This window comes from Companilactobacillus miaonis (genome assembly GCF_036913615.1).
Classification (GTDB): Bacteria; Bacillota; Bacilli; order Lactobacillales; family Lactobacillaceae; genus Companilactobacillus.
The window spans coordinates 115,344-173,014 of record NZ_JAYKTX010000001.1 but is presented as its reverse complement, the minus strand read 5'-3'; the positions used below and the strand labels follow the sequence as shown (position 1 = coordinate 173,014).

Genomic DNA, 57,671 nt, shown 5'->3' with positions numbered 1-57,671 from the left:
TACTGAACCAATGACACATGCTCCGCTTGAAGTTTCAAAACAACAATTGGATGATTTAGGTATTGAAGTAAGTAAAAAAGATTAATAACTAATGCAGATCTGAAAAGGTCTGCATTTTTTAGTTTAAGTTTTGCTATGGAGGGACGGCATGCTTAATCAAACTAAATTTAAGAAGAATATTTTTTCACTTATTGCATTTTTAAAGTTTATTGTTGTAAACTTAGAACAATATTAGAAAAATCTTTAAATTGTGCACAATTTAACAATTGGTTTGATTGTGGCAGTATGCTTGTGAGCATATTGTTAGATTTAATTTTTCTGATGTTTATACTGTACTTGTAGTTATTGAGAAGGAGTGGTTTTTATGGCAAAGTACGAGAAGAATTTAGAGGGACTTTCAGATATACAACGTAGCGTCACACAAGATGCTGATACAGAACGTCCATTTTCTGGCAAGTATGATGACTTTTATAAGAAGGGTATCTATGTAGATATTGCTAGTGGTGAACCATTGTTTTCTTCAGCTAAAAAGTTTGATGCTGGTTGTGGCTGGCCTTCATTTAGTGAACCAATTGCTAAGCTAAAGGAAAGTCGCGATACTCGTTTGAGTCGTGAAAGAACTGAAGTTAGAAGTGAAGATGCTAATTCACATCTAGGACATGTTTTCAATGATGGTCCGAAAGAATTGGGTGGTTTGAGATATTGTATCAATTCAGCAGCCTTGAAGTTTATTCCTTATGAAGAGATGGATGCTGATGGATATTCAGACTACAAGAAATACGTTGAAGAGGGAGACGCTGAATAAATGAAAAAAGAAACTGCAATTTTTGCTGGTGGTTGTTTCTGGTGCATGGTTAGTCCGTTTGATAAACAACCAGGAATTATCTCTGTTGTCTCAGGTTACACTGGTGGACACGTTGAGAATCCAACTTACGAACAAGTATGTACTGGTACCACAGGACACACCGAAGCAGTTAAGATTACTTTTGATGCTGATGTGATCTCTTATAAACAATTAGTTGAAATCTATTGGATGGTCGCAGATCCAACTGATGCCACCGGCCAATTCCAAGATCGTGGCGATAGTTATCGTCCAGTTATCTATTATGCTGACGAACAACAAAAAAATATTGCCGAACAATCCAAGAAAGATTTAGCTAACTCTGGCGAATACGATGAACCGATCGTTACGCAAATTCTTCCAGCTAAGCCATTTTATGATGCTGAAGACTACCACCAGGACTTCTATAAAAAGAATCCTGAACGCTTTGAATTAGAAGAAAGTGGCGGCCGTGGAGAATTTATTAAAAAACATCTTAAATAATCTGAAATATTTTTCATTTGTGCTAATATTGTTTAGGTAACTTAAGAACAATTAGGAGAACTTATAGTATGGGTGAAATAGATAAGCTGATCGAAAGACATCAATACTTATCCAAAATTTCAGTAGCGTTTTTATATTCAATTGCTGTATCAATTGCGGTTAACATGTTTTGGACACCAGGTGGAATTTATGGTTCTGGTGTAACCGGTGCTGCCCAATTGATCTCAACAATTTCACATCGATGGTTGCCATTTAATTTGTCAACAGCGGTTATGTATTTTGCGTTAAATGCACCATTATTTGTTTTGGCTTGGCGAAAAATTGACCATAAATTTACTATTTTTACGGTGATTGCAGTAGCTTTAGCCAGTACGATGATGCATCTCTTGCCACCGATTAAAATTACTGCTGATCCATTAGTCTGTGCCATTTTTGGTGCGGTCGCTAATGGGTTTGGTACTGGAATGGCTTTAAGAAACGGTATTTCTACTGGTGGAATTGATATCTTGGGAATCATCCTTCGTAAGAAGACCGGTAAGAGTGTTGGTACGATCAATATTATGTTTAATATTTTCATCGTCGCCTGTGCAGGTTTTCTCTTCGGATGGGTTCACGCTTTATACAGTGCTGTTAGTATTTTTATTAATGGACAAGTAATTGATATGATTTACAATAAGGATCAGAAACTTCAAGTGATGATCGTTACTTCTAAACCAAAAAATGTTATTACACAAATTCAAAATGAAATGAGACGTGGTATTACAATCGTTCATGATGTTGAAGGGGCGTATAAGCACGAAGAAAAAACAATTTTATTTACTGTTATTTCTCGTTCCGAGTTACACGACTTAGAGACAGCTATGACCATTTCTGATCCACATGCTTTCGTCAGTGTCACCGATACTGTCAAAGTTATGGGAAGGTTTTACCAAGCTCACATATATTAAAAAAACGAAGTCTACGGACTTCGTTTTTTGTATGCTATACTTTATGTGATTTTAATTGATGGAGGGATTTTGATGATAATTGGTTCACACGTGGCAATGAAAGCTCCAAAGATGTTGGCAGGATCTGCTAAAGAAGCCCATAGTTATGGTGCTAATGCGATGATGATCTTTACTGGTGCTCCTCAAAATACACGCCGAAAAGATGTTTCGGAAATGAACATACCGGAAGGTAAACGCCTGTTGGAAATGTATGGAATCAAGAATATCATTGGTCATGCACCTTATATTATTAATTTAGGAAATACATTAAAACCTGATAAATTAGAATTTGGCATCGATTTTATGCGTGGAGAAATCAAACGTTGTGACGCCTTAGGAATTCAAGCACTCAGTTTTCACCCTGGAGCTCACTTAAAACAAGGACCAGATGTAGCCTTAAAGCAAATTGGCCAAGCTTTGAATGAAATTATCGATCCCAATCAAAAAGTTTCGATTGCGATTGAAACGATGGCTGGAAAAGGGACAGAAGTCGGCACTAGTTTTGAGCAAATTGCTGAGATTTTTGATAATTGTGCCCAAAATGATAAATTATCTGTCACAATGGATACTTGTCATATGAGTGATGCTGGTTACGACGTCAAAAATGACTTTGATGGTGTTTTGAATGAATTTGATCACATAATTGGGTTAGATAAATTATCAGTGATTCATTTAAATGACTCGAAAAATGAGCGTGGTTCACACAAAGATCGCCATGAAGACATCGGCTTTGGTACGATCGGCTTTGATGCTTTGAATTATGTAGCTCATCATCCGCAGTTGGAAAACGTTCCTAAGATTATGGAAACTCCTTATGTCAAACGCGATGAAAATGACAAAAAGGGAATTGCTCCATTTAAACCAGAAATTGAAATGCTTTTGGCAAACAAATTTGATCCTGAAATGAAGGAAAAATTGATCAACAATAACTAAATTGAAAACGACCCTACTAGATTGAAAGTATTCTAGTAGAGTCGTTTTATCTATCCTTGGCGATAATCATTGAAATTTAATTTTTCCATGATAATTGCAGCAGTCTCTTCAATTGATCTGTCGGCAACATTAATTACTGGACAACCAAGCTTTTTATAAAGTTCATTTGAGTAATCTAATTCTTTTTGGATTTCATCTTCGCCGGAGTAATTTGTATCAGCACTTAATCCGTAAGCAATCATTCTTTGACTACGAATTTTTCTCAAGACATTCATATCGTTGGTTAAACCAATGATTTTCTTTTTATCAACTTCCCATAATTCGTCAGGGATGCCCGTTACAGGATTTAAAGGTAAGTTGGCCACCTTGATGTTTTTATTGGCGAGATAAAGTGAAAGAGGGGTTTTCGAGGTTCTAGAGATTCCTAACAGGACTAAGTCAGCTTCTAAGAAACCTTTAGGATTTTGACCATCATCGTTACTGACAGTGAATTCCATGGCTGAGATCATGTCGAAGTAATCTTTGTCTAGTTCGTGCATCAAGCCCTTTTTACGAATTGGTTTTTGCTTGATCATTTGAGCAAAAGTCCCAATAATAGGATTTAAAATATCATAATAAACGATACCGTTATTTTGACAGTATTGATTGATAACTTCACAAGTTTCTTCGGAAACAATTGTGTGTAATACAACGGCATGTTGTTCTTTTGCCATGTGTAAAATATTTTTTAGCTGAATATCATTTTTTATAAATGGATACTTAGTATAAGTAGTATCCATCTCCGGAAATTGAATGAAGGCTGCTTTAGCAACTCTCAGGGCTGTTTCACCGACTCCATCTGATAATACAAAAACGTTCAATTTTTGTTTCATAATAAATTCCTCCAAAAAAATTAAAAAAAATATTTGAACATTATCTTCTTTTTGTTATAATAACATATGAACTGCAAGAGCAATAGACAGTTACGTTACAAATCGGAAGGAGGGATTATCATATGGCAAAAACCGTCGTTCGTGAAAACGAGTCGCTTGATGATGCTCTTCGTCGATTCAAACGTTCTGTTTCAAAGAGTGGTACTCTACAAGAATACCGTAAACGTGAGTTTTACGAAAAGCCAAGTGTCAAGAGAAAGTTAAAATCTGAGGCTGCTCGTAAACGCAATAAGAAACGTCGTTAATCGTTTCTCTAAGGTTAAAACATTTTATGTTTTAACCTTTTTTTTATCCAAAGAATTCGTCTTTGTGCTATGATTCAAGTAATAACTGGAGGTTGGGTTTTATTGACAGAAAAAGTTGAACAAAGTAAAAAAAGCATTCTAATTAAGAATCCTCAAAAAGCTATCAACCTTTTTGGAGTTAATGATGGTAATCTGCATTTAATTGAGGAAGGTCTCAATGTCGGGATCAATGCATTTGGTGACCATTTGGATGTAACTGGTGAGGAGAAAAATGTTGATCACACGTTGACACTTCTTAAAAAATTCATTGAATTGGCTAACAGTGGTGTGATCCTTGGTGCAGCCGATATAGTCAGTGGCTTAAAAATGGATGAACGAGGAACTTTAGATTATTTTGGTGACTTGTACAAAGATGAATTAATCAAAGATTTTAGTGGCAAACCTGTTCGTGTCCGTAATTTTGGACAAAGACAGTATGTTAATGCCATTAATCACAACGACATTACCTTTGGAATTGGTCCCGCTGGTACTGGTAAAACTTACCTAGCAGTTGTCATGGCTGTTGCGGCTTTGAAACAAGGTAAAGTTCAACGTATCATTCTCACTAGGCCTGCTGTCGAGGCCGGAGAGAGCTTAGGATTCTTGCCTGGTGATTTAAAGGAAAAGGTCGATCCGTACATGAGACCGATTTACGATGCCTTGTATGCGATTCTAGGATCAGATCATACAGGTAGACTTTTGGAACGTGGCGTAATTGAAGTAGCTCCACTAGCTTACATGAGAGGTAGAACTCTAGATGAGGCTTTCGTTATTTTAGATGAAGCACAAAATACGACGCGTGAACAGATGAAAATGTTCTTAACTAGACTTGGTTTTGATTCCAAGATGATCGTTAACGGTGATATCTCGCAAATTGATCTTCCTGGACATACTCGCAGTGGCTTGATCCAAGCACAGTCGGTTCTGCAACATTTACCACATATTGAATTTGTCAATTTCTCATCAGCTGACGTGGTTAGACACCCAGTTGTTGCGGAAATTATTGATGCTTACGATGAATCAGATAAAAAAGAAAAATAATATTGGGGAATTATGATGGACTTAGAGATTTATAATGATGATAATTTGATCGACAAGGATAGAGAAAATTGGGTCAAAGATATTGTGCAATTCACTTTTAATGAACTTAAATTGAAAGATAATACACAATTATCGATTCATTTTGTAACTAAAGATGGCATCCATGATATCAATAAAGAATATCGTAACGTTGACCGGGCAACTGATGTGATCAGTTTTGCTATCAATGATGGAGAAGATTCCTTAGATTACTTGGAAAATCAAATTCCAGATTTACCAGTCGACTTGGGTGATCTCTTTATCAGCACAGAAATTGTTGCTGAACATGCCAAAGATTATGAACATTCATTTGATCGAGAATTAGGCTACACTATTGTTCACGGTATTTTGCATTTGAATGGCTATGATCATATTAAAAAAGAAGACGAAGAAGTCATGATTGGCTTACAAGAAAAAATTCTTAGTGCTTATGGTTTAGAAAAATAAATGAAAAAGTAGGCCAGGGTAATCGCTTTTTGATTGCCTTGGCCTACTTTTATTTCTTACTTTCTGGCTGAAACGAGTTACACAAATCAGACTTGTTTTACTCTCTTATTTTTTATGAGATATTTCTTGGTAGTTTAACTAATCTCTTGTATTATACTAATTAGTGAGAAACGAAAAGGAGACTGAAACTAGTGGAAATTAATGAACAGCAATTATTTGATGTTGCCAATCACGTAATGAAAAATGCCTATGCACCTTATTCGCATTATCAAGTTGGAGCTGCTATTTTATGTGATGACCAAAAAGTTTATTCAGGTGTAAATGTAGAAAATGCTTCATTTGGATTGACTAATTGTGCCGAAAGAACAGCTATTTTTAAAGCCATTTCTGAAGGTGTAAAAAGTGTTAAAGCAATTGTCATTACAAATAGCACCAAAGAACTCTCAAAGCCCTGTGGAGCCTGTCGTCAAGTGATGAGTGAATTCATGGGACCAGAAGATATTGTCTTTTTAGCTAATAATCAAAATGATTATCAAAAATATACTTTCAAAGAAATTTTGCCACTAGCATTCAGTGATGAGGATATGAATTAATATGGATAATAAAAATTATAAATCAGGTTTTGTAGCAATTATCGGACGTCCAAATGTTGGTAAATCAACGTTTATGAATCGTATTATTAAAGAACAAATTGCAATTACATCACCTAAAGCTCAAACAACACGTAATAAGATTCAAGGAATTTATACTGATGATCAACGTCAGATCATCTTTTTGGATACTCCTGGTATTCATAAGCCACATAATGATTTGGATCAATACATGGACAAAGCCGCTATTTCAGCTTTAAAAGAAGTTGATGCCGTACTATTCATGACTGAGGCAGGTGAGAAAGCTGGCCCTGGTGACAAATTTATCATCGAAGAATTGAAGAAAGTTAAAGCACCTGTTTTCTTAATTTTAAATAAGATCGACTTAATTAATCCGGATGAGATGATGCCTCAAATCGATGAGTATAAAGACTTGATGGACTTTGCAGAAATCATTCCAATTTCAGCTACAAATGGTAACAATGTTGAAGATCTAATTGATTCATTAACAAACGCTTTGCCAGTTGGACCACAATATTATGCTGATGACCAAATTACTGATCATCCAGAATACTTTATTGTCGGTGAATTGATTCGTGAAAAGATTTTGGAAGATACTCGTGACGAAATTCCTCACTCAATTGCAGTAGTTGTTGAATCGATGAATCAACGGAGTGAATCTGGTAAGTTGCAGATCGAAGCATATATTTATGTTGAACGTGACAGTCAAAAACCAATCGTTATCGGTCGTGGTGGCTCGATGCTGAAAAATATTGGAATTGGTTCGAGAATCAAGATTGAACATCTTTTAGGCGAAAAGGTTAACTTAAAATTGTGGGTCCGTGTCAAGAAAAACTGGCGTGATGATCCAGCCTTCTTAGCTAGTGCTGGTTATTCACTAAAGGACTTGAATAATTAATGGTTCAAGCACCAACTAACTTTTTTGGGATAGTTGTTCGCCGTCAACGGTACAAGGAGCGGGATGCTCTAGTAACGATTTTGACAAAGGAGTATGGGTTTCGAACTTTTTTAGTTCGAGGAACTCAAAATTCTAAGTCGAAAATTTCTGGTTCTGTTATCACTTTTTCCTATGGTGAATACAGCGGAGTCGTAAAAAATGATGGTTTATCTTACTTGAATTCAGCTAGTAACGTGAAGCAATTTGATGAAATTGTCCAAGACATTGAATTGAACGCTTACGCGACTTTTTTGTTTGATTTGTTTCATGAAGCCTTTATCGATGATCCGGTTCCCGATTCCTGGTATCGTGAACTTTTTAAGGCACTCTTATATATTGACAATGGTTATGATGCGCAAATTATTGTGAATATTATGCAAATGAAACTCTTAGATGCTTTTGGTGTGAAACCGAATATGGATTCGTGTGTTGTTGGTGGTGAAACTGAAGGTGTGTTTGATTTTTCAGTCCTTTTAGGAGGCTTGATCTGCTCAAATCACTTCGATGCTGATATTCATCGACTGCATATTCCTAAACGAATCATCTATTTTTTACGCTTATTCAGTAAAATCAATTTGAATCAAGTTGGTAAAATTGAAATCAAGGAAAACAATAAAGATTTAATTCAACATGCGATCGATGCAATTTATTTGGGAACAGTCGGCTATTATCCGAAAAGTAAAACTTTTATTGACAAAATGAAACGTTGGCGCTTTTAGCCGATTGACAATACTCACAAAAATGGTTATATTTGTGTATGTGAAAACAGCGACAAGGGACAGTGGAAGCCTTGATTAGATTTATGGCGTACAATTTTTGATTTGAATATAAAAGAGCAGGACTTTGTCCTGAATTAGGGTGGAACCGCGAATAATCGTCCCTTGCAGAAAGTACCTAAGTGTACCTGCAAGGGATTTTTTGTGTTCTATCTGAAGGGAGAAAATATGGTTAAGAAGTTAAATGTCCAAGATATGATTCTTACACTTCAAAAATTTTGGGGTAGTAAGGGCTGCATGTTAATGCAAGCATACGATACAGAAAAGGGTGCCGGAACGATGAGTCCATATACGTTCTTGCGTGCTATCGGACCAGAACCATGGAATGCGGCTTACGTTGAACCATCAAGACGTCCAGCTGATGGTCGTTATGGTGAAAATCCTAATCGTTTGTACCAACATCATCAATTTCAAGTTGTTATGAAACCAGCTCCAGAAAACATTCAAGAGTATTATTTGGATTCATTACGTGCCTTAGGAATTGAGCCACTCGAACATGATATCCGTTTCGTTGAAGATAACTGGGAGAACCCTTCAATGGGCTGTGCCGGTGTTGGTTGGGAAGTTTGGCTTGATGGAATGGAAGTTTCCCAATTTACTTATTTCCAACAAGTTGGTGGCCTTCAATGTCATCCAACAACTAGTGAAATTACTTATGGTGTTGAACGTCTAGCATCATACATTCAAGATGTAAACTCAGTTTACGACCTTGAATGGGGCGACGGTGTTTTATATGGTGATATCTTTAAAGAACCAGAATATGAACATTCAAAATACTCATTTGAAGAAAGTGATCAAGATATGCTTTTCAAATTCTTCGATGACTACGAAAGAGAAGCTAATCGCTTGATGGATCTAGGTTTAGTTCATCCAGCTTACGATTACATTTTGAAGTGTTCACATACATTTAACTTGTTGGACGCTAGAGGAGCCGTTTCAGTTACTGAACGTGCCGCTTTCTTGTCAAGAATTAGAAAGATGGCTCATAAAGTTGCTAAAGCCTTCGTTGAAGAAAGAAAGAAACGTGGCTTCCCACTTCTAGCAAACAGTCAAGCAAAGGAGAAAGAAAATGACTAAAAATTACTTATTAGAAATTGGATTGGAAGAAATGCCAGCCCATGTTGTAACTAAGAGTGTTAATCAATTTGCTCAAAGGGCAGAGAAATTTCTCAAGGAAAATCGAATTTCCTTTGATTCAATTGAAAAATTTTCTACTCCTAGACGTTTAACGATTCTTGTTAAAGGTATTGCTGACAAACAAACTGATATTGACGTGAAAGCTAAAGGTCCCTCAAAGAAAATCGCTCAAGATGCTGATGGTAATTGGACTAAGGCTGCGCAAGGATTTGCTCGTGGCCAAGGGATGAGTGCTGATGATATTTTCTTTGAAGATTTAAAAGGTACCGAATATGCTTACATTCAAAAACATGAAGACGGTAAAAAAGTTGAAGATGTTTTGAAACATATGGATGAGGTTATTAAGGCAATCACATTCCCAACTAGAATGCGCTGGGGTTCATACGATTTTGAATATATTCGTCCAATTCATTGGTTGGTTTCATTACTAGATACTGAAGAAGTTCCAGTTAAGATTTTGGATATTAACTCTGGTCGTATGACTCGTGGTCACCGTTTCTTAGGCGAAGATGTAGAAATCGATGATGCTAAAAATTATGTTGAGAAATTAAAATCTCAATTTGTGATCGTTGATGCTAAAGCTCGTAAACAAATTATTGCTGATCAAATTGCTAAAATTGCTGAGGATAATAACTGGGATATTGATGTTGACCCAGATTTACTTGAAGAAGTAAACAATTTGGTTGAATACCCAACTACTTTCTACGGCTCATTCGATAAGAAATATTTGGAAATTCCCGATGAAGTTTTAATTACTTCAATGAAAGATAACCAAAGATATTTCTATGTCCGCACTAAAGATGGTCAATTGGCTCCTTACTTTATCGGTGTTAGAAATGGTAACTCAGAACATATTGAAAATGTTATCCGTGGTAACGAAAAGGTGCTTGTTGCTCGTCTAGAAGATGCTGATTTCTTCTTTAAGGAAGATCAAAAGAAGACGATTGCTGATTATGTTGAAAAACTTAAATCAGTTAACTTCCACGTTAAAATTGGTACGATGTATGAAAAGATGCAACGGGTTCATCAAATTGCTGATCACTTGGCTGAAGTCTTTAATTTATCAGCTGACGAGAAAAAAGATTTGCTTCGCGCTAGTGACATCTATAAATTCGACTTAGTTACTAACATGGTTGATGAATTCTCAGAATTACAAGGTGTTATGGGTGAGAAGTACGCTGAGATCATGGGTGAAACTAAAGGTGTTTCTCAAGCTATTAGAGAACACTACATGCCAATTTCTGCCGAAGGTGATTTGCCAGCAACTAAAGTTGGTGCTGCCTTGGCAATTGCTGATAAGTTAGATTCAATCGTGACATTCTTTGCAGTTGACTTGATTCCAAGTGGTTCAAATGACCCATATGCTTTGCGCCGTCAAGCTTATGGTATCGTAAGAATCTTGAATCAATATCAATGGTCGTTGAATCTAGAAGACTTACAAGAATATCTCAAAGCCAATTTGACTGTTCCTGAGAAGCTTGACTTGAATGCTCATGAAAAAGATATTAATGATTTCTTCGTTGACCGTGTTCGTCAATTGTTGAAACAAGACAAGATTCGAGTTGATATTATTGACGCTGTTGCCGGTGGTTCAAATGTCGACCCAATTAGTATGATCGACGTTGCCAAAGTTCTTCAAAAACATGCTTCAGATGATGACTTTAAAGTTGTCATGGAAGCACTTGGTCGAATCGTTAACTTATCTAAGAAAGCTAAGTTTGGTTACTCTGATGATTTAGCAGTCGACGATTCACTCTTCGAAAATCCGTCAGAATCACAATTGAAGCAACAAGTTAACCAAATTAAAGATAATAATGCCGAAAATCTATTCAAACAATTAGCAGCATTACGTCCAACAATTGATTCATATTTCGATGAAAATATGATTATGGCAAAAGATGAAAAAGTTAAGAATAACCGTTTAACCCAATTAGTTATTGCCAATCATTTGATTGCTAAACTTGGTGATTTGTCTAAGATTGTTACAAAATAATAGTCTATTCATTAATATTTCTTAAACAGTGTTCATTTTTGAGCGCTGTTTTTTTAATGGCTTAGTTATTTTATTTAATGAAATTAAAAAGGTGTCATGAAAAAAGTCAAATACGTGACAAAATGATTAAACCGTGTATAATGAATAGTTGACAAGTGGCTAGTGGTCCCAGTTTGCACTTTTTTGTGGGAGCACTTTTTTATTTCTAGCCATTCGTGTTAATCAACATGTTTGTCTTCAATAGATAAATGTGTTAGATTTTGTATCGCTGTTTTATAAATATTCTGTGGGGGAGGTGTGTGTTATGGCAACACGAATTCCTCAGGAGTTCATCGATGAAGTTACTGCCAAAACTAATATCGTGGATGTTATTAGTAAATATGTCCAGTTAAAAAAATCAGGCAAAAATTTGTTTGGTCTCTGTCCATTCCATGAAGAACGGACACCATCTTTTTCTGTTGCAGAAGATAAGCAAATTTTTCACTGTTTTAGTTGTGGTCGTGGTGGTAATGTATTCAAATTCATCATGGAGATTGAGAGTAAATCATTTCCTGAGGCTGTAATTGAAGTCGCTCAAATGGGAAACATTCCGGTACCTGATCAATATCAAGCAACGAATCAGTATCAGAATTCTGACAGTCGAGTTTTATTACAGATGTACGCCGATGCCGCAAAGTTATACAGTCATATTCTATTAAAGACTGAAAATGGTAGTCAGGCTTTAAAGTATTTAAATAACCGAGCTTTGAATCAAGATTTGATAGAAACATTCAATATCGGTTATGCACCAAGTAATAATGATCTTTTACTGCAATTCTTCAAAGGACGAGACATCAGTGAAGATGTTTTGAAAAAATCAGGTTTGTTCGCTGAAAATCAAGCAGGAGAATTGTTTGACCGTTTTCGAGATCGAATTATGATTCCAATCACGGATGAATCCGGAAATATCATTGCTTTTTCAGGACGGGTTTTGGATAAAAATGCTTCAACAGCAAAGTATCTGAACAGTCCAGAAACGCCGATTTTTAATAAGGGAAAAACATTGTTCAATTTGAATAATGCCAAAAAAGAGATTCGTGAGAAGAGTAATGTAATTTTATTTGAAGGTTTCATGGATGTCATTAGTGCCTATAAAGCTGGAGTTACTAATGGTGTAGCTTCGATGGGAACTAGTTTGACAGATGATCAATTATACACACTGAGTCGACTAACCAACCAAATCAATGTCTGTTATGACGGCGATGACCCTGGTGTTGAAGCAACATATCGGGCTCTGACCCAATTGAATGATGACCGCTTCAATTACGGAGTCATCAGCATACCAGATAAGATGGATCCCGACGAGTATATCCGTAGTGCGGGCAGTGAAAAATTTCAGAATTTGACTAATAATGGCGTGCAAACACCAATTTCATTTATTCTGAATTATTTCAAGCGTAATTACAATTTAAATAATGAGCATGATCAGCTTGAATTTTTAAATCAGTCATTGCATGAAATTGTTAAATTGCAATCACCCGTCGAAATAGACATGTATGTCAGCCGAGTTGCCGATGAGATGAATGTCTCGAAGGAAGCGATCAACAAGGAATTAGACACTTTGCGTCGCCAAATTGCGATAAAAGAGCCAGCTAACAACTATAAGGATGTTCAACAAAAAGCACTGGAAAAAGTCACTTCGAGTGTGAAGCAAAAATATGATCGAATTGAGAAGTCAGAAAGATTCCTATTATATTGGGCAATTAATTTTCCAGAAGTTAGAATCAATCTCAAAGGGGATGGTTTTAAGTTTGTACATCAAAGTTATCAACGAATTTTTGACAGTTTATTGTCGTATTCCGAAAACGATGACGCTGAATCGGAGATAAATATTTCTGATTTCATGAATGTTTTGGATAATGATGATAAAAATCTTTTAGCAGATCTAGAAATGATGAATATGCCAGAAGAGTACAATGACCAAGAGATTGAAGACTATATGAATAATATCAAGAATTCATCTTTGGAATTGCAAATTCAAGATATTAATCAACAGTTGAAGAAAGCGGCGATGGTTGGTGACAACAAATTACAATTAGATTTAACCAAGCAGTTAATTGAAGTTCGAAAGATTCTTAGCAATTAATACTGGAGGAATATAAATGGCTAAAAAAGCAACAGTATCAAAAGAATTGAAGGCAGCTACTAAGAAATTAGTTAAAGATCTGAAAAAGACCGGAAAAATTACTGAAGATGACCTTCAAGAAAAAATCATCAAGCCTTACAAACTTAAAGGAGAAGCTTTAAACAATTTCATCAGTGAACTTGAAGATGTAGGTATTGGTGTTGTTGACAAAGATGGTAACCCTAGTAAGTTGTCTCTTTTAAAGGAAAAGGCTGAAGAAAAAAAGACAAAGAAAAATGATACGACTGCTCCAACTGATATCAAAGTTAATGATCCAGTTAGAATGTATCTTAAGGAAATTGGTCGTGTTCCTTTGCTTAACGCTCAACAAGAAGTTGATCTTGCCTTGAAGATCGAACAAGGTGATGAGGAAGCTAAACAAGCTTTAGCTGAAGCTAACCTTCGTTTGGTTGTTTCAATTGCTAAGAGATACGTTGGTCGTGGGATGCAGTTCTTGGATTTGATTCAAGAAGGTAACATGGGTCTTATGAAGGCCGTTGAGAAATTTGATTATCGTCTAGGTTTCAAATTCTCAACTTATGCAACTTGGTGGATCAGACAAGCTATTACGCGTGCTATCGCTGATCAAGCTAGAACAATCCGTATTCCAGTTCACATGGTTGAAACTATCAATAAATTGATTCGTATTCAACGTCAATTGCTTCAAGACCTTGGTCGTGAACCACTTCCTGAAGAAATTGGTGCCGAAATGGACATGCCTACTGGTAAAGTTCGTGATATTTTGAAGATTGCTCAAGAACCAGTTTCACTTGAAACACCTATTGGTGAAGAGGATGACTCACATCTAGGTGATTTCATTGAGGATTCTGATGCAACAAGTCCTGAAGATCACGCTTCATATGAATTGTTGAAAGAACAACTTGAAAATGTATTGGATACTTTAACTGATCGTGAAGAAAATGTTTTACGTTTACGTTTCGGTTTAGATGATGGCCGGACAAGAACACTTGAGGAAGTTGGTAAGGTATTTGGCGTTACTCGTGAAAGAATTCGTCAAATTGAAGCCAAGGCCTTGAGAAAATTGCGTCACCCTTCAAGATCAAAGCAATTAAAAGATTTTCTTGAATAGTATTTCAAAAAGATTGTCGAAAGACAGTCTTTTTTCATGCTTAAAAATGGGACATTTTCAAAAAAATGTTGGTTAAACAGGCATTTATGTTTATGTTTTTTCAGAAATTGATTTACAATTAGTATAGATATATTTTGGAGGAGAGTTATGTTAGATAAAAAGATTTATGATGAGATTTTTTCCCGTTCCTTTACTATTCCGATTAAGGTAATTTTCTGGGATGGAAAAGAGAAAACTTATGGACCAGAGGGAAAGTCTGATATAACGATTAAGTTTAATGACAAAGTTCCTATTTCTGAAGTAGTAAAACATGCTACGCTTACTCTAGGTGAAGCATATATGGACAAAAAAATTGAGATCGAAGGTTCAATTCAAAAATTGATTACTTCAGCTTATACTCAATCTGATAGTTTTATGTCCAGTTTAAAATTGAAGAAATATATTCCTAAGTTCAATCATTCTGAAGAAGGAAATAAAAAAGAGATTCAAGAGCATTATGATATTGGGAATGATTTTTATAAGTTGTGGCTTGATAAGACAATGACTTATTCATGTGCTTACTTTAGAACACCTGAAGATACATTGGAACAAGCTCAAATGAACAAAGTTCGTCATATTTTAAATAAGTTGAATACTAAACCAGGTGAAACGATTCTTGATATCGGTTGTGGCTGGGGTACGATGATGTTTACAGCAGCAAAAGAATACGGTTTGAAAGCCAAAGGTGTTACTCTTAGTCAAGAACAATATGATTATGTTAATCAGAAGATTCAAGATGAAAATCTTGGCGACCAAATGGAAGTTATGTTGGAAGATTATCGTGAAGTTAACGAAAAATTTGATCATGTTGTTTCAGTCGGAATGTTCGAACACGTTGGTGAAGATAATTTGCCCGGTTACTTTAAGACTGTAAAGAATGTTCTAAAACCTAATGGTAATGCTTTGATTCATGGTATTACTGGTCAACATTACGGTGTTGGTGTTGATGCTTGGTTAGTTAAATATATTTTCCCAGGTGGTTATATTCCAGATGTGAAAGAAAATGTTGGACATATTTTGGATGCTGGTTTACAAATTGATGATTTGGAACCACTACGTCGTCACTATCAAAAGACTGTTGAAATTTGGGACCGTAATTTTAACAAAGTTAAAGATCAAGTTGACAAAATGTACGGCGAACGCTTTGTAAGAATGTGGGATTTGTATCTTCAGGCCTGTGCCGCTTCATTTGAAAGTGGTAACATTGATGTTATCCAATACTTATTGACAAATGGACCTAGTGGTACAGCAATGCCAATGACACGTGAATACATGACAGACTTAGATAAAAAGACTGCAGAATAGAGGTTAAAGTGACTTTACTTTCAAAGAGATTACAAGCCGTTTACCAAATGGTTGATAAAGATACTAGAGTGGCTGATATTGGTTCAGATCACGCATATTTACCAGTTGAATTGATAACCGATCAAGTGGCTGATTTTGCCATTGCGGGAGAAGTTGCACCTGGTCCGATGTCAAGATCAAAGGAAGATGTCGAAAAATTTGGTTTGAGTAAAAAAATCGATGTTCGTTTAGGCGACGGTTTAGCAGTAATCAACGCTGAAGACGAGATCGATACAGTTGTAATTGCTGGTATGGGTGGCATTTTGATTCAAAAAATTTTATCCCAAGCAACACCAGAACAACTGTCACACGTCGAAACTTTAGTCTTGCAACCTAATATTGGCGAACCACTTGTTCGTCACTGGTTAGTTGACAATAATTTTGAGATCATTGATGAAGATATTGTGGAAGAAGATCATCATGTCTATGAAATCATCAAGGCTCAAAAGGTGTCACAAACTAAGCCTTTGAATGCGGCCCAATTTTTAATGGGTCCAATTTTGATGCAAAAGAAAACCCCAACTTTTCTTGCCAAATGGCAACACAAGTTGAATAGTTTTCAAAAAGCAGTCGAGAATATGAAACATGCTAAAAAGATTGACCAAGCCAAAATTGATTTAATGAACCAAGATATTAAAAATATTAAGGAGACAATTTAATCATGGTCGAAATTCGAGTTCAAGATATTATTAATCGTATGGAAGAATTTGCTCCAATAGAAATTAAGGAAGACGGCGATCCAACTGGTTTTCAAATTGGTGACCGCAATCAAGTGGTTAAAAGAATTATGACTACACTTGATGTTCGTCCACAAGTAGTTCAAGAAGCAATTGATAAAAACGTTGATTTTATTTTGGCTCATCATCCAATTATGTTTCATCCAGCAAGAAATTTGGATTTGAGTTCACCACAAAATAGAATGTATCGTGATTTGCTTTCACACAATATTGCTGTCCATTCAGCTCATACAAATTTGGATAAAGCTCACGGTGGAATGAATGATTGGTTGATTGAAGAATTGGGCTTGAAGAACGTCCATTATTTAGATGAAGATGATGATTACTCACTCGGTCGAATGGGCGAATTAGCAGAGCCAATGGATCTAGTTGATTTTGCTAAAAAAGTCCGTGATTCTTTCAAGGTTCCTAATTTAAGATACGTGAAATCCGATTTAGGTCAAAAAGTTAAAAAAGTTGCCATAATTGGTGGTGATGCTGGTAAGTTTTATCCAGAAGTATTAAAAGCTGGTGCAGACACTTTTATCACTGGTGATGTTTATTACCATACGGCTCATGATATGATGGCTAATGGTTTGAATGTGATTGATCCAGGCCACCACATTGAAGCTATCTTTATAAAACAAATGGCAAATCTGTTAGAAGATTGGAAAAAGTCTAATAAATGGGATGTAGATATAGTACAATCAGAAGTAGATACAGAACCATATAATTTTTTATAGGGAGAGTGTAGGTAATGGCAATAAAATATGAAAAATTAATTCCTCGTTTTTTGGGATATGTTAAACAAAATACTCGTTCTGATGAATATTCAGATACAATTCCTTCAACACCAAGACAAACGGTCTTTTTGAAGAAATTGGCTGATGAATTGAAAGAAATTGGAATGAAGGATGTTAAGATTCGCGAAGTTGATTCTTATTTAACTGCAGAATTGCCTTCAAACCTTGACAAGGATGTTCCAGTGTTAGGATTAATTTCTCACGTTGATACAGCTGATTTTAATTCAGAAAATATTAAACCAAAAATTGTTGAAAACTATGATGGTAAGAGTGTAATTAAGCTTGATGAAGCTGGTAAATATACTCTTGATCCTTCAGTTTTCCCTTCATTAAAGAATTACGCAGGTCAAACATTGATCACTACTAGTGGCGACACTTTACTTGGTTCAGATGATAAGTCTGGTGTGGCTGAAATTGTGACATTGATGGAATACTTGATCAATCATCCAGAAATCAAGCACGGTAAGATCAAGATTGGTTTAGGACCAGATGAAGAAATTGGTACAGGTGCAAAGCGCTTTGATGTCAAAGACTTCGGTGCTGATTTTGCTTATACAGTCGATGGTGGTCCAGTTGGACAATTGGAATTTGAAACGTTCAGTGCTGCAAGTTTGAAGGTTCACATTACTGGTAAAGATGTTCACCCATCTGGAGCCAAAGGAATCATGGTCAATTCAATGTTGATTGCCAATGAATTCCAAAGCATGTTACCAGCAGATGAAGTTCCAGAAAAAACTGAAGGACGTGAAGGATTCTTCTTACTTTGTGATGAACAAGGAACAATCGATCATACAGATATGTCATACATCATTCGTGACTTCGAACGTGATGGACTAGAGGCTCGTAAGAACAAGGTCTTAGAAATCGTTAAGAAGCTAAATGAAAAATATGGTGAAGATACTGTCAAAATTGATATGAATGATCAATACTACAACATGTATGAAATTATGAAAGATCATATGGATGTTGTTCATATTGCTGAACAAGCTATGAAGAACCTTGGAATTGAACCAGACGAAGCTCCAGTTCGTGGTGGTACTGATGGTTCAACAATTTCCTTCATGGGCTTACCAACACCAAATCTCTTTGCTGGTGGCGAAAACATGCACGGACGCTTTGAGTATGTGGCTGAAGAGTCAATGGAAAAAGCCGTCGACGTGTTGCTTGAAATTATCAAACTAAATAATGATAAATAGCTTTTATAATTTTTAATATTAATAACAGACTCTCTTTATAGAGGTCTGTTTTTTTGTGGGTGGGTGTTCAAATGTCGTCTTCCGTAACAGCCCTGAGAAATGACTGGAACTTCAAATCTATGCAATATTTTGGTGAATTCAAAATGAAATATTGTATTTATGCAGATTAGGTATTGAAATGATTTATAGTCTGGATACGTTAAAATTAATTAGTGATGTCTTTTTTTTGCGTTATTCATATTTCTATTCAAGTGGAAGGCAATACAAAATACAACTATAAAATATCGGCTTTGCTATGGAGGACGGCATACTTCCTCCCCCAAAAAAGACATACAACTGTTTTAAATTAATGTTATGTAACTTTGTTAAAATTGACGAATCCTAAGAGTAATGCTAAACTTCTAGTAATTTAATCGGAGGATCTGCGTATGCTGTTCATTTAATAGGCTTTATATTAGAACATAAAAAATAGGTCATGGACCTTTATTTTGTGTACCCTAATGCCTTGCGAATGGACGAATGTACAATTCTCTTTTTGTGGTGCAGTGGGTAACTGCACCCTTTTTTCGCAAGTCTTGAGGTACTAAACTTGGGAGAAAAAAATTGGAAAATTTAGAAAAATACGGATTAACTAAAGAAAATAACCAAAAGAATCAAAATTTAGGACGAGTCGTTGCTCAACATCGTGATTTATATCAGATAGTAACTAATGCTGGTTTTTTGGAAGCCAAGGTTTCAGGAAAATTAAGATATCAACTCCAAAGTCCAATCGAATTTCCAGCTGTTGGCGACTGGGTAGAATTGGAAACTAATGCGGATACAGCAATTATTCAAAAAGTATCGCCACGAAGGACTGTTTTAGTTCGTGAAGCTGCCGGTAATAGTTCACAAGGTCAAGTTATCGCTAGTAATATTGAAACAATTTTTATTTGTATGTCGTTGAATCAAAATTTCAATCCGCGACGAGTGGAACGTTTTTTGACGATAGTTTGGAATAGTGGGGCAACACCAGTGGTAGTTCTCACAAAAAGCGATCAATGTAATGATATTGAAGAAAAATTGCAACAATTGGAGGAAGTCTGTTTTGGAATCAAAGTAGTGGTATGTTCAACTGTTACTGGTATTGGTCTAACACAATTACAAGAGTTGATTCGACCACAGAAGACAGTTGCATTTGTCGGGTCATCAGGTGTTGGAAAATCCAGTTTGATCAATCATTTTTTGGGCCATGATTTGTTAGCAACTAAGCAAATAAGAGGTAATGATGACAAAGGACGCCATACGACTACTTCTCGAGAAATGCTAATACTACCGAATGGCGGAATCGTGATTGATACCCCTGGTATGCGTGAATTACAAATTTTGACAGGAAATGTGTCGAAGACTTTTGAAGACATCACTGAATTGGCAAAAAACTGTAAATTTCGCGATTGTACTCATCAAAATGAACCTGGCTGTGCGGTCAAAAAGGCCATAAGTGAGGGAAACTTGTCTGCGGATCGTTTAGCTAGTTATTTGAAATTACAACGGGAAGTTTCTTATAGTCAGCTGAATTCACGTCAATTGGAAAACGAAAAAATTAATCAAATGTTTGGTAGCAAAAAGGCAATGAAACAATCACGCAAATATATGCAACAAATTAAACGCCGCTAAACGAAGGAATCATCCTAATCGGATGGTTCTTTTTTTGAAGTGTCAGTATTATTAAATGTTTTACGAAAACATATAAATCAAAAACAAAAACTTGAATCAACAATACCACTGTAATAAGATTAAAACATAGTTTAATAGCGCCACGGATTCCTCAGTCCTCACTAGGGTTTTGGGAATTCGTGACGCTTTTTTTAGGAAGTGAGTTCTTTGTTTCATATTGTAATGGAACATACTCATGGGAAAGCCCGTTGGAGTTTCTTCTTGGCGCCCATGATTATGTTAGGAGAAGTTTTTTGTGATTTACAGCAACCAACTTTAATGTCACAAATTATCGACCAAGGTTTGGCCAAAGGAGATTTAAATTTCGTTATTCAACATGCCGCCTTGATGTTAATGTTCGCAGTGTTAGGCTTAATCTTTGGTGGAAGTTGTGGAGCTTTGGGGAGTTTCGCATCATTGAAGATGGGCGAATCGTTACGGAGTCATTTATTGAAAGTTTCCTTAAATGATCGGCAACCTAAAACTTTAATGCCAGCGACCTTGATTACACGAATCACTAACGATGTAACGCAGATGCAAAATTTGGTTATGATGGTGACTCGTGGATTAGTACGTTCACCGATGCTGCTCTTTGGTGGAATCGTGATGTCGATCATCATTTGTCCTGATTTAGCACCCATTTTAGGTATTATTATGCCAATTTTAATTGTCTTTTTGATTGTGGTCGTTAGACGTAGTATTCCTAAATATACACAAATGCAGCAATCAGTTGATACGGTTAACCGAGTTATGCGTGAAAATTTGCAAGGTGCCAAGACTATTAAGGCTTACGTTTTAGAAAAACACCAACTGAATCAATTTACGGACCAAAATCAAAATTTACAACAGAAGAGTCAAGCTGCCGCTTTAGCAACAGTGATTTTATTGCCGGTTATTCAGTTGATGTTGAACTTTGGGGTAATTATTGCGATTGGTTATGGTGGTAGTTTGGCTATTAGTAACACCATCAGTGATGGACAAATTATTGCTTTCGTTAACTATATGATCCAAATCACGAATGCGATGATCCAGACAGTTAATATCATTACGGCATTTTCTAGAGCTATCACTAGTTCAACCCGTGTTCAAGAAGTGTTAGATATGGAACAGGCTGAAGAACTTCCCGAAGCTGTTCAATCAATGCCTGAATCAAGTGATATTGAATTCGAAAATGTTACCTTTGGTTTTGCGGACAGTAAACCAATATTGGATCACGTTAGTTTTACATTAAAAAATGGTCAGTGGTTAGGAATTATCGGTGAAACTGGATCTGGTAAAAGTTCGTTAATTAATTTATTAACTCGTAAATATGACCAATACCAAGGAACGATAAAAATTGGTGGAATCGATATTCAAAAAATGAGCTTAGAGTCAGTTCATAATAAAATTTCTGTAGCTTTGCAGGATTCTCTTTTATTTTCCGGTGATATTCACACTAACTTGGCTTATGGAAACAATGCGGCAACTATAGATAATCTAAATCAAGCTAGTGATGTATCGATGAGTTCAGAATTTATTGACCAACTTCCAAATAAGTACCAGTCTGAAGTTGAACAAGCAGGTAAAAATTTCTCAGGTGGACAAAGACAACGCTTGAATATTGCTAGAGCTTTAGTTCCTATGTCAGATATTTTAGTGATGGATGATGCCACTAGCGCGGTGGATCAGGAAACCAATAGTAAAATTAAAGAACGTTTGGAAAAATTGCGTCACAAAATGACTACGATTATCATTTCTCAGCGAGTTACCAATGTTTTGGACTGTGATCAAATTATTGTTTTGGAAAATGGCAAAATCACGGCTTCAGGAAATCATTTAGAATTAATGAAGAAATCGCACTTTTATCGCGACTTAGTTAAAACACAGATGGGAGATGTTAGTTTTGGACATGCATAGAAGAGGGCCACGAAACATTCATCCCCAGAAAGTTTCTTTGAACAATTGGAAAGAAACCGTTAAGAGAATGTGGCAATACTTGGAGACTTATCGAATTAAATTACTGGTCGTCTTTTTATTAACCATTGTTACGACATCGGTAACTATCATCGGTAATCGAATGAATGGTATTGTTGTCGATAAATATATTGATAAGAATCGTTTACATGCACTGATCATGGTTTGTCTTTTCTTAGCCATAATTTATTTGATTTCGAGTGTCTTCACATATTTTCAAAATTCAATCATTATTAAAGTTGCTCAGGCAACAAGTAATAAAATCAGACAAGATGTTTTTACCAATCTACAAAGATTACCAATGAAATATTTTGATACGCATGATAACGGAGACGTTATGAGTCGACTGACCAATGATGTCGATAATATCAACACGGCATTGATGCAGACATTCGTTCAACTCTTTACCGGAATCATTAGTGTTATTGGAATGGGCCTAGCGATGTTGATACTTTCTCCAATATTGACTTTGATTGCTTTGCTCAGCACAGTGATGACTTATTTATTTTCAAGAGGAATTGCTAAATTGACCCAAAAAGCTTTTACGATTCAGCAGAATTCTTTAGGTGAATTGAATACACAAATTGAGGAGACTGTTTCAGGGAAACAATTAGTACAACTTTTTAATCACACAGATGTAACTTTGAAAAATTTTGATCAAGTTAATGCACAATATACCAAATCAGCCTTTAAGGCTCAGTCACTATCCTCAGTAATCGGACCTTTCAATAATATGACTAATAACATTGCATATTTGTTGATCACAGCTGTCGGTGCTATTTCGATTATTGGTGGATATGGCAATATAACCGTCGGAGTGATTTTTACATTTTTGATTTATTTGAGAAACTTCACAGGACCAATCAATAATGTCTTGAATCTGATCAATACCTTACAGTTGTCCTTAGCAAGTGCTCAAAGAGTTTTTGAATTAATTGATGAGAAACCAGAAAAAGACGTCAAAGATGCACTCAGTTTAAAGAAAGCCACCGGTCATGTGGAATTTCAACATGTTTCATTCGCTTATGATAAACGTCTAATTTTGAAAGATATTAATTTGACGGCCAATCCTGGTGAGGTGGTAGCGTTAGTTGGACCGACCGGTGCCGGTAAGACAACGATTATGAATCTTTTAACGAACCTTTATCCTTTGGAAAAAGGAAAAGTGCTGTTAGACGGAATCGATGTCACGCAAATCAAACGAAGTGATCTACGTAAGTTAGTTACCGTTGTTCAACAAGAGTCATTTCTATTTAACATGACCATCATGGAAAATATTCGTTTGGGTAAACCTTCGGCTACAGATGAAGACGTCCATACTGCTGCAATCAGAGCTAATGCGGATAAATTTATTCGACAGTTGCCCAATGGCTACGCAACCAAATTATCAGAAAATGCAACCCAACTGTCGCAAGGACAACGTCAACTTTTGAGTATTGCTCGAGCTTTTATCGCCGAATCACCAGTTTTAGTTTTGGACGAAGCCACGGCCTCAATCGATAGTCAGACTGAAGTTGATGTCCAAAAAGCGATGACTGCTTTAATGGAAAAGAAGACCAGTTTTGTCATTGCACATCGTTTGTCGACAATTCAGAATGCTGACCAAATTTTGGTTATTAATCACGGTGAAGTAATTGAGCGAGGTAATCATCAAAGCCTTTTAGCTAAAAATGGTTTTTACGCTAAATTATACAATAGTCAGTTTGATTAAATATTTTAATTGAAATAGATTTAATAAAATGACACTCTTATTTTTGTCCGTTTATTTATTCGAATAAATGGTATTAAAAAGGGAGTGTTTTTTTATGGGAAAAAATTCAAATGAAAAATCAATTAGAATCGGTTATATTCGAGTTTCAACGGCTGAAGATCGACAAAAACTTGGGTATGAAGCTCAAAAGCGGATATTGAAAAATAATCAGATTGATTATCTTTTTGGGGAAAAAATTAGTGGTCACAAGGACAATCGACCAGAATTCAAAAAAGCCATTCGTTTGGCTAAGAGAAAGGCTAAAAATAACTATCAAGTTACTTTTACGGTTGTGAAATTGGATCGCGTTTCAAGAAAAATGAGTTCTTTATTGAATATTTTGGAAGATTTGAAATCTAATCAAGTGGCATTTGAATCGATTAATGAGAATATAAATACCGAAAGTGCCACTGGTATTTTAATGATGCAATTGTTGGCAATGTTCAGTGAATTTGAAGTCAATACTTTACGTACTAGAACTAAGGAAGCTTTAAGACAAGCTCGATTAGATGGAAAAGTCCTAGGGCGACCAGCATTTTCTGAAGAAAAGAAACAACAAATTGCTAGATTGTATCGAAATCCAGATTTAAGTGTAAAACAAGTAGCACAAAAGTGTGGTGTTTCTGAACGTACAGTTTACCGAATTGCTAAAGAGAAAAACCTATCTCGAATATTTATAAAAGGGTCTTCATTTATCAATTAGTTTGATGTTATACTATTCACATAAAAATTATGATAAAAGCTGTCATATACGAACGTAACTGACACAAACAAAAAAGTGCTGATACAACTGAAAAAAATTCAGTTATATCAACACTTTATGGGGCACTATTTAATTTTAAATTAGTCTGTCAAATACGTTCGTTTATGGCATATATATCATATTGTATTGAAGGGGATAATTTTTAAAATAGTAAAAATTCTATAAGATTTTGTTTATAAAATGAGTTTTTAGGGATTCTAATTATTTTCAATGCATATATAAGGGGAGAAAAATATGAATAAACGATTCAAGTCCGTTTTGATTTGTGGCGTTGCTTTGACAGCGCTTACTTTGTCTCAACAAACTGTAAAAGCGGATACAACAGACTCATCAAACGAACAACCAGTCCAAACGGTTAAATCACGGGCTGTAGCCCAAACAAATACTGATACTGAAACTCCATCCCAAACTGAAAACACTTCATCGGATAGTATTGAAACCTCAGAGGATGTGACAAGTGCAGCTGATGATGAAACTTCCACTGGAATTTCAGAAGAAAATGCAACAGCTAATTCAGAGAATACTGACGTTCAAGCTGATACAACAGAAGATCAAACTGATCAAACAGCTACTACACAAGCAAATTCCACTTCAAGTAACATCACACCTTTGAAAGGTATTGTTGATACAAAAGGTATCACTAGTCTTTATACACAAGATGGTACTTTGATAGATAATCGTAAGTTAGCTGGTAATACTGCTTGGTTGACTGATCAAAAACTGATTTACAATGGTCAAACATATTATCGTGTTGCTACTAACGAATATGCCAATGCGGACAGTGTTGTTTTAACTTATGGACATCAAGAAAGCGGAATCGTACGTGTTAAACAATGGGGAGCAGCAAGTTATTCACGCAACGAATCTGGATTCTACAGAAATGGTCAAGCAAATTATCAAGCTAATACAGCTTGGAAATATAATCGTGTCGACAATTCAAACGGTCGTACTTATTACCAAATCGGTGGCAATATCTGGCTAAATAGTGATGATACTGCTGTAGGACCTGCTTACCAAAATCCAAATGGTTGGCTACAAATTCAAACAAAACAAATCAAACCAAGTGGCGGTTCAGTCGGTTATGACCTATACAACGGCGTGGAAGGAATTAAGGTTTGGTTAGTTAGAAGATATTTCGGTTATTCAAACGCACATACAATTTATGATGGTTCAGTTGCTTCAAGTGTTAGAAATTTACAAGCTAGAAAAGGATTACCAGTTACTGGAATTGTTAATTTAGCAACTTGGAAAGCCATGGGATATTCCGAAGCTGACTGGTATGGAATCGATTCATATGTTGCACCACTACAAACAAACATCACAAGTACCCGTTCACAACATATTGAAGCCATGATCAACCAAGCATACAAATATCTTGGCAAACCTTGGATCTCGGGTGCCGCAAGTATGCCTGCTTATGGTGTTGACTGTTCTGGATTAGTTACACAAGCTCTATACGCTTCTGGAATTGATTCAGCTCCAATCTCAAATATTCAACATGCCCAACCAGGTCATGAATGGAACAGTCGTGATTACTGGGCTGACAACAGAATTCCACATATCAATTTCAACAATCGTCAAAGAGGAGATTTAATCTTCTTTACCGATCCATCAACAGGTATTATCTGGCACGTTGGTATCTTGTTGAACCGCGACACAATGATCGAATCATGGCCATATGCCGTCCAAGTTCACTCAATCTATTCAAGCCGTGGCAATATTGCAGGGGTTAAGAGAGTATTTTCATAATTTAAAATAAGGGGATTTAAATTACATGGATTTCAAAAAGAAGCGCCTAGAAAAAGCACTAGAGGATAAAACTTATCGAGTAAAATTAGTACACGGAAAAAAAGGCTGGTTAGCAGTTGGTTTAACATTCATCACCTTATTTAGTGCTTCAATGTTTGGACAAAAAGTTGAAGCCAGCGCCGTAAATAATGTGGCGGTTGCCAATTCTGCTAATAGCAACTATGTTCAATTGTGGAGTGACGTTACAAGTAGCTCCATTCATAAAGCTAACCGGGGATTAGCAAACGGAACTGCTTGGAAGACCGCTAAAGCTGTTAAAGGTTATGATGGTCAAACTTACATTTTAGTTGGTGGTAACGAATATGCCAATGCTAACCAAATGGATCTAGCAGACGAAACATCAAAGCAAGACTTATCAGGAATTGTTTTGACAAACGTTGAAAGTAAGCTTTATACAAATCCATTGGCTGCTAATGGCCCACAATTAATCACTAACCGTGGACTTGCCGACAATACAGCTTGGAAGACTGATGAAAAAGTCGTTGTCAATGGACAAACTTATTATCGTGTAGCAACTGATGAGTGGATCAAAGCTACTAATGTTACTTTGACGAGTGAATCTTCTCGAGGTACTAAAGACTATACAAAGAATTCTCCAATGGCTGATACTGTTGTTGACACTAATAACAATAGCAACAGTGGTTCAACTACTACGCCAGTGGATCCTGACAAGGACAAAGAAGTTAATATAATTATTAACTATAGAAAACAGTCAACTCATTCAGCTGATTCATATATTATGAAGAGTGAAGTTAAAAAGGCTAAACTCGGTTCAAATATTACAATTGATGCTCCAGAAATTCCTGGTTATACGGTAGTACCTGGAGAAAATGGTCAAACTTATGAAGTTAAATATGATGGAGAAACTTTCAATATTCCTTATACAATGAATAAGGGAACAGAGATGTCCAATTTTGTCACTTATACTCTTAAGTTCGTAAATGAAAGTGGTGACCAAATTCAAAAACCTAGAACCGATCAAGCCGCAATTGGTACTACAGTAAATGAAAATGCTGATCAAATTGACGGATATGAATTAGTTGGTAATGCCAATCAAGCATTAACAATTAGCAAAGATGGCGACAATACAATTACTTTTGTTTACAAGAGTAAGAAAACAGAAACAAATAAGACTGCAAATGTTACTTTAACTTATAGTGATGAGAATGGTAACGAGATTGCCAAATCCAAAGTGCTTGAAGATCAAAAAGTAGGCACATATATTGCAGAAACGCCTGTAGCCATTGATGGATATACATTACTCTCAGGTCATGACTATGGCACAATGGTTAGTCCAGATGGAACTTCACGGATTAATTTTGTTTATCGTAAAAATGCTGATACAACAGCAGAACCAAATGATGAAAAAGCTGATGTTACAATTAAGACCATTGATAGTACTGAAAAAGTATTACTTCCAAATACTGTAACGCCAGATAAAAACATTGGTGAAGATTTTACAATTGCAGCACCAATTATTGACGGTTATACGCCTGATAAGACCAATAAAACCGTTGTAGTTAAAAAAGGCGGTTCTGAAATTACTTTTGTTTATACTAAAAAAGCTCCCGAAGTAAAGAAAGCTAATGTAACGATTAAAGCTGTTGATGAAAATAACCAATCATTAGTTGCAGATGAGGTAGTAAAAAATCAAGAAGTTGGTAAATATTATTCTACTAAGGCCCCAGTTGTAGAAGGTTATACACCTGACGAAGCTAATAAGTCGGTAAAGGTTTCTGAAGAGGGTTCAACAATTACATTTATCTACACTAAGGATGCCGTTGCACCAAAGACAGCTACTATTACAACTAAATTTGTAGATGAGAATGACAAAGAAATTGCCAAGTCAACTACAAGTGAGGCTAATATTGGTGATAATTATCCAGCAAAGGCAATTGATGTAGACGGGTATACTGTAAAAGGTGACGCTACCAAAAATGTAACTGTTGATGGTGATAAAACTGTCACATTTACATATGTAAAGAATGCAAAAGCTGAAATGGCACCCTATACTATTCAAATGTTAAGTGCTGAAAATGGATATGTGGTTGGCCGAGGAATTGTTACAGACGGCGAAATTGGTGAGACAATAACTGTGAAGGCACCTGAATTATCTGGATATGATATTGTTGGTGCAACTTCAAAGGAAATTACAATAAATAGCAATGGCGAGACCACTGCAACATTTAGATATAAAAGAAATGAAACAAAAATGAAGGCGCTAATTTCACAATTAAATTCCGAATTGTTTAAATTAACAAATGAATTTAGAGTTAAAAATAATGTACCAGAATTGAAATCAGATCCCGATTTACAAGCTGGTGCTGAAGTAAGAGTTGGCCAATTAATCCATGCTACTGATGTATTACATACTGATATTGGACATAATCAACCTGATGGAACAGATTTTAGTGAAGAGTCCCATCTAGCTAATTATGTTTATGAACATGGACCAGTTGGAGAAAACATTGGATATGGTGGAGCAGTAGACTCAGATATTTCAAAATGGGCTCAACATATTTTTGATTCTACTATTGGAGATAGCGTGCATGCTCAAAATACGTTGACGCCAGATTATGTTGCTGGTGGTTTTGCTGTAGGAATTTCACCAGAAAATAATAATGTTTATGCCGTTACAGATTTTGGTATGGGAGATTAACTTTCTTCTTCAGCGTGTGAGTACTTTGTTGTCTGAAGATTAATTGTTCAAAACATCTTTACTTACTAAACAGTTATTTAGATTATAAAAAAGTTCTCATTATAATATTTCAATTAGAGAATATTGTAAAAGCAAAATAAATTATGTATGATGTAAGTATAAATAAATATTTATATGGTTACTGGTAATCCAAAGATGGATAGAAAAATTATTACATCCGTGTATGTAATGAGAAGGTTGCTCTTACCTTTAAAAGGGATAAAGTTGTTGTTACATCTGTGTATGTAGCGAGAATCCAGCCATCGGATAAAATCAGAAAGAGTCGCACAATTAGTTTTATGTGACTCTTTTTTAGTGAGGTGGTTTTGATGCCATTGATAGTAAGTAAATTAACATTTAAAATCCCAACAAATTGTGAGATAATTTAACCACGAATTACCAAAAAGGAGAAATAACTATGCCACTAGTACACATTGACCTAATCGAAGGCCGTAGTCCAGAACAACTCAAAGGTCTTGTAAAAGACGTTACTGAAGCTGTTACTAAGAATACTGGAGCACCTGCTGAACACGTTCACGTTGTTTTGAATGAAATGGCCAAGGATCATTATTCAGTTGGTGGAATTTTGAAGAGTGATGAAAAATAAAAAGCCGCAAGGCTTTTTTATTTTGGAGGTATTATGTTAACATCAGTTTTCCCAAATAAGGAACTTACAGACGAACAAGAAGCCGTTTTTGAGCAAATATTAGGATTTACTAAGGATGCTTTGAAAAACCAGCAGAAGTCCATTTTTCAATTAAATGGGGATGCTGGAACGGGGAAGAGTGTCATCTTGACGCAACTCTTTTTAAAATTGGAAAAATTGACTAAAGTAAATCAAACTCAGAATTATTTTTTGGTCAATCATCCCGAATTATTAAAGGTCTATCAAGAAAATGCTGGTGAATTTGCTGAGTTGCGCAAGAATCGATTTCTACGCCCAACAACTTTTATCAATCGGGCACACAAGACCGGGAAAAAGGCTGATGTTGTTGTGATAGATGAAGCCCATCTTTTGTTGAGTGAGAGTGATAATTACAATAATTTTCGCCAAAAGAATCAGTTACAAGAAATAATCAAATTGAGTACCGTGGTAATATTTGTTTTTGATTCACGCCAAGTTTTGAAACTGAAAAGTTATTGGTCAGAGAATTTGTTACAAGAAATTATTCCGAAACGAATCAATTTTGCTTCGGCGACTTTAAAAACACAGATGCGTATGCAGGCACCAGCAAAAGTATTAAATTGGATCGATGATTTAACTGATAAAAAACATCTGGATGAAATATTTGAAGAAAATGGCGACTATTTAACAATGGATTCCGATTATGATTTTCGAGTTTACGCCGATGCCGAAAAGATGTACCAAGATCTGAAACAGAAAAATCAGCAAATGGGTGAGTCACGAATCGTTGCAACAGCTGATTATCCCTCCACTTTGGATGGCAAAAAGCATTTTATCAATGAAGGAAAATTTCATTTGCCATGGGATCAGTACAACTACTCCAAAACTACTTGGGCCCAAAAGCCGGAAACAATCGATGAAGTTGGTTCGATTTACACGGTTCAAGGCTTTGATTTAAATTACGTTGCAATCATTATGGGACCCTCGGTCAAATTGGCAGATGACGGAAATATCGAAATTGATATCACGCAATATGAAGACCAGGAGGCCTTCAAAAAACGTCACAATCAAGATTTAACTGATCTTGACCAAGTAAAAGAGCGAATAATCCTAAATTCAATGAATGTTTTACTAAAGCGGGGCATCAAAGGGTGCTTTGTTTATTTTCATGATCCTAAAGTTTATCAAAAATTAAAACGACAATAAAAAAACGACAACCAATTTTGGCTGTCGTTTTTCTTATTGATGTAACTTAATATATTCTAAAATAGTTTTCTTTTCATCAGCGGTTGCGGCGTATTCACCTGACTTCAAGTTGTGAACTCTTTCAACCGAAAGATGACTTTCAAAAGCAAATTGTGTATCATTCATATCCTTATCTTTTTCATACTGAATGATCATTTCAGCAATACTTGGTTTGTCCATGAAACTACCTCCAATAAGTTTGTCTAAACTTAAAACTAAAAGACTGTCCATCGAGTCAATGGCCAATAACGCCACTTAACCTCTCCAACGATGCTCTTCTTATTAATAAAACCAATGATTCGACTATCTTTTGATACTGTACGATGGTCTCCTAAAACAAAGTAGGTTCCAGCTGGAACTTTATTAGTCTTTTCAACTTTCTTTAGATAAGATTCACTGTATCTTTCTTTATATTCAGGCGAATTCTTAGCCAATGTGCTTAAAGTGAAATCATACGTGTAACTGTAAGGTTTACCCGCATATAGACTAGTGTCAGGCTCTTTTTTCTTGGAACCAGCTTTAAGGAAGTCCTCTTTGTATAGTTTACCATTGATATACAATTTATTGTTCTTTGAAACGACAGTATCTCCTGGTAGACCAATAACTCTCTTGATGTAGAATGAACCAGGTTCATCGGGGGCCTTTAAAATGATGACATCCCCACGAGAAATCTTTGAATGTCTCGCCGCAATAACCTTATCTCCATTCTCAAAAGTCGGTTGCATTGATGGCCCAGATACTTGATCGTTGGCCAAAATAAACTTAAACCCTAAAAAGAAGACCGCATAGATTGCAACAGTCATTGCAATAGTCTGAAGCCAAAACTTCCAACCCGTTTCTTCTTCTTTTTGAGGCCGACGTCTTCTTTTATTTTCTGCCATGTTTCACCTCTTATATGTTCTACTTAAGATATTACACTTTTTCTAAATTATTGGAAATAAATGTACAGTTTTGGCGAAAAAACTTTAGAAAAAGATAATTTCTTTATGTTCTGAATCTAGTCTAGTAAACTGATTACATAATCTAACGCATAGTTAGGAGAAAAGATGGATTATATTGAAATTTTAAAAAGCGATTTAGCAGTTTTACCAAATGGTAATATGTTTAATCTTAAAGTTAAATTGATTGAACGGATAGTTGCTAGCTTGGAAAATAAGCAATTGCCAAAGTATCATTTTCCCAAATTGCAATTAAGTGAATCGGAAATCACTTCGATTATGCAAAAAAATATGTTTTTGTCAGCACCAGAGTTTGAAGAGATGTCAAATAATTTGGAAAAATTCGATCATGATTTAGGCGAATTGCGGACATTTTTGCAACAAGAATTTGGTTACTGGGCTACTATCACACAGGATTTTGTGGAACAATTAGTAATCGATTTTCCTGATCAAAGTTTTTTAGAACTAATGGCAGGTAACGGCTATTTGTCAAAAGGCTTACGAGATTTGGGAGTAAAAACTTACTGTACCGATAATTTGAGCTGGTCTAAACACGATCAGACTGGCAATCAACTTGTAACTGAAGTTGAATCTCTGGATGCCATTTCCGCGTTAGCCAAGTATGGTTCTCAAGTTGATAACGTAATCATTGCTTGGAGTCCGGATAGAGAAGAGATCGATCTGCAAATTTTACAAAAAATGCGAAAAATGGATGCTAATTTCTTATTGATCGGTGAAGTCGACGGTGCTACTGACAGCAAAGAATTTTGGAATGAGGCTAAATTAGTAACCGATTCGCGGATCAAGCAGATCAATCGCGTCTATTCACATTATGATTTAGTTCATGATCAATTATACTTGGTTAAATAATTAGTTGTTTAGTGTAAAATAAGATACCAGTAAGACAAATAAATTAGGTGAAATTAATGAAAAAAGTAATATCAAGTATTGTTATTTTTTTAATTGTCCTGTTGACCGGAGTTGCTATCTCAAAAAGTGACTCGATCAAGTACAACAATACGATGAATCGACTAGGGATGAGCGATCAAGCCCTAGTTTTGAAAACTAAATCGAAGAAGAATTTGAAAACAGTCGTCACGCAATTAAGTGAGACGAAAAAACTGTCATCGTATCAATTGATCTTCTTTGATAAGGGTAATAGTGATCTGGGTTATATTTACAGTCATAAAAAATTTACTAAATTACCAATCACTAGTGGACGCTATTTCTCAGAAGATGATTTCATTTCTCAAATTCCTTTTGCAATTCAAGGTAAAAATTCTCAACTAGAAGCGTATAAGCCACAAGGACAAGCTTATATCAAACTCGATGACCGTTATATTTCAGTGATTGGTAATGTTGGATTTGATGGGGCCGATATTTTGAATAGTCAAACTTTAGTTTCACTTTCACCGAATCAGCCTAGATCAAAGTTTCATTTGAATGAAGTTACCACCGTTTTGGATGGGAATGCTTTAAGTAATAAAGATACTTTAGCTAAGATCAAAAAGATTATGAAAGTAAAATCAACGCATAAATACGTTCCACAGACAGATGATTTTACGAATGTTGAAACGACTAACAATGGTGAAATGTATCTCGTTGGAATTGTCTTCTTGTTTGTTTTGATTTTAATCGTTGATTTCTATATTTTAGTACCATTGAAGTATGATTTATCACGTTCGCACTTGACTGGTGATTTAAAGAATAATTATCGAAATGGATTAATGGTGCGTTATTTGATTTATACGTTGGTACCGTTCGTGTTGGGATATTTTGCAGTTAATTGGAAAATTGCAATCATTAGTCAAAATACGTTCAATTTATTTATTTTAGTTTCAGTATTGATCACGATTTTGGTCGGTATGTCACAGATTATTTTTGTAAAAAAGACGGAGTGAATTATTAAATGAGGGTTGAATTAAGCTCAGATTTTCAAAAAAAGTATCAAAAATTAATGGGGGACCGTGGTCAAGCCTTGTTTGCGGCGATTCAAAAAGATAGTCAAGAAGCTTTTCGGTTGAATCCGTTGAAACCTAATTATCAAAATGTTTCTTATTCCTTGGCTAAACCGATCGAATACAGTCCAATCGGTTATTTTGGTGAGATCAATGGTAATTCGATCGACCATCTTTCTGGCTATGTTTATAGTCAAGAACCCAGTGCAATGTATGTTACAGAAATTTTAGATCCTAAGGGAAATGAAAAGATTCTGGATCTTTGCGCTGCACCTGGTTCGAAAACAACTTATATTGCCTCAAAAATGGCTTCACAGGGACTTTTAGTCAGTAACGAGATAAATACTAAGCGAGCTAAAGTATTGTCTTCTAACATCGAAAGAATGGGTATCAGTAATACAGTGGTGACGAATAATTCACCTAAAGACTTTGAAAAAAATTTCGGCGATTTTTTTGATAAGATTTTGGTCGATGCGCCTTGTTCTGGTGAAGGGATGTTTCGCAAAGATCCTGAATCCGTCAAATATTGGTCCTTAGATTACGTTGAACAGTGTGCTAATCGCCAACAGCATATTTTGGATTCGGCATATAAACTTTTAAGTCCTGGTGGTATATTGGTATATTCAACTTGTACTTTTTCACCGGAAGAAAATGAACAAAATGTCGATTGGTTTTTGAAAAAATATCCTGATATGCACTTAGAACCAGTTAAGAAATATCAAGGTATGGAAGATGGTCGTCCCGAATGGGGAAATGATAATCCAGAATTAGCCAAAGCTTTAAGGATGTTCCCTGATAAATTTAATGGCGAAGGTCATTTTATGTGTAAATTGGTTAAAGATGGAGAAATTAGTGAAGTTCGTGAGCGAATGATCAACAATGGTGTCAAAAAAGATGACGTAAAATTCGTTGAGAAGTTTGCAAAAGCTAATTTAAATGGTTTAGCTGAAACTAACTGGCTAAAGATAAGTGATTTCTTGTACCAAGCAGCCAGTCTGGATAATCGTTTCAAAGGATTACACATTCTGCGTAATGGTTTGAAATTGGGTGAATTCAAAAAAAATAGGTTCGAGCCTGATATCGCGTGGATATTAGCACTCAAACCTGATGATTTAAAAACTATTTTTGAATTAAATGCCGAGCAATTTGAAAAATATTTGCACGGTGAATCGATTATTTTAGAGCAGCGACCTAGTTTTGACAACAAGTGGATTGGTTTATCGTACCAAGGTAAACTCTTCAGCTGGGGTCGCTACAGTAATCAACAAATAAAAAACGTCTATCCTAAAGGATTAAGACGGTAAAATAATATGACGCTGTTTGGCGTAATTGACTAAGTTCTCATCGAATACGATGGGAGCTTTTTTAATGTCTTGAATTGACTTGGCACCAATTGCGGCCATGATCAGCTTCAATTGTTTGACAAATTTTTCAAAGAATATTTCTGTTTCACTGAGTGAATACTTTTGTAGATGATGCAACACTAAACCTGACATACCGACTGCACTGGCTCCTAGACGGATAGCTTTGATGACATCCATCGGTGTTCTAATTCCACCAGAAGCAAAGATAGTTATTTTCTCTTGATAGGGAATCGATTCTAGTAGTGATTCAACTGTAGAAAGCGAAAATTGATCTAAATAAGTTAGATCCAGTTCGTGATTTCGAGAACTCTCTATTTGCGCAAAATCAGTTCCACCAAAACCAGAAATATCAACATACTTAACGCCAACTTTGTACAAGTCTTCCAGATTGTTTCTTGATAATCCGAAACCGACTTCTTTAACAACCACTGGAACGCTGAGTTTAGCGACAATTTGTTTGATATTATCTAGCCAAAAGAATTCTTGATCACCTTCTGGCATTGCTAGTTCTTGAATAGCGTTCAAATGGATCTGTAAAGCATTGGCCGACAAAGCATCGACTGCTTGCTGAGCTTGCAAAGCATTTGCCTTAGCAGAAACGTTAGCGATTACGAAACCTTTAGGATCATTTTCTCGAAGCGCTGTAAAAGAAGCTTTGGTCTCGGGCAGACGCAAAAAAACACCCATCGAACCACTGGAGACGGGAATATCTAACTTTTGAGCTAATTGTGCCAATTCAGTATTGAACTTAGTTGATTGCTTCGAACCACCAGTAATGGCATTGAAGTAGATTGGCAAAGACATTTTTCGGTTGATGAATTGAGTCGAAAGGTCAATATTATTAAAACTCAATTCTGGTAATGCATTATGTAATAATCGAACACTGTCAAAATCAGCAGCAGATTCGTCAGTGAAGTATTTTTCAGCTAAGAAAAGATGTTCAACTTTACGTTGAATTTGGGCATCTTGTTTAGGCATGGGCAATTATTTCTCCGATTTTTAATGTAAGGGGAGTGATTCCAACTTTTTGCCATTCCTTTTTTAATTCAGCAACATTTAAGTTCTTATCACTCAAGACGATTCCACAATCGCCACCACCGGCACCTGATGTTTTGGCGGAACCACCAAGGTTTTCGGCAATGTCACAAAGTTTGGTCAATAATTCAGTTTCGATATGAACGTCACTAAAGTCAGCTAGATCATCTAGTAATTGACGATATTTACTGAACATTTGCTTGATTAATGCGGAATCATTATTTCTAAAGCCATCGATCAGTTTCTCAACGTTTTTACGACTAGCTTGTAAGAAATGTTGATATTTTTTGACTTTTTGAGCTTTCGTTAAAGCAATTCGATCCACTAAAATGGAGGTCGAAGCGGGGGATCCCGTCCAACCAACGGTAAGTTCTAAATCGTCAGGTAAGTTTAAGCTTTCAATCTTTAGTTCAGGCCAATCAAGAGCTAAAATTTCAGAAATACTATGATTACGAATCATATTGAAAATCCAGTTACGATCAGGGGAGTAGTAAGCAACAATACCACCGAAGGCACTAGCGGCAATATCACCGAGACTACCATTTCCTTGAACGGATAAATGTGAGATTGCAGAAATCTTATAAATATCCATCGCTGAAAGATTTAAGTGGTAAAAGTCTCCAAGAGTTTTTACTACCGCAACAGTCACAGCTGCCGATGAGCCGAGACCATATTTTTTACCATCTTGAGAATCTAGTTCACTCGTTACAAGTAGATCGTAGTAATCCAATTTGATGCCACGTTCAAGGGCATATTTTTCGGTGAATTTGATTGCGGCCAAGATGTATTGTAATTGACTTTCAGAGTCGTCGAAGACTAGTTCAGTTCCTTGACGGTTCCAATGAATCAGTTCCTTATTTAAGTTTTTAGACTGGATCGTACCGCCATTAGTTGATCTGCTGATAGTAACTGTCACGTATTTATTAACGGAAGTTAAAACAGCAGGAAAGCCGGTTTCAACGACAGCGTACTCTCCAGCTAAATATAGTTTCCCAGGTGCTTTTCCTGTAGACAAAAATATCATACCTTTCAAATTTGAATCAGATGTATTGGATGCCACTACCGATATTAGCAACAACGCAAGTTACATTAGAAATAGTCTCTTCAATGTATTTTTGAACTGTTTTGATCGAGTTCTTCGTACATATAATTTTAACATTTGGACCGGCATCAATTGTAGCATACGCAAGGATGCCTTTTTGACGTAATTGTTGAATTATTTGAAGAATTCTTAAAGTTTCAGGAACAAAATACGTGAAAGAGGGATTGGCTGAAAGCGTTAAAGCATGCATGCTCATCGCATTGTGTTCGGAAATTTCACCAATTTTGGCAACATCTTTATTAGCAATTGCTTGCTTAATTTCTTTTATCTCTGAAGCCACCAGTGTAACCCAATTTGAATAAAAAGGGGAGCTTTTTACACTATTTTCCATTCCGACGGTTGAAGAAATTTTCTTTTGGTGTGAATTGATCACAACTGAAAGAATTGATAAATCGATGTCCGGATGTTCGTCAATTGGTTCTGCGTAAGAAGTTTCATTACTAGAACCAGCATGCCATTCAACGAAGCCGCCATAAATTGAACGAGTTGCGGAACCAGAGCCATTACGAGCTAAAATCGACAAATGACGACGATCAAGGTTCAAATCTTTAGTGGAATTGACTGCAGCTGCTAGTGCGGCAAAACCAGAAGCAGATGAAGCAAAACCAGCGGAAGTTGGAACGTGATTAACAGAGTCGATTCGAAAATGGTCAGTAAATGAATAAAATTGTCTAATTGTATTCAAATAGTTAACGATTCTTTTATTTTGAGTCTTATCTAACAATACGTTATTCAAATAAATAATATCTTCGTTGTTGTCAATGATCGTCGCTTTGGTATCAGTGTAAAAACGATCGAGAGTCAAGGACAAACTATTGGTATAGGGGAGTTTTAATGCTTGATTTTTTTTGCCCCAATATTTAATTAAAGCGATGTTAGTGTAAGCACGGGCCGTTTTACTCAAAGTTTTCATCCTCTCCGTAGATTGATAAGGGCTGGATCCAGGTCTGTTGTGCTCCAGCTTTGATGAGTGCTTTTTGAATCATCTGAGCATTAGGTAAATTGTGTGCCAAACTGATGACACAACCGCCACGGCCACCACCAGTTATTTTACTACCAAGGGCGCCAGCGCGGTTGGCTGCCTCGATCAATTGATCAGTTTTAGGAATGGCCAGATTCAATTTAGTTAACGCTTCATTAGCAAGCGTGAAAACTATTCCCAGCTTTTTGAGATTCCCTTTGACCAAATAATCACTAGCTTGACTGGCATAGTCACCTAATTGTTTCAAATAAGCGCCAATTTTTTGCGGTTCGTTATCGTACATCTGACGAACATCGGCAACGGTTTCTTTAGTACGTCCTTTTACTCCCGAATCAGCTATGATAATGAAGCCATCCGAGTTAAAATTAAAGTGTTTTGGTGCTTCAGTTTTACTGAATTTGATTGGGTCGTCAGAACTGACTGTTTGAGCATCTAATCCACTAGCTTTACCGTGAGTAACGGTTTCGGATTGATTGACGTAATCTAGTAGTACTTCATGCGTTAAATCATCTTGGAAGAAATCAAAAAAGGCTCGAGTGATTGCACAAGCGATGGCAGCTGATGAGCCCATTCCACGTTCGATCGGTAAACCGCTATCGATATTGATTACGTAATTTACTTTATCTGTGTTTAATTTTGTATCAAGCAGATTGACCAAAAATTTAACACCTGACAGCGAATCAGGAATTTGTTCGACTTTTCCAGCATAGTACTTGGAAATTAAAGAATTTTCTTGATTAGTTTGTTTCATTTTGACGATCACGGGTGTAGTAAGTAAGGGGATAGCAAATGCAGGGTAGCCATAAACCACCGCATGTTCTCCCATAATAATAGTTTTCCCATGACTTTTTCCTATTCCTTTAAGCACATGCTCACCTCAGTTTCTCTAAAACTTCATTTTATACATCTATTGCTGTAATTTCCACTTTATAACGACCAACTATGATAAAATTTTTGCGGGTGAAGAATAATGACATTAAATTTTGTACTAGGTAAAAATCAATTTGACCACCATCAGAAGATGATGGAACTGTTTTCAACGGATTATCAAAAAGATCCAGAAGGGCAATTTTTCTTTTTAGTACCGAATCATATAAAATTCGAATCAGAAGTCAATATTCTCAGACACTTCGAGAAAGATGATCAAACTTTAGCGGCAACGCATAATGTTCAAACTTTCTCTTTTTCACGTTTAGCATGGTACTTTTTACGTGATACTAGTGAGTATAATTTAGAAACTTTGAGTCAGACTAAATCAGCCATGTTATTGAAAGATATTGTGGCAGAAAATAAATCTGATTTAAAAATTTTTGCTGGGATGATTGATAAACCTGGTTTCATCGACCAAATGATTTCCCAATTCAATGAATTCATGAATGGTCAGGTTCAACCAGATGATATCGAACTGGCTTTAAATAATAATCAAGAAGGAATCTTTACTGATAAGATCAAGGAATTAAATCTGATGTATGATTCCTATTTGCAGCGGATTCAAGATTATCAAACTAATGACTTTCAATTAAATGCATTAGCTGATTTTCTCAACACTAAAATAGGGACCTCACATTATTATTTCTACATCGAAGGATTTTCTTCTTTTACTGCAACAGAAGCTAATTTGGTTAAGTCGATGTTAGTCAATGGTGGCAGTCTGAATATTTCCTTGGTGATGGAAAAACCGGTCCTAAAAGATGATGATTTGTCGGAATTTTATTATCGTCCAGGCAAAACATATCAGCAATTACACGAGTTTGCAAAGCAAAAGCAAATAATTACTAGAAATGTTTTTGCAAACGTAAGTAGAGTTAGTTCTGATTTACAAAAATTAGAGAATTATTGGATTGAATCAAGTGTCGGCAACATTAAAAAGAGTGGATTAGACAGTCAAAATTCAGTTCAAATTTGGAAATGTACTGATAAACAAACTGAAGTCTCTGCTATCAGTACGTATATTCGTCAGCTGGTTGCTACGCAAAATTATCGTTATAAAGATTTCTTGATATTGGCACGTGACTTGTCTGAATATGGCTCATTTATTGAGTCCTTTATGGAAAATAATCAAGTTCCATACTTCATTGATTTGCAAAAGAAGATGGCAAATCATCCCTTTAAGCGTTTGATAGATCTTTTATTTGCAATCGTTAATAAAGGGATGCAAACTGACGATATTATCAGCTTGTTGCGTACTGAATTACTAATTCCCGAAGTTTTTGAAAATGATTTACCAGGCTTTCGTCAAGCAATCGATTTAGCTGAAAATTATGCTTTGACGAATGGACTGACCAAACGTGCTTGGCTAGGAGATGATTTTGAACCCGAGGTGAAATTAGATCCTGTCGTCGACAAAATTAGAATTCACGAATACGAATTAGTGAATATAATTAAAAATTTCGTCAGTCAAATTTATTCACAATTAGATAAATTTTTAAAAAAATCTCATACTTCTCTAGAAAGTGTCAGTTTCTTATACAACTTTTTAGAACAAAATCACGTTTTTGATAATTTATTAGTTTGGCAAAAACAAGCAACCGAAGATAACAATTTGACTTTGGCTAATCAACCGGAGCAAATCGTCAACTTGTTCAACCAAATCTTAGATGAATACGTGTCGGTTTTTGGAGAGCGAGAATTCAATGCAAAAGACTTTATTGCTATTTTAGATGCAGCTTTTGAAAATGCTACTTATTCGCAAATTCCTTCAAATCTTGACTCTGTCAGCATCTCTGAAATTGGGATGATCCAACCAACTGATCGAAAAATCACTTTCATTCTCGGATCGACGACTAATAATATGCCTGGAACAACAGTTTCAAATGATATTGTGACTGATGATGAAAGACAATTTTTGAATGGTGAATTTACAGATGGAAAATATTTAAATGAACCAGATGAAGTAATGAATAATTCTGAGCCGTTTTTGCATGATTTAACCTTTACGACCAGTTTACAAAGGTTGATTTTTACTTATCCTAATTTTACAGAGGACAATAAGCAACAAGACCTTTCCAGTTATGTTGTTCGAATTAAGAATCATTTCCGTTTGGATGAACAAAATATTCTCTTGAATCCAGTTAGCAGCGACGTGGGAGAAGATCAAGTGATCAAATATTTAGGTTCTAAAGCATCTAGTTTAAACTACTTGATCCGGGTTTCTCGTTGCGCTCTAGATAATAAAACTGACTTGCCGGATGCTTGGAAATACGTTCGTTCAGTTCTTTTGAATGAAGAACCAACGACTAGTTTTGCATTGAGTTCACTGGATTATCAAAACATCCCCTATCCACTTGAACCAGCAACGGTTGAGGCTTTGTATGGTAAAAATATCAATGTTTCAATTTCTCAACTTGAAACTTTTTACATGAATGAGTATGAGTATTTCTTGAAATATGGTTTACGTTTGCGTCCAAGAAGATTATTTGAAGTTACACCTGCTCAAACGGGTTCAATTTTTCATGCTGTTTTGGATAGCTTGGTTAAATTCTTACACGAAGAACCAAATCGTTCATTGAGAAATCTAGAAGACGGTGAAATTGAGAATCTAGTCAGTGATTTATTCGATTCACAGTTACTGCTGCCAGAAAATCGTATCTTTACAACCTCGAGCAGAATGCAATATATTTCGGATAAGTTGAAGACTACTTTAATTCAATTAGTGAAGAATATGAAACTGCAATTCTTACGCAATAATTCTGAACCAGAAAAATCAGAAGTAACTTTTGGCCGGCTCAATCACAAACAAGATTTGCCAGGATTGTCTTATGAAATCTCCGGTGGTCATAAGATTAATGTTCGTGGAAAGATTGATCGAATCGACGAGATGGTTTTAGATAATTTAACTTATCTGACAATCATTGATTACAAGTCTGGTAACAAGAGTTTTGATTTTGCCCAATTTTTAGAAGGTATCACTATGCAGATGCCAACTTACATTCAAAGTGTTTATAACAATTTGAACCTATTGAGTGAATCAACTAACACTAAAATTGGTGGGGCACTTTATGAACATATTCAAAATCCACTGATTCCAATCGATAAGTCTTTGATCAATAAAAAAGATTTTGATGCTAAAATTTTAAATACCGATATTCAAAATAAAGTCTTCAAAAAATTTCAGTTGAATGGTTTACTACTCAACGATGAAAACTTGCTGGCTAATATTGATTTGGAGGCTAGAACTTCAAAGGGGGCGGTAGCTAAAACTTCACCGGTAGTTAAGAAGAGTGATGGCAATTTAGTTACTGAACAAGATCTCTTTAAAATACTTAATTACAATCAACACTTGATCAAACAAGCTGGTGAAAAAATTTATTCTGGTAAATTAAGTCTTAATCCTTACCGCTACGGTCGAAACACTGGCTTACAGTACAGTGATTATCGTCCAGTCTTCGAATTTGACGCCATGTTACCAGAAAACGAATATCATGACATTGTCAATTATCATAAGGAAGATGTCATTAAAGAGATCCAAGCAATTTTAGAGGATGGTGAAGAAGATGCCTGAGTGGACAGCGGATCAAAAAAAAGCAATTACTCATCACGGACATGATATCCTGGTTTCAGCGGCTGCTGGCTCTGGAAAAACCACGATTTTAGTTGAACGAATTTTGGAAATGCTAAAAAATGGTGAGAATATCGATAATCTTTTGGTAGCAACCTTTACCGATGCCGCAGCTTTAGAAATGAAAGAGCGTTTGTTAAAACGTATCAAAGCAGCTGTTAATGAAACTGATCAAGAAGTGTCACGCCATCTGCAAAAACAAATTTTTAAGATTCCAGTCGCTAATATTAGTACTCTGCATGCTTTTTGTTTGAGTATTATTAAAAAGTTTTATTACGTGATCGATTTGGATCCTAATTTTCGTTTGTTAAGCGATGTGACTGAACAATCACTCATGAAAGAGCAAGCTTACGATAATTTACGGACCAAATATTATGATAAAAAAGATACTGACTTTTTAGCTTTAACGGATAATTTTACTGATGATCGAAGTGACGATGCTTTAAAGGATGTAGTTTTTAAACTTTACGACTTTGCTATTACTAACGACCAAACTGAAAAGTGGCTCGATAATTTAGTGACGACTTACCAATTTGATGATAGTTTTTCAAATTCAAATTTTTATCGACATGAAGCTGTCCCACAAATCAAAAACCGCTTGGAACAAATTTTAGATTTGATAGGGCAAGGACTTGATGTTACTGGAAGCGATGAATTAGCTTGGAAATCATTGGATGCCTCATTTATAGCTGCGCGCGAAGCAGTTGAAAATTTAGAAAATGATTTATTAGGTAAAAGCTATTCAGATTTTCGAACTGAACTGATGGGTCTGAAGTTAATGGCTGCTAAACGTTTGAAAAAAGACGAAACTGAAGGCGAAGATCTATCATTTGTTGAAGAAGCTAAAACAATCAAAACTAATGTCAAAAAGCAACTTGATAATTTGATTGATGATTTTTACGTGTTGTCAGAAACTGATTTGGAAAATTCACTTCTAGATGCTCAAAAGATCATCACTAAATTAGTTGAAGTTGAACGTGGTTTCATTAAAGAATATGCTCAGTTGAAAATTAACGGGCATGCTTTAGATTTCAATGATTTGGAACATATGGCAGTTAAGATTTTACAAACACCAGTTGATGATCACTTGGTAGCCTTAAGTTATTATCAAACTAAATTCCATGAACTAATGATTGATGAATATCAAGACGTCAATGCAATGCAGGAAAAAATTATTCAGCTATTATCATATGACAACAATCATCTATTCATGGTTGGTGACATTAAACAGTCGATTTATGGATTTAGACAAGCAGCACCGTATATTTTTGCCAAGAAATATGATGATTTTCAAAAGGAAGATAATCCCAATGAATTGATCCAATTATCTAAAAATTTCCGTTCTTCAAAATCAGTTGATTTGTTTGTTAATCAAATTTTTAAACGTAATTTTGATAAAAAAATTGGAGACATTGTTTATGATAAAAAATCACAGTTAGATCCAGGAACAGATTTCCCAGAATCAGTCGATACTGAAAACGAATTTAATTTGATTGTTAATAACGATGATGAAGAAATTGAAAAACGACAGTTGTTGATTGAAAATGCCGCCAAAAGAATTCAGAAATTGATGAAGAGCGATTTTCAAATTTATGACGGTAAGAAAAAGGAAATGCGCTCTTTGAAATATTCCGACATTGCTATTTTGTCGAGAACTAAAGAAAATAATACCGATGTGATCTCTTATTTTGCTAAGGCTGATATCCCTGTCATGGTGACCGATGCTCAAAATTATTTTCAAACCACTGAATTGCAAATCATGATGTCGATGTTACAAATAATCGACAATCCATTCCAAGATATACCGTTAGTAGCTGTTTTGCGTTCGCCAATTGTAAGTTTGAATGAAGAAGAATTAGCAGAAATTAGATTAGTCGATAAACAAGAATATTATTTCACGGCACTAAAAGAGTATTTGACTGCTGAAAATGCTAAGCCTGAAATTAAAAATAAATTGCAATCATTCCTGATTCAATTAGAAAATTACCGTGAATTCGCTAATAAAAATAGTATCTCGCGTTTAATCTGGAAAATTTATCAAGAAACCGGATTATTGGAATACGTCTCCGGAATGCCAGGTGGAAAACAAAGAGCGGCTAATTTACACGCCCTTTATCAACGAGCCGATGCTTACGAAGAAACTAACTATAAAGGTTTGCACCAATTCATCAATTTCATCCAACGAATGCAAGATTTGAACAAGGATCTGTCTCAACCTAGCAGTATAGAAGCGGTCGATGATACTGTTAAAGTTATGACCGTTCATGCCTCAAAGGGATTGGAATTTCCAATCGTTATTTATTTGGATATGGCAAAACAATTCAACAAACAAGATTTTCAAGGTTCAACTTTGTTTGATGTTAACAACGGAATTGGAATCACGCTGGCAAATAATCAAACTCGGTTGGAGTACAAGACGATTCAGCGAAACGTCATCAGTAGTCAAAGAAAATTGGCAACTATTTCTGAAGAAATGCGTTTATTGTACGTTGCCTTAACTCGTGCTAAACAGAAACTGATCATGTTTGGTTTTACAAAAGAAATTGCAGACACATTTAAGATGTGGGACAACGTCACACCTGATGTAGGTGTTATCAATGAATCGATTCGTATCAAAGCCTTAAGTTTCCAAGATTTAGTTGGTATGAGTACTTTAAGTGGCCAGCAGAGAAGTGCAATCGATGAAGATGAATTTGGGAATCAAGCTTGTTTCTTGAAATTGAACTTAATTCATCCGCAAACTCAAGACCAAAATCAGAACAAGATAATTATTCCTAAGACCGTTCCAAAGGATCCATCAGATCTATTTAAAAAGACCGTCAAAGACATCTTGGACTTTAAATACCAATATCAAGGAGCTGTTGATACGACCGCTTATCAATCTGTTTCTGAAATCAAAGGCTTGTTTGCTGACCCTGACGAATCGGAAATGTCAGATGATTTATTGGAAGATAAGTCGCGCTTTAATTTAGGTTCATTTGCTAAACCAAAATTTTTGACTCAGACTAAGAAAGTGACCGCTGCCGATGTTGGTAGTGCAACACATTTGGTTCTACAAAAAATTGGACTTGAAAAAACACCAGAATTAACTGATTTTACTGAATTGTTGAATCAATTAGTTAATGAAAAATTACTGAGTGGAGAATTAGCTGAAAAGATTGATTGTCAGAGTTTAGTCAACTTTTACCAAAGCGATTTAGGTAAGTTGATTATTGAAAATTCTCAAACTGTCAGTCGAGAATATCCAGTTTCAATTTTGATGTCGGCTAAAGAATTATTTAAAAACACTTCCAAAGATTATTCTATTAACGATAAAATATTAGTTCATGGTATTATTGATGGAGTGATTGAAACGAATCGAGGAATCGTTATTTTTGACTACAAGACAGATCGCGTTAGTGATAACAATTTGGCAGAATTGATCGAAAAATATTCTGGCCAAGTCAACTTGTATGCCAAGGCGATTTCAGCGATTAAAAATAAACCCGTAGTGGGTAAATATCTTTACTTCTTGAAGATTAATGAGGCTGTTGATTTACAAGAGAAATGAAGATGAGAGGTGAATGATTTGAAAAACACTTACGCTGTTGTTGATTTAGAGACTACCAATTCAAATTGGCATGACAACGGGCGTATAATTCAATTCGGCTGTGCCCTTATCGAAAATGGTGAGATTACACATATTTATGATCAAAAAATAAATCCCAAAGTACCGATTCCTAATCGAATTACTGCTTTAACGGGATTGAGTGATGAAGATGTTTTAGATTCACCAACATTTGAAGAAGTTGCACCTGATATTTTTAAACTTTTAAAAAATCGAGTTTTTATTGCACATAATGTGAATTTTGATTTGACCTTTTTAAATCGTGAACTTAAACGTATCGGAATGAACCAACTCAATGTCAAAGCAATCGATACTGTTGAATTATCGCAAATACTTTTTCCAACAATTAGTAGTTATAAACTACAAGATTTAACACATTATTTAAGCATCGTTCACAAAAATCCACATAGTGCAAATAGCGATGCGCACGTGACTGCAGAATTGTTCTTGATCATTCTCAAACGGATTCAACAATTACCACTGCAAACCCTGCGTTTGTTAGCAAAATTTGGTAAAAATACTATCCGAGAGACAAATCTAGTATTCAAGACAATTTTAGAGGAACGTGAAAAAGAATCACGTCAAGCAGTTTTGCCAGCGTATTTATACGAGCGAAACGGTTTGATTTTAAGAAAAAAAGATTTCCATGTTAGTGAAAAAATCGATCACACAACTAAATATCCGAAGAGTCGAGAGGCCAAAAAAGAATTACTTGATGGCATCCTTGATTATCGAGTCAATCAATCTAATTTGATGGATAACATTTATCATACGAGTCAAAATCGCGATAAAATCAAAAAATGGAATCTAATTGAAGCTCCAACTGGGGCTGGGAAGACCCTTGGTTATTTGTTGCCACTGTCTTATTTAGTTAATATCAATCAAAAACTCGTAATTGCAACAACGACGAAAGTTTTGCAGCAACAAATTGTCGATCAGTCGATTCCGTTACTGAATTCCGTTACAAACAACGAGTACCATGCGGAAATCGTTAAGAGTAGTTACAATTTTATTGATTTGGACCGTTTTTATGAGGCTCTAGATAACTACCGTTTACACAGTCATACCGCCATTTTAAAGATGAAAATTTTGGTTTGGCTGACGATGACCACCACTGGTGACTTGAGTGAATTGCATCTAACAAATTACAACAGTCCCTTGTTTAGCATTATTAGACATCGTGGTGAACCTAAAGAAAATACGATCTTCGGACGAGACGATTTTTGGCTTTACCAACAGAATCACTATATGGAATCGCGAATTTTAGTAACTAACCAGTCATTTTTGGCTCGTCACTTGGACAGTCCATTTTGGGGTAAAAATTCTTATTTAGTGATTGACGAAGCTAATCATTTTGCCGGTAGCTTGCGGGATGCTAGTTCGCCAACGATTGATTTCTTAAAATTGAATGAGTATGTTAAGAAAATTAGTGACATCTTATACCAAAATCGTGTCACGCTTCGTTATGCGTTCACAGAAGTTACGACCCAATTATGGAATTATCAAGACTTGCAGGGGATGGAAACTCATTTTCAAGCAGTCGACGAATTGATGCAACGACTGGAATATAATATCTTTGGTTCTTATATTCAAAATCAAGTTAAGTTCAAAGACCGTGAAGAGTTCGTTTCGCTATTAGATAGCGACAATACTTTTGGTAAGGATAATCAAAAGTTACTCGATCTCTTGTCTGATTTGATTGTTGAATTATCATTGATCTCCAATCGAGTTGAGACTTTGTTTGATCAATATAATTTCCAAAAGAACTTTATTTCCGTTGAATTGTCTAAAGTTATCTCTAATTTGACGATTGAAAATGCTAAATTGCGTTCAGTAATCATCAATTTAGATGAATTAGCTCAGGCTCTTCAAGGTCACGGAGAGAAGTTTGGGGTTCAATTGGAAATGCGTGATTATTATGAAGTCAATACTTTAAAAATTAGTTGGCGTCAATTTGATATACATACTTTGATTGATCAGACGACACAACGTTTCAGCCAAATTTTTGCGATTGGTGCGGCAATTACCGTCCAAAAGGATTTTTCACACTTTATCTTGGATACGCAATTGAATCAAAATCAGATCAACCAAATGGTGATTTTACCTGATATGAATAGTATTTCTAAGAATAGTAAGATCTATTTACCTGCTGATTTGCCGGATATTCAAAGTTTAACCAGCGATGACTACTACAAAATGGTTACACGTTATATCGTTGATATTTTGGACAATATGGATCATCAAACGATGATTTTATTCAACTCTTTAAATACGTTGAGTAATGTCTATCAATTGTTGATGGAAACGGATGTTAAAGAGAAGTGGGAGATTCTAGCTCAGGGTGTTACTGGTTCAAATGAAAAAATCAAAAAGCGTTTTGCTATCGGTCGCCGTTCAGTTCTTCTAGGAGCTAATTCCTTCTGGGAAGGGGTCGATTTTCCTAAAAAGATGCTCGAGATTTTGATTGTAACAAGGATTCCGTTCGAATCACCTGAACAACCAGATGTCAAAATAAAGCAAGATATTCTGAAGCAACAAAATCTCAATGTGTTCAAGGTCGATTCTTTACCAAACGCTATTTTGCAACTACGTCAAGGACTCGGTCGATTAGTTCGAACGCCAACTGATCGTGGCGTGATTTTATTGTTAGACAATCGAATTTTAACTAAAAGTTACGGTAAAACTATCTTGGATTCCTTGCCGAAAGGTTTGCCGGTCGTAAATGAGGATATGGATACGATTAAAAAAGATATAAATGAGTTTTTGAATTGATAAAAGATTGCTATACTTATCTCTGTAACTACGAAAAGGAAGTATTATGACTAAAAGCACAAAAATTTTATTGACCATATCTCTGATTGCCTTGGCAATTGTTTCAGTATTGACTTATTTAAACCTTTCTTTTGCCCCTTATTCGAGTGCCAAATCACAAGCTAATGATATCGCCCAAGAAAAAGCTGGTATCGTGCAACCTGATTATTTCGGCAATTACACCCGCCAAAAACAGTATTATGCAGTTGGTGGCTTAACGAAGAAGCAGAAGTATCGTTATATTATTATCAATGCTAAAAGTGGTAAGACAGAAATTGTTAATAAGAATAACGCTCCAGTTCGCCAAACAATCATTGACGGTGTAGCTGATCGTTATGGTGCTAAAAAGATTTTGCATATCAATTTAGGACTGTACAAAAATAAGCCAACTTGGGAAGTAACTTTCCAAAAGAAAAATGGCTCTATCGGTTATAATCTAGTTGACTTTAGAACTGGTGACAGTATTCAAATTATCGATAATATTTAAAACAAACTAAAAAAAGTCGAGACGATTCTCGGGCTTTTTTTGTTAATTGGAGGAATTTAATGGAAGATGCGGTATTTAATCAATTCGTTGACAGCGGCAGTACTAGTATCAACAATTTGATTTTAAAAAATTACCATAAATTGGGCATGACCGAACAAGACTTGATCGTCTATTTAGGTTTGTCAATGTATGCTCAAAAAGGCGTCACATTTCCAATGGCAAAGGATTTAGCTAACGATACGGGAATGGACGAAGCCAGTATTTATACAATTATTCAAGGATTGATCAAATTAGGCGTTATTGAGTTGAAAACTATCGTTGACCATCATCAACAACGTGACATTTATTCGTTGACACCAATTTATCATCGTCTGAAAAATCTCTTGCAACAAGAACATGACTCGGATAAACAAAATAAATTGATGTCGGAGACTGAAGAGTTATTCAAGAAAATCGAGGTTGAATTTGGGCGACCAATTTCGCCGATTGAGCAAGAACAAATTCATCAGTGGATCGACGACGACCATTACAGTATTGAATTGATCAGTTTGGCTTTGCGAGAAGCCGTTTTGAATCAAGCTTATTCGTTGAAATATATGGATCGGATTTTAATTAGTTGGGAAAAGAGTAATATAAAGACAGCAGAACAATTACAAGACCGTCGAAAGAAGTTGGGATACTAATGTTAAAAGATGAACAAATCGTTTGGGCAATTCGTCAGATGGAAGAAGATATCGGACCAGTTGGCCCATCTCTCGATTCCAGAACACCATTTCAATATTTAGTTTCAGTTATTTTGAGTGCTCAAGCCACGGATGTTTCGGTCAATAAAGTAACGCCAATTTTGTTTGCTAAATATCCGGAACCTAAGGATTTAATGAATGCTAAGTTAGAAGATGTTGAGCAAATTATTAAAAGCGTTGGCTTATTTCACAACAAGGCTAAGAATATTATTAAAACAGCCGGCATCGTTCATAACGAATTAAATGACGTTGTCCCAGAAACTAGAAAGGGCATCATGGCTCTTCCTGGTGCGGGGAGAAAAACGGCTAACGTCGTCTTGAGTGATGTTTTCAATCAACCAACTTTTGCAGTTGACACGCACGTGTCAGCTATTTCAAAGCGACTGCATTTTGTTGATCAAAAAGCGACTCCTATTCAAGTTGAGAATAAAATCGTTAGTGTGATGCCACCAGAGGAATTACACCAAGCACATCATACGATGATTGAATATGGTCGCAAGTATTCAATGAAACTTGATCCGGCAAAAGAAACTAATCAACTAATTATTCAATGCGACAAATTGAATAGTAAAAATGAAAAATAGAATTTGATTTTGGTGGAGAACTGAACAATGAATCTATTGAGATATAAACTATAACGACAAGAAATTCTTGATATGCGATTAGATTATTATTATAGTTAAATTATATCTTGATTGTTAAGTGAACCTTTTACAAATTTATTTGTGTGAAAGTAAAGAAAGGAAGATGAAAATGACTTGTTTGAAATGCACACCATTTTCTTATGTCAGTCCAATTTAGAGTGAAATTTTATTCCCATCCTCTGAATTGAATTTAACTAAGGACGTGTTTAAAAATGTTTAAAAACAAATCATTTGTAACATTACTTATTGGTCAATCAATTGCTAATATTGGAGATACTTTATATACGATTTCGGTAATCAACTCGGTATATAGCTGAACTCAGAATGCTTTTATGACATCTCTGGTCCCTGTCTTATTAACAGGAACAATGATGATTTCAGGTTTAATTACTCCTTTAATAACTAGTAAATGGCGATTGAATCATATATTAGGGGCTACTCAGTTTGGAAAATTTTTATTTCTGTTTTTAGTACTAGCTGTTTCCCAAATTAGATTGGCAAATATTCGATTGATCTTCATGTATATGATTGTAATCTTAATTGCGCTACTTGACGGCTTTGCCGAACCTGTTAGTGAAGCATTGATACCGTACTACGTTATTGAAAGCCAATTAGTTAAGGCAAACAGTTTATTGAGCAGCGTCTATCAGTTTTTGGGAGTTGGTAGCTGGGCTCTAGGAAGTATCTTGTTGACATTCTTCCACATCAACCAATTGTTGATATTCAGCATCATACTTGCATTTGGTGCTTCAGCGACGATGTGGATGTTACCCAACACTGATCAGAGTTTAAAAAAGGTTTCTAATTGGCAGCAATTAACTACTGGATACGAAACCATCAGACAAACTCATTTGCTTCGTACAGTGACTCTTATGGATTTAGTGGGAACTGCTGCGGATACTGTTTGGGTTTCGTCAATTATATTAGTTTTCGTTCATCAGGTTTTACACGCATCTTCTGCTTGGTGGGGGTATATAAATGCAGGATATATGCTTGGTGCTCTTTTAGGAAGCTTTGGTTGTTACCTTCTTGCCAGAAGGTTAGACCAAAATATCATAAAATCTATTATTTTAGGATCATTACTAGGTAGTGGTGTAATGTTGTTGGTAGCCTTTACCAAGTCGACAATTTCAGTAGTGATATTTTCAACGTTACTTGGCATCAGTACAGCAATAAAAGATGTTCCTGAAACGACGCTCGTTCAAAAGTCAGCTCCCAATGATATGCTAGTTTCAGTGTATGCTTTACAGAATTCAATATATACTGGCGTATTTTCTGGAGCGACGTTATTTTTTGGCTGGATAAGTGACATTTTAGGTGTTCAGACAGTATTTTTTAGTGCAGCAGTGTTATGGTGTTTTATTGCTGTTTTAGCATACCTACTAAAAAAACTTAAAGTATAAAATCGTTTAGTTGCAGTTAGATCAAAATTGGTCTAACTGCTTTTTTTATTGTCCGCAAAACGACAATTCAACACTATCCAAATTTTAAAATGATTCTTTTTAGCGTTCGTCACCAGGGTTATTGTGATAGTAATCTCGATATTTTTTATAAAAATCGGTTCGATTTTTCATTCCAATGGCATCGATTACGTCGGAAATTGGCATTGTGGTTGAGGTTATTAAGGTGTGGGCGTTAATTAGTCGTTGTTTCATGATCAAAGTGCTGAAAGTTGAACCGGTCTCTTTTTTGATAAAGTTGCTGAGATAGTTTTTATTGTAGCCATATTTTTTGGCCAGCTTTGTTAGGTTCAAACTCTGATAATCTTGAGAAATATCTTTTAAAATTTTGATGATAATCTGTTGTTGCGGATCTTTTGTGGTGGGAGACACGTGATAGTGGCGAACTAATTTGGCTAGAAGAATTGATAAATATGATTTGATGATAGTATTTGAAAATTCACGTTTAGAATAGTATTCGGTGATGATATCTTCCATGGTTTTATTGATGTCATTGTCGATATTTTTACCGAAGAGCATGTACTTGATCGAATTATTTTCGCCCGCGGCTCGATTGATTAAAAATTCATAAAGAACTGATTTAGTTCGACTCATGTCATTTAAAAAATTGATACTGATATTCTTATCCCTAAATAACAAATTAATTAGTAAATCGTTTTCACCCAGGCGTTTGATTGAATGTGAGCAGCCGACATCAATCAGTAATAAATCACCTTGATTTAAATGAACTGGTTTTCCATCGACTATTTGATTGCAGGTTCCACTGAGCATATAATTCATTTCCAAAAATTGGTGGGAATGTTCCGGATAATCAGCGAAACGACTGTGTTTGCTAATATAAACATCTCGATTGCGAAAAAAGTAATCATTTAATATTTGACCGGTCTGCGGTTCTTTTTTGACAGCGTAATTAGGCAAATCATCCACGTGATGGTTTGTCTTTTTTTGTTCTATTTCAATTAATTCGTATTGCTTTAAACGTCTTAGAATTCTGGCATCCATCGGCTACGCCTCCTGTAAATATGTTACTAAAGGAATGTATTACTGACATTGTTGGTGATCATGTAAGCGGTTATATTAAGTTATGAAATGTTGATACAAGAGCTTTTCTAAAATGATTAAGTAATTTAAATATATCACATTTTGTTATGATTAATAATTTTATCCAATAATATAAATTAAAAAAAGGAGGAAAAGAAATGTCAAAAACTTATGTTGCAGTCGACATTGGAGCTTCTAGTGGTCGTTTGATGTTGAGCCAAATTAAAGATGGCAAAATTGATTTACAAGAAGTTCATCGATTTAAGAACGGTTTTAAAAAAGATGACGGTCACGATTGTTGGCAAATCGATCAAATCCTCGATGAGATTTTTACAGGTTTAGAGAAAGTTAAACAATTAGGCTTTAACGACATTGTCCTCGGAATTGATACTTGGGCTGTTGATTACGTCTTAGTCGGTATGGATGGAAAAAAGATTCAAAATCCTATCAGTTATCGTGACTCAAGGACTAAAGATGCTTTGGAAAAACTGACAACAGATGTGCCCAAGTCACTGATTTACAAAAAGACCGGAATTCAATTCTTAAACTTTAATACTTTGTATCAGTTGTATACCGAAAATAAGGAAGAATTAAAAGAAACTGACAAAATAATGATGATTCCTGATTATATCGGCTACGTACTAACTGGTAATGCCGTTACTGAGGTTACTAACGCTTCGACGACACAAATGTTGAATCTTCGTGAAGGTTTATTTGATAAAGATTTATTGAAAAAAGTCCACGTTGATCAAAATCAATTTCCAAGATTAGTTGAATCGGGTACGGTTCTTGGCAATATTCGCCATGCCTGGCATGTTAAATATGATATTCCAGAAACTGAGGTCATCACTGTTGCCACGCATGACACTGCTTCAGCGGTTCTAGGAACTCCAGGAGTTGGCGACCATTGGGCCTTTCTAAGTTCAGGTACTTGGTCGTTATTAGGAACTGAATTGAATGTGCCTGAGATTGGCGATTTAGCATTTGAAAGTAATTACACCAATGAATGGGGAGCTTATGGAACTTATCGCTTTTTGAAAAATATCATGGGACTTTGGATGATTCAAAATGTTAAACACAATTTGAATGATCAATATAGTTTTGCTCAACTAGCTGAGATGGCCGGCCAAGAAAAACCGTTTGCACAATTCATTGATGTAAATGATGAATCATTTATTAATCCTGAAAATATGATTCAAGCAATTCAAGATTATTGTAAGAAAACAAGTCAAATTGTTCCCAAAACTCCGGGTGAAATTGCAATGGCAATTTACTCCAATTTAGCTTTGTATTATGCGAACGAATTAGAAAATCTCAATCAAATATTAGGCTACAAATTGGATGCATTGAACATCGTTGGCGGTGGTTCAAACGTTAAATTATTAAATCAATTGACTAGTACTTTAGCAAATATTCCTGTTTTTGCTGGGCCTAGTGAAGCTACCGCAATTGGAAATTTAGTAGTTCAGATGATCACTGAAAATGAGATCAATAACATTGCCGATGCACGAGAAATGATTCGAAATTCTTATCAAATTAATGAATTTTATCCAGAAACTAATAAATATGGCGATATTTTAAAGGATTATCAAGATTTTCTTAAAGGAAAAATTAAAGTAAGTGAGGGATAAACATGGTTAGTTCAGAAAATGTAGAAAAAGCTTATCAAGAAGCAAAAGAACGTTATGCCGCAATCGGCGTTGACACTGATGCAGTTTTAAAGGAATTGAAGAAATTAAAATTGTCAGTTCACTGTTGGCAAGGAGACGACATTCATGGCTTTTTAAATCCTAGCCAAGAATTGACTGGGGGTATCGGAGTTTCCGGTAACTATCCTGGAATTGCCAGAACACCGGATGAGTTAACAAGTGATTTGAGTGAAGCTTTGTCACTTATTCCTGGTACTCATAAAGTTCAACTTCACGCTATTTATGCGGTCACAAATGGTAAAAAGAAGGGTATTAACGATATTGGACCTGAAGACTTCAGTTACTGGGTCGATTGGGCTAAGAAAGAACACGTTGGTTTGGATATGAATGGAACATTTTTCTCACATCCAATGGTTAAAAATAACTTCACTTTAGCTAGTCCTGATAAAGATGTCCGTGATTTCTGGATCGAACATGGCAAGATCAGTCGTGAAATCTCAAATTACTTTGGTAAAGAATTAGGTCAACAATCAATCAATAACTTTTGGATTCCGGATGGTTTTAAGGACAATCCAATAGATAAGGAAACACCACGCCGTCGTTTGATTGAATCACTCGATAAAATTATTGAAAAGAAGTACGACGAAAAGAATACGATCGAAGCCTTTGAAGGTAAGTTGTTCGGTACTGGAATCGAATCATATACTGTTGGTTCACACTTGTTCTACAACAATTATGCTTTGACCAGAAATAAGCTTTGGACTATTGATGCTGGACACTGGCACCCAACAGAAGACGTCTCAGATAAGTTCTCAGCCTTCTTGCCATTTGGTAAAGGTTTGATGTTGCATGTTTCCCGTCCGGTTCGTTGGGATAGTGATCACGTGGTTATTTTCGATGATGCATTGACCAGAATTGCTCGTTCATTGGTTCGTGACAATGAATTGAACAAGACTAATGTTGGACTTGATTTCTTCGATGCCACGATCAATCGAGTTGCCGCTTGGGTAATTGGTGCCCGTGCAACTCAAAAGGCCTTTTTACAAGCTATGCTTGAGCCTATCGATCAATTGAAGAAAGCTGAATTAAACTTTGATTTCACAACGAGATTAGCTGAAACCGAAGAATTGAAATCATATCCATTTGGAGCTGTTTGGGACGAATTCTGCTTGCAAAATAATGTTCCAGTTGGTACTGATTGGCTTGAAAATATTCACCAATATGAAAAAGATGTCCAATTTAAACGTAACTAAAAAGAAGGGTGCTAATTATTATGAAATTTATTGATTCTAAATTTGTTGAAAAAATGTCTGAAATTACAAATGAACTTTATAAACATGGTTGGGACGAAAGAAATGGCGGTAATGTCAGTCTCAGATTAACTCAAGCCGAAGTTGATCAATTTGATGACTTGGATAAAACAATTAGAAATATTCCTATCAAATTTGATGCTTCAGCTTTGGCTGGACAATATTTCTTGGTAACTGGTACTGGACGTTATTTCAAGAACGTTCACAATTATCCAGAACGTGATACCGGCTTAGTTAGAATTACTGATGAAGGTAATTCAGTTGACCTTCTTTGGGGCTTCAATGATGTCGGACAACCAACTAGTGAATTCCCATCACACTTGATGACTCACATTGAACGTCAAAAAGTAGATTCAAATCAAAGAGTCGTCATGCACTGTCACCCAACTAATTGGGTAGCATTATCATTTACCCACGAATTAGATGAAGGCAGCATTAGTCGTCTATTGTGGAAGATGCAAGCAGAATCTTTAGTAGTCTTCCCAGAAGGCGTTGGTATCATCCCTTACATGACACCAGGAACCAACGAAATTGGTCAAGCTACCGCTGATAAGATGAATGAATTTAGAGTAGTTATGTGGCCACATCACGGAATTTTTGCTTGTGGTGACAGTATGGATGAAGTTTACGGTTTGATTGAAACAGTTGAAAAAGC

At 35.6% G+C, this 57,671-nt stretch carries 48 protein-coding genes (2 of these 48 cut by a window edge); 40 read left to right on the top strand and 8 right to left on the bottom strand.

The genetic code is table 11. From position 1 onward, the window contains the following. From aspS to U8521_RS00745, 5 genes are all read left to right on the top strand, one after another. Positions 1-85, top strand: the 3' portion of a protein-coding gene (aspS, locus tag U8521_RS00765) for an aspartate--tRNA ligase (RefSeq protein WP_334332794.1). 1,685 nt of this gene lie to the left of the window's left edge; only the last 85 of its 1,770 coding nucleotides appear in the window; its start codon lies off the left edge, out of view; its stop codon occupies positions 83-85. A gap of 279 nt (positions 86-364) precedes the next feature. Beyond that, a complete protein-coding gene (gene msrB / locus U8521_RS00760; protein ID WP_334332793.1) occupies positions 365-805 on the top strand; it encodes a peptide-methionine (R)-S-oxide reductase MsrB in 441 nt (146 codons plus the stop codon). Next, entirely contained in the window at positions 806-1,324 is a 519-nt protein-coding gene (gene msrA, locus U8521_RS00755) for a peptide-methionine (S)-S-oxide reductase MsrA (protein ID WP_334332792.1), read from the top strand. A gap of 68 nt (positions 1,325-1,392) precedes the next feature. After that, the gene (locus U8521_RS00750) at positions 1,393-2,271 is read left to right on the top strand and encodes a YitT family protein (protein WP_334332791.1); all 879 of its coding nucleotides are present in this window, start codon (positions 1,393-1,395) and stop codon (positions 2,269-2,271) included. A 72-nt stretch (positions 2,272-2,343) separates the two neighbouring features. Then, positions 2,344-3,243 (top strand): deoxyribonuclease IV, encoded by a 900-nt coding sequence (locus U8521_RS00745; protein WP_334332790.1) that lies wholly within the window; start codon positions 2,344-2,346, stop codon positions 3,241-3,243. 50 nt (positions 3,244-3,293) lie between these two features. Here the strand turns inward: U8521_RS00745 and U8521_RS00740 are convergent, their stop codons facing one another. After that, positions 3,294-4,115 carry a pyruvate, water dikinase regulatory protein gene (locus U8521_RS00740; protein WP_334332789.1) on the bottom strand — a complete coding sequence of 274 codons (822 nt, stop codon included), beginning with the start codon at positions 4,113-4,115 and terminating at the stop codon, positions 3,294-3,296. A 122-nt stretch (positions 4,116-4,237) separates the two neighbouring features. Between U8521_RS00740 and rpsU the strand changes: the two genes are divergently transcribed. The 22 genes from rpsU to U8521_RS00630 all read left to right on the top strand — a co-directional run bounded on the left by rpsU (position 4,238) and on the right by U8521_RS00630 (position 31,288). Beyond that, positions 4,238-4,420, top strand: a complete 183-nt coding sequence (gene rpsU, locus U8521_RS00735) for a 30S ribosomal protein S21 (RefSeq protein ID WP_010019742.1) — start codon at positions 4,238-4,240, stop codon at positions 4,418-4,420. Between the two features lie 69 nt (positions 4,421-4,489). Continuing rightward, entirely contained in the window at positions 4,490-5,500 is a 1,011-nt protein-coding gene (locus U8521_RS00730; protein WP_442886102.1) for a PhoH family protein, read from the top strand. 15 nt (positions 5,501-5,515) lie between these two features. After that, positions 5,516-5,986: an rRNA maturation RNase YbeY gene (gene ybeY, locus U8521_RS00725; protein ID WP_135372866.1), complete on the top strand. Its 471-nt coding sequence runs from the start codon at positions 5,516-5,518 to the stop codon at positions 5,984-5,986. Between the two features lie 191 nt (positions 5,987-6,177). Next, the gene (locus U8521_RS00720; RefSeq protein WP_334351540.1) at positions 6,178-6,579 is read left to right on the top strand and encodes a cytidine deaminase; all 402 of its coding nucleotides are present in this window, start codon (positions 6,178-6,180) and stop codon (positions 6,577-6,579) included. Between the two features lies 1 nt (position 6,580). Next, complete coding sequence (gene era, locus U8521_RS00715) at positions 6,581-7,495, top strand: GTPase Era (protein WP_135372870.1); 915 nt, start codon at positions 6,581-6,583, stop codon at positions 7,493-7,495. Continuing rightward, on the top strand, positions 7,495-8,253 hold the full coding sequence (gene recO, locus U8521_RS00710; RefSeq protein ID WP_334332786.1) for a DNA repair protein RecO: 759 nt from the start codon (positions 7,495-7,497) through the stop codon (positions 8,251-8,253). The genes era and recO overlap by 1 nt, the downstream gene beginning before the upstream one ends. Before the next feature lie 225 nt (positions 8,254-8,478). Further along, positions 8,479-9,387 (top strand): glycine--tRNA ligase subunit alpha, encoded by a 909-nt coding sequence (gene glyQ / locus U8521_RS00705; protein WP_135372874.1) that lies wholly within the window; start codon positions 8,479-8,481, stop codon positions 9,385-9,387. Then, the gene (gene glyS / locus U8521_RS00700) at positions 9,380-11,440 is read left to right on the top strand and encodes a glycine--tRNA ligase subunit beta (RefSeq protein WP_334351539.1); all 2,061 of its coding nucleotides are present in this window, start codon (positions 9,380-9,382) and stop codon (positions 11,438-11,440) included. Before glyQ ends, glyS begins: the two co-directional genes overlap by 8 nt. A 304-nt stretch (positions 11,441-11,744) precedes the next feature. Further along, complete coding sequence (gene dnaG / locus U8521_RS00695) at positions 11,745-13,565, top strand: DNA primase (protein ID WP_334351538.1); 1,821 nt, start codon at positions 11,745-11,747, stop codon at positions 13,563-13,565. Between the two features lie 16 nt (positions 13,566-13,581). Continuing rightward, positions 13,582-14,694: an RNA polymerase sigma factor RpoD gene (gene rpoD / locus U8521_RS00690; protein ID WP_334332783.1), complete on the top strand. Its 1,113-nt coding sequence runs from the start codon at positions 13,582-13,584 to the stop codon at positions 14,692-14,694. A 147-nt stretch (positions 14,695-14,841) separates the two neighbouring features. Beyond that, the gene (locus tag U8521_RS00685; RefSeq protein WP_334332782.1) at positions 14,842-16,038 is read left to right on the top strand and encodes a class I SAM-dependent methyltransferase; all 1,197 of its coding nucleotides are present in this window, start codon (positions 14,842-14,844) and stop codon (positions 16,036-16,038) included. A gap of 8 nt (positions 16,039-16,046) precedes the next feature. Further along, on the top strand, positions 16,047-16,736 hold the full coding sequence (locus U8521_RS00680; RefSeq protein WP_334332781.1) for a tRNA (adenine(22)-N(1))-methyltransferase: 690 nt from the start codon (positions 16,047-16,049) through the stop codon (positions 16,734-16,736). Between the two features lie 2 nt (positions 16,737-16,738). Beyond that, on the top strand, positions 16,739-17,536 hold the full coding sequence (locus U8521_RS00675) for a Nif3-like dinuclear metal center hexameric protein (protein WP_442885980.1): 798 nt from the start codon (positions 16,739-16,741) through the stop codon (positions 17,534-17,536). 14 nt (positions 17,537-17,550) lie between these two features. After that, positions 17,551-18,792 (top strand): peptidase T, encoded by a 1,242-nt coding sequence (pepT, locus tag U8521_RS00670; RefSeq protein ID WP_334332780.1) that lies wholly within the window; start codon positions 17,551-17,553, stop codon positions 18,790-18,792. Positions 18,793-19,395: 603 nt separating this feature from the next. After that, a complete protein-coding gene (gene rsgA, locus U8521_RS00665) occupies positions 19,396-20,445 on the top strand; it encodes a ribosome small subunit-dependent GTPase A (RefSeq protein ID WP_334351537.1) in 1,050 nt (349 codons plus the stop codon). Between the two features lie 207 nt (positions 20,446-20,652). Then, entirely contained in the window at positions 20,653-22,380 is a 1,728-nt protein-coding gene (locus U8521_RS00660) for an ABC transporter ATP-binding protein (protein WP_334351536.1), read from the top strand. Then, a complete protein-coding gene (locus U8521_RS00655) occupies positions 22,373-24,148 on the top strand; it encodes an ABC transporter ATP-binding protein (RefSeq protein ID WP_442886104.1) in 1,776 nt (591 codons plus the stop codon). The genes U8521_RS00660 and U8521_RS00655 overlap by 8 nt, the downstream gene beginning before the upstream one ends. Positions 24,149-24,242: 94 nt before the next feature. Next, the gene (locus U8521_RS00650; protein WP_334351534.1) at positions 24,243-24,890 is read left to right on the top strand and encodes a recombinase family protein; all 648 of its coding nucleotides are present in this window, start codon (positions 24,243-24,245) and stop codon (positions 24,888-24,890) included. A gap of 294 nt (positions 24,891-25,184) precedes the next feature. Beyond that, positions 25,185-26,699 carry an NlpC/P60 family protein gene (locus U8521_RS00645; protein ID WP_334351533.1) on the top strand — a complete coding sequence of 505 codons (1,515 nt, stop codon included), beginning with the start codon at positions 25,185-25,187 and terminating at the stop codon, positions 26,697-26,699. Between the two features lie 25 nt (positions 26,700-26,724). Continuing rightward, positions 26,725-29,418 carry a MucBP domain-containing protein gene (locus U8521_RS00640; RefSeq protein WP_334351532.1) on the top strand — a complete coding sequence of 898 codons (2,694 nt, stop codon included), beginning with the start codon at positions 26,725-26,727 and terminating at the stop codon, positions 29,416-29,418. Between the two features lie 457 nt (positions 29,419-29,875). Further along, positions 29,876-30,064 carry a 2-hydroxymuconate tautomerase gene (gene thmT / locus U8521_RS00635; protein WP_135371339.1) on the top strand — a complete coding sequence of 63 codons (189 nt, stop codon included), beginning with the start codon at positions 29,876-29,878 and terminating at the stop codon, positions 30,062-30,064. A gap of 33 nt (positions 30,065-30,097) precedes the next feature. Beyond that, complete coding sequence (locus U8521_RS00630; protein WP_334351531.1) at positions 30,098-31,288, top strand: DUF2075 domain-containing protein; 1,191 nt, start codon at positions 30,098-30,100, stop codon at positions 31,286-31,288. 33 nt (positions 31,289-31,321) lie between these two features. Here the strand turns inward: U8521_RS00630 and U8521_RS00625 are convergent, their stop codons facing one another. Both U8521_RS00625 and lepB read right to left on the bottom strand, forming a co-directional pair. After that, a complete protein-coding gene (locus U8521_RS00625) occupies positions 31,322-31,507 on the bottom strand; it encodes an LBP_cg2779 family protein (RefSeq protein WP_135371341.1) in 186 nt (61 codons plus the stop codon). Between the two features lie 35 nt (positions 31,508-31,542). After that, positions 31,543-32,208, bottom strand: a complete 666-nt coding sequence (lepB, locus tag U8521_RS00620; RefSeq protein ID WP_334332770.1) for a signal peptidase I — start codon at positions 32,206-32,208, stop codon at positions 31,543-31,545. A 165-nt stretch (positions 32,209-32,373) separates the two neighbouring features. On the opposite strand from lepB, the gene U8521_RS00615 reads away from it, so the two are divergent. The 3 genes from U8521_RS00615 to U8521_RS00605 are packed head-to-tail and all read left to right on the top strand — an operon-like array spanning position 32,374 to position 35,527. Next, positions 32,374-33,135 carry a hypothetical protein gene (locus U8521_RS00615; RefSeq protein WP_334332769.1) on the top strand — a complete coding sequence of 254 codons (762 nt, stop codon included), beginning with the start codon at positions 32,374-32,376 and terminating at the stop codon, positions 33,133-33,135. Between the two features lie 56 nt (positions 33,136-33,191). Further along, positions 33,192-34,166 (top strand): hypothetical protein, encoded by a 975-nt coding sequence (locus U8521_RS00610; RefSeq protein ID WP_334351530.1) that lies wholly within the window; start codon positions 33,192-33,194, stop codon positions 34,164-34,166. A gap of 8 nt (positions 34,167-34,174) precedes the next feature. Continuing rightward, on the top strand, positions 34,175-35,527 hold the full coding sequence (locus U8521_RS00605) for an RsmF rRNA methyltransferase first C-terminal domain-containing protein (protein ID WP_334351529.1): 1,353 nt from the start codon (positions 34,175-34,177) through the stop codon (positions 35,525-35,527). Here U8521_RS00605 and fni read toward each other — a convergent pair. Genes fni through mvk form a run of 4 tightly spaced genes read right to left on the bottom strand, consistent with a single transcriptional unit; the run spans position 35,516 to position 39,574 of the window. Beyond that, positions 35,516-36,565: a type 2 isopentenyl-diphosphate Delta-isomerase gene (fni, locus tag U8521_RS00600; protein ID WP_334351528.1), complete on the bottom strand. Its 1,050-nt coding sequence runs from the start codon at positions 36,563-36,565 to the stop codon at positions 35,516-35,518. The genes U8521_RS00605 and fni overlap by 12 nt on opposite strands. Next, positions 36,558-37,637 (bottom strand): phosphomevalonate kinase, encoded by a 1,080-nt coding sequence (locus U8521_RS00595; RefSeq protein ID WP_442885978.1) that lies wholly within the window; start codon positions 37,635-37,637, stop codon positions 36,558-36,560. Before U8521_RS00595 ends, fni begins: the two co-directional genes overlap by 8 nt. Positions 37,638-37,662: 25 nt before the next feature. Then, positions 37,663-38,637 (bottom strand): diphosphomevalonate decarboxylase, encoded by a 975-nt coding sequence (gene mvaD, locus U8521_RS00590; RefSeq protein WP_334351527.1) that lies wholly within the window; start codon positions 38,635-38,637, stop codon positions 37,663-37,665. Next, positions 38,621-39,574 (bottom strand): mevalonate kinase, encoded by a 954-nt coding sequence (gene mvk / locus U8521_RS00585; protein WP_334351526.1) that lies wholly within the window; start codon positions 39,572-39,574, stop codon positions 38,621-38,623. The genes mvaD and mvk overlap by 17 nt, the downstream gene beginning before the upstream one ends. 102 nt (positions 39,575-39,676) lie before the next feature. Here mvk and U8521_RS00580 point away from each other — a divergent pair, with 102 nt between their 5' ends. The 7 genes from U8521_RS00580 (at position 39,677) to U8521_RS00550 (ending at position 52,959) form a co-directional block, all read left to right on the top strand. After that, positions 39,677-43,207: a PD-(D/E)XK nuclease family protein gene (locus U8521_RS00580; protein ID WP_334351525.1), complete on the top strand. Its 3,531-nt coding sequence runs from the start codon at positions 39,677-39,679 to the stop codon at positions 43,205-43,207. Continuing rightward, the gene (gene addA / locus U8521_RS00575) at positions 43,200-46,814 is read left to right on the top strand and encodes a helicase-exonuclease AddAB subunit AddA (protein ID WP_334351524.1); all 3,615 of its coding nucleotides are present in this window, start codon (positions 43,200-43,202) and stop codon (positions 46,812-46,814) included. The genes U8521_RS00580 and addA overlap by 8 nt, the downstream gene beginning before the upstream one ends. An 18-nt stretch (positions 46,815-46,832) precedes the next feature. Then, positions 46,833-49,643 carry a helicase C-terminal domain-containing protein gene (locus U8521_RS00570; RefSeq protein ID WP_334351523.1) on the top strand — a complete coding sequence of 937 codons (2,811 nt, stop codon included), beginning with the start codon at positions 46,833-46,835 and terminating at the stop codon, positions 49,641-49,643. Between the two features lie 46 nt (positions 49,644-49,689). Continuing rightward, positions 49,690-50,169 (top strand): DUF5590 domain-containing protein, encoded by a 480-nt coding sequence (locus U8521_RS00565; RefSeq protein WP_135371353.1) that lies wholly within the window; start codon positions 49,690-49,692, stop codon positions 50,167-50,169. Between the two features lie 59 nt (positions 50,170-50,228). Next, the gene (locus U8521_RS00560; protein WP_334332759.1) at positions 50,229-50,852 is read left to right on the top strand and encodes a DnaD domain protein; all 624 of its coding nucleotides are present in this window, start codon (positions 50,229-50,231) and stop codon (positions 50,850-50,852) included. Then, positions 50,852-51,496, top strand: coding sequence for an endonuclease III domain-containing protein (locus U8521_RS00555; RefSeq protein WP_334351522.1), 645 nt, complete (start codon positions 50,852-50,854; stop codon positions 51,494-51,496). Before U8521_RS00560 ends, U8521_RS00555 begins: the two co-directional genes overlap by 1 nt. Positions 51,497-51,924: 428 nt before the next feature. Beyond that, entirely contained in the window at positions 51,925-52,959 is a 1,035-nt protein-coding gene (locus U8521_RS00550) for an MFS transporter (protein WP_334351521.1), read from the top strand. A 99-nt stretch (positions 52,960-53,058) separates the two neighbouring features. On the opposite strand, the gene U8521_RS00545 is transcribed toward U8521_RS00550, so the two are convergent. Beyond that, a complete protein-coding gene (locus U8521_RS00545) occupies positions 53,059-54,018 on the bottom strand; it encodes a helix-turn-helix domain-containing protein (protein ID WP_334351520.1) in 960 nt (319 codons plus the stop codon). A 197-nt stretch (positions 54,019-54,215) separates the two neighbouring features. Here U8521_RS00545 and rhaB point away from each other — a divergent pair, with 197 nt between their 5' ends. The 3 genes in view from rhaB to rhaD are tightly spaced (at most 20 nt apart) and all read left to right on the top strand, a layout consistent with a single transcriptional unit that may run on beyond the window. After that, entirely contained in the window at positions 54,216-55,688 is a 1,473-nt protein-coding gene (rhaB, locus tag U8521_RS00540) for a rhamnulokinase (RefSeq protein ID WP_334351519.1), read from the top strand. Between the two features lie 2 nt (positions 55,689-55,690). Further along, positions 55,691-56,959 (top strand): L-rhamnose isomerase, encoded by a 1,269-nt coding sequence (locus tag U8521_RS00535; RefSeq protein ID WP_334351518.1) that lies wholly within the window; start codon positions 55,691-55,693, stop codon positions 56,957-56,959. A gap of 20 nt (positions 56,960-56,979) precedes the next feature. Then, positions 56,980-57,671, top strand: partial view of a rhamnulose-1-phosphate aldolase gene (gene rhaD, locus U8521_RS00530; RefSeq protein ID WP_334351517.1) — the 5' portion only. The gene runs 142 nt beyond the window's last position; the window shows 692 of its 834 coding nt (coding positions 1-692); its start codon is at positions 56,980-56,982; the stop codon falls past the right edge of the window.

Bases quoted from the DNA above. Each gene is read 5' to 3' on its own strand.
- msrB (WP_334332793.1), top strand. From the start codon at position 365: ATGGCAAAGTACGAGAAGAATTTAGAGGGACTTTCAGATATACAACGT.
- msrA (WP_334332792.1), top strand. From the start codon at position 806: ATGAAAAAAGAAACTGCAATTTTTGCTGGTGGTTGTTTCTGGTGCATG.
- U8521_RS00750 (WP_334332791.1), top strand. From the start codon at position 1,393: ATGGGTGAAATAGATAAGCTGATCGAAAGACATCAATACTTATCCAAA.
- U8521_RS00745 (WP_334332790.1), top strand. From the start codon at position 2,344: ATGATAATTGGTTCACACGTGGCAATGAAAGCTCCAAAGATGTTGGCA.
- U8521_RS00740 (WP_334332789.1), bottom strand. From the start codon at position 4,115: ATGAAACAAAAATTGAACGTTTTTGTATTATCAGATGGAGTCGGTGAA.
- rpsU (WP_010019742.1), top strand. From the start codon at position 4,238: ATGGCAAAAACCGTCGTTCGTGAAAACGAGTCGCTTGATGATGCTCTT.
- U8521_RS00730 (WP_442886102.1), top strand. From the start codon at position 4,490: ATGATTCAAGTAATAACTGGAGGTTGGGTTTTATTGACAGAAAAAGTT.
- ybeY (WP_135372866.1), top strand. From the start codon at position 5,516: ATGGACTTAGAGATTTATAATGATGATAATTTGATCGACAAGGATAGA.
- era (WP_135372870.1), top strand. From the start codon at position 6,581: ATGGATAATAAAAATTATAAATCAGGTTTTGTAGCAATTATCGGACGT.
- recO (WP_334332786.1), top strand. From the start codon at position 7,495: ATGGTTCAAGCACCAACTAACTTTTTTGGGATAGTTGTTCGCCGTCAA.
- glyQ (WP_135372874.1), top strand. From the start codon at position 8,479: ATGGTTAAGAAGTTAAATGTCCAAGATATGATTCTTACACTTCAAAAA.
- glyS (WP_334351539.1), top strand. From the start codon at position 9,380: ATGACTAAAAATTACTTATTAGAAATTGGATTGGAAGAAATGCCAGCC.
- dnaG (WP_334351538.1), top strand. From the start codon at position 11,745: ATGGCAACACGAATTCCTCAGGAGTTCATCGATGAAGTTACTGCCAAA.
- rpoD (WP_334332783.1), top strand. From the start codon at position 13,582: ATGGCTAAAAAAGCAACAGTATCAAAAGAATTGAAGGCAGCTACTAAG.
- U8521_RS00685 (WP_334332782.1), top strand. From the start codon at position 14,842: ATGTTAGATAAAAAGATTTATGATGAGATTTTTTCCCGTTCCTTTACT.
- U8521_RS00675 (WP_442885980.1), top strand. From the start codon at position 16,739: ATGGTCGAAATTCGAGTTCAAGATATTATTAATCGTATGGAAGAATTT.
- pepT (WP_334332780.1), top strand. From the start codon at position 17,551: ATGGCAATAAAATATGAAAAATTAATTCCTCGTTTTTTGGGATATGTT.
- U8521_RS00655 (WP_442886104.1), top strand. From the start codon at position 22,373: ATGCATAGAAGAGGGCCACGAAACATTCATCCCCAGAAAGTTTCTTTG.
- U8521_RS00650 (WP_334351534.1), top strand. From the start codon at position 24,243: ATGGGAAAAAATTCAAATGAAAAATCAATTAGAATCGGTTATATTCGA.
- U8521_RS00645 (WP_334351533.1), top strand. From the start codon at position 25,185: ATGAATAAACGATTCAAGTCCGTTTTGATTTGTGGCGTTGCTTTGACA.
- U8521_RS00640 (WP_334351532.1), top strand. From the start codon at position 26,725: ATGGATTTCAAAAAGAAGCGCCTAGAAAAAGCACTAGAGGATAAAACT.
- thmT (WP_135371339.1), top strand. From the start codon at position 29,876: ATGCCACTAGTACACATTGACCTAATCGAAGGCCGTAGTCCAGAACAA.
- U8521_RS00630 (WP_334351531.1), top strand. From the start codon at position 30,098: ATGTTAACATCAGTTTTCCCAAATAAGGAACTTACAGACGAACAAGAA.
- U8521_RS00625 (WP_135371341.1), bottom strand. From the start codon at position 31,507: ATGGACAAACCAAGTATTGCTGAAATGATCATTCAGTATGAAAAAGAT.
- lepB (WP_334332770.1), bottom strand. From the start codon at position 32,208: ATGGCAGAAAATAAAAGAAGACGTCGGCCTCAAAAAGAAGAAGAAACG.
- U8521_RS00615 (WP_334332769.1), top strand. From the start codon at position 32,374: ATGGATTATATTGAAATTTTAAAAAGCGATTTAGCAGTTTTACCAAAT.
- U8521_RS00610 (WP_334351530.1), top strand. From the start codon at position 33,192: ATGAAAAAAGTAATATCAAGTATTGTTATTTTTTTAATTGTCCTGTTG.
- U8521_RS00605 (WP_334351529.1), top strand. From the start codon at position 34,175: ATGAGGGTTGAATTAAGCTCAGATTTTCAAAAAAAGTATCAAAAATTA.
- fni (WP_334351528.1), bottom strand. From the start codon at position 36,565: ATGCCTAAACAAGATGCCCAAATTCAACGTAAAGTTGAACATCTTTTC.
- mvaD (WP_334351527.1), bottom strand. From the start codon at position 38,637: ATGAAAACTTTGAGTAAAACGGCCCGTGCTTACACTAACATCGCTTTA.
- U8521_RS00580 (WP_334351525.1), top strand. From the start codon at position 39,677: ATGACATTAAATTTTGTACTAGGTAAAAATCAATTTGACCACCATCAG.
- addA (WP_334351524.1), top strand. From the start codon at position 43,200: ATGCCTGAGTGGACAGCGGATCAAAAAAAAGCAATTACTCATCACGGA.
- U8521_RS00565 (WP_135371353.1), top strand. From the start codon at position 49,690: ATGACTAAAAGCACAAAAATTTTATTGACCATATCTCTGATTGCCTTG.
- U8521_RS00560 (WP_334332759.1), top strand. From the start codon at position 50,229: ATGGAAGATGCGGTATTTAATCAATTCGTTGACAGCGGCAGTACTAGT.
- U8521_RS00555 (WP_334351522.1), top strand. From the start codon at position 50,852: ATGTTAAAAGATGAACAAATCGTTTGGGCAATTCGTCAGATGGAAGAA.
- U8521_RS00550 (WP_334351521.1), top strand. From the start codon at position 51,925: ATGATGATTTCAGGTTTAATTACTCCTTTAATAACTAGTAAATGGCGA.
- U8521_RS00545 (WP_334351520.1), bottom strand. From the start codon at position 54,018: ATGGATGCCAGAATTCTAAGACGTTTAAAGCAATACGAATTAATTGAA.
- rhaB (WP_334351519.1), top strand. From the start codon at position 54,216: ATGTCAAAAACTTATGTTGCAGTCGACATTGGAGCTTCTAGTGGTCGT.
- U8521_RS00535 (WP_334351518.1), top strand. From the start codon at position 55,691: ATGGTTAGTTCAGAAAATGTAGAAAAAGCTTATCAAGAAGCAAAAGAA.